General features: G+C 44.3%; 56 protein-coding genes (2 of these 56 only partly in view). 27 read left to right on the forward strand and 29 right to left on the reverse strand.

Going from position 1 to position 57671, the window contains the following annotated elements; all coding sequences use genetic code 11:
• The 3 genes in view from ACN0VI_RS03575 to ACN0VI_RS03585 are tightly spaced (at most 13 nt apart) and all read right to left on the reverse strand, a layout consistent with a single transcriptional unit that may run on beyond the window.
• Window positions 1–849 carry the start of a multidrug efflux RND transporter permease subunit gene (locus ACN0VI_RS03575; RefSeq protein ID WP_331892985.1) on the reverse strand. 2292 nt of this gene lie to the left of the window's left edge, so only the first 849 of its 3141 coding nucleotides appear in the window; the start codon lies at window positions 847–849; its stop codon lies beyond the left edge, outside the window.
• Window positions 850–861: 12 nt separating this feature from the next.
• Window positions 862–1986, reverse strand: coding sequence for an efflux RND transporter periplasmic adaptor subunit (locus ACN0VI_RS03580; protein ID WP_331892987.1), 1125 nt, complete (start codon window positions 1984–1986; stop codon window positions 862–864).
• Window positions 1987–1999: 13 nt separating this feature from the next.
• The gene (locus ACN0VI_RS03585) at window positions 2000–2602 is read right to left on the reverse strand and encodes a TetR/AcrR family transcriptional regulator (protein WP_417445809.1); all 603 of its coding nucleotides are present in this window, start codon (window positions 2600–2602) and stop codon (window positions 2000–2002) included.
• A 380-nt stretch (window positions 2603–2982) separates the two neighbouring features.
• Between ACN0VI_RS03585 and ACN0VI_RS03590 the strand changes: the two genes are divergently transcribed.
• Window positions 2983–4338, forward strand: coding sequence for a M24 family metallopeptidase (locus tag ACN0VI_RS03590; RefSeq protein WP_417445810.1), 1356 nt, complete (start codon window positions 2983–2985; stop codon window positions 4336–4338).
• 57 nt (window positions 4339–4395) lie between these two features.
• Here ACN0VI_RS03590 and ACN0VI_RS03595 read toward each other — a convergent pair whose 3' ends face one another.
• From ACN0VI_RS03595 to priA, 15 genes are all read right to left on the reverse strand, one after another.
• Window positions 4396–4863: a DUF4442 domain-containing protein gene (locus ACN0VI_RS03595; RefSeq protein ID WP_331892990.1), complete on the reverse strand. Its 468-nt coding sequence runs from the start codon at window positions 4861–4863 to the stop codon at window positions 4396–4398.
• Between the two features lie 8 nt (window positions 4864–4871).
• The gene (gene tatC / locus ACN0VI_RS03600; protein WP_417445811.1) at window positions 4872–5624 is read right to left on the reverse strand and encodes a twin-arginine translocase subunit TatC; all 753 of its coding nucleotides are present in this window, start codon (window positions 5622–5624) and stop codon (window positions 4872–4874) included.
• Window positions 5624–5998, reverse strand: a complete 375-nt coding sequence (gene tatB, locus ACN0VI_RS03605) for a Sec-independent protein translocase protein TatB (RefSeq protein WP_331892994.1) — start codon at window positions 5996–5998, stop codon at window positions 5624–5626. The genes tatC and tatB overlap by 1 nt, the downstream gene beginning before the upstream one ends.
• Before the next feature lie 34 nt (window positions 5999–6032).
• Entirely contained in the window at window positions 6033–6293 is a 261-nt protein-coding gene (tatA, locus tag ACN0VI_RS03610; protein WP_331892996.1) for a twin-arginine translocase TatA/TatE family subunit, read from the reverse strand.
• A gap of 23 nt (window positions 6294–6316) precedes the next feature.
• Entirely contained in the window at window positions 6317–6655 is a 339-nt protein-coding gene (locus ACN0VI_RS03615; RefSeq protein WP_331892998.1) for a histidine triad nucleotide-binding protein, read from the reverse strand.
• Between the two features lie 27 nt (window positions 6656–6682).
• Window positions 6683–8329 (reverse strand): ubiquinone biosynthesis regulatory protein kinase UbiB, encoded by a 1647-nt coding sequence (gene ubiB / locus ACN0VI_RS03620; RefSeq protein WP_417445812.1) that lies wholly within the window; start codon window positions 8327–8329, stop codon window positions 6683–6685.
• A gap of 28 nt (window positions 8330–8357) precedes the next feature.
• Window positions 8358–8993 carry a ubiquinone biosynthesis accessory factor UbiJ gene (locus ACN0VI_RS03625; protein ID WP_417445813.1) on the reverse strand — a complete coding sequence of 212 codons (636 nt, stop codon included), beginning with the start codon at window positions 8991–8993 and terminating at the stop codon, window positions 8358–8360.
• 34 nt (window positions 8994–9027) lie between these two features.
• The gene (gene ubiE, locus ACN0VI_RS03630; RefSeq protein ID WP_331893002.1) at window positions 9028–9795 is read right to left on the reverse strand and encodes a bifunctional demethylmenaquinone methyltransferase/2-methoxy-6-polyprenyl-1,4-benzoquinol methylase UbiE; all 768 of its coding nucleotides are present in this window, start codon (window positions 9793–9795) and stop codon (window positions 9028–9030) included.
• Between the two features lie 18 nt (window positions 9796–9813).
• A complete protein-coding gene (locus tag ACN0VI_RS03635; protein WP_331893004.1) occupies window positions 9814–10218 on the reverse strand; it encodes a DUF971 domain-containing protein in 405 nt (134 codons plus the stop codon).
• A 174-nt stretch (window positions 10219–10392) separates the two neighbouring features.
• A complete protein-coding gene (locus ACN0VI_RS03640; protein WP_417445814.1) occupies window positions 10393–12246 on the reverse strand; it encodes a S8 family serine peptidase in 1854 nt (617 codons plus the stop codon).
• A 659-nt stretch (window positions 12247–12905) separates the two neighbouring features.
• On the reverse strand, window positions 12906–14783 hold the full coding sequence (locus tag ACN0VI_RS03645) for a S8 family serine peptidase (RefSeq protein WP_417445815.1): 1878 nt from the start codon (window positions 14781–14783) through the stop codon (window positions 12906–12908).
• A 430-nt stretch (window positions 14784–15213) separates the two neighbouring features.
• On the reverse strand, window positions 15214–16548 hold the full coding sequence (hslU, locus tag ACN0VI_RS03650; RefSeq protein ID WP_331893008.1) for an ATP-dependent protease ATPase subunit HslU: 1335 nt from the start codon (window positions 16546–16548) through the stop codon (window positions 15214–15216).
• Between the two features lie 84 nt (window positions 16549–16632).
• Window positions 16633–17172 (reverse strand): ATP-dependent protease subunit HslV, encoded by a 540-nt coding sequence (gene hslV / locus ACN0VI_RS03655; protein WP_015781269.1) that lies wholly within the window; start codon window positions 17170–17172, stop codon window positions 16633–16635.
• A gap of 183 nt (window positions 17173–17355) precedes the next feature.
• Complete coding sequence (locus ACN0VI_RS03660; RefSeq protein WP_331893010.1) at window positions 17356–17916, reverse strand: SPOR domain-containing protein; 561 nt, start codon at window positions 17914–17916, stop codon at window positions 17356–17358.
• Window positions 17917–18143: 227 nt separating this feature from the next.
• Window positions 18144–20336: a primosomal protein N' gene (gene priA, locus ACN0VI_RS03665; RefSeq protein WP_417445816.1), complete on the reverse strand. Its 2193-nt coding sequence runs from the start codon at window positions 20334–20336 to the stop codon at window positions 18144–18146.
• A gap of 238 nt (window positions 20337–20574) precedes the next feature.
• Here priA and ACN0VI_RS03670 point away from each other — a divergent pair, with 238 nt between their 5' ends.
• From ACN0VI_RS03670 to rpmE, 6 genes are all read left to right on the forward strand, one after another.
• Window positions 20575–20886, forward strand: a complete 312-nt coding sequence (locus tag ACN0VI_RS03670) for a hypothetical protein (RefSeq protein ID WP_417445817.1) — start codon at window positions 20575–20577, stop codon at window positions 20884–20886.
• Window positions 20887–21200: 314 nt separating this feature from the next.
• On the forward strand, window positions 21201–21731 hold the full coding sequence (locus ACN0VI_RS03675) for a hypothetical protein (RefSeq protein ID WP_331893015.1): 531 nt from the start codon (window positions 21201–21203) through the stop codon (window positions 21729–21731).
• A gap of 52 nt (window positions 21732–21783) precedes the next feature.
• The gene (locus tag ACN0VI_RS03680) at window positions 21784–22395 is read left to right on the forward strand and encodes a hypothetical protein (RefSeq protein ID WP_331893017.1); all 612 of its coding nucleotides are present in this window, start codon (window positions 21784–21786) and stop codon (window positions 22393–22395) included.
• A 23-nt stretch (window positions 22396–22418) separates the two neighbouring features.
• Window positions 22419–23273 carry a molecular chaperone gene (locus ACN0VI_RS03685; protein WP_331893019.1) on the forward strand — a complete coding sequence of 285 codons (855 nt, stop codon included), beginning with the start codon at window positions 22419–22421 and terminating at the stop codon, window positions 23271–23273.
• Window positions 23274–23281: 8 nt separating this feature from the next.
• On the forward strand, window positions 23282–25936 hold the full coding sequence (locus tag ACN0VI_RS03690) for a carboxypeptidase regulatory-like domain-containing protein (RefSeq protein WP_417445818.1): 2655 nt from the start codon (window positions 23282–23284) through the stop codon (window positions 25934–25936).
• 143 nt (window positions 25937–26079) lie between these two features.
• Window positions 26080–26289 carry a 50S ribosomal protein L31 gene (gene rpmE, locus ACN0VI_RS03695; protein WP_331893022.1) on the forward strand — a complete coding sequence of 70 codons (210 nt, stop codon included), beginning with the start codon at window positions 26080–26082 and terminating at the stop codon, window positions 26287–26289.
• A 104-nt stretch (window positions 26290–26393) separates the two neighbouring features.
• On the opposite strand, the gene ACN0VI_RS03700 is transcribed toward rpmE, so the two are convergent.
• A complete protein-coding gene (locus ACN0VI_RS03700; RefSeq protein ID WP_417445819.1) occupies window positions 26394–29000 on the reverse strand; it encodes a penicillin-binding protein 1A in 2607 nt (868 codons plus the stop codon).
• A 277-nt stretch (window positions 29001–29277) separates the two neighbouring features.
• Between ACN0VI_RS03700 and ACN0VI_RS03705 the strand changes: the two genes are divergently transcribed.
• The 17 genes from ACN0VI_RS03705 to ACN0VI_RS03785 all read left to right on the forward strand — a co-directional run bounded on the left by ACN0VI_RS03705 (window position 29278) and on the right by ACN0VI_RS03785 (window position 45246).
• Window positions 29278–30345, forward strand: a complete 1068-nt coding sequence (locus tag ACN0VI_RS03705; protein WP_417445820.1) for a pilus assembly protein PilM — start codon at window positions 29278–29280, stop codon at window positions 30343–30345.
• Window positions 30345–30917, forward strand: coding sequence for a PilN domain-containing protein (locus ACN0VI_RS03710; protein WP_331893025.1), 573 nt, complete (start codon window positions 30345–30347; stop codon window positions 30915–30917). The genes ACN0VI_RS03705 and ACN0VI_RS03710 overlap by 1 nt, the downstream gene beginning before the upstream one ends.
• Window positions 30917–31546 (forward strand): type 4a pilus biogenesis protein PilO, encoded by a 630-nt coding sequence (locus tag ACN0VI_RS03715; RefSeq protein WP_331893026.1) that lies wholly within the window; start codon window positions 30917–30919, stop codon window positions 31544–31546. The genes ACN0VI_RS03710 and ACN0VI_RS03715 overlap by 1 nt, the downstream gene beginning before the upstream one ends.
• A complete protein-coding gene (locus ACN0VI_RS03720) occupies window positions 31543–32103 on the forward strand; it encodes a pilus assembly protein PilP (protein WP_331893027.1) in 561 nt (186 codons plus the stop codon). Before ACN0VI_RS03715 ends, ACN0VI_RS03720 begins: the two co-directional genes overlap by 4 nt.
• 11 nt (window positions 32104–32114) lie before the next feature.
• Window positions 32115–34274: a type IV pilus secretin PilQ gene (gene pilQ / locus ACN0VI_RS03725; RefSeq protein WP_417445821.1), complete on the forward strand. Its 2160-nt coding sequence runs from the start codon at window positions 32115–32117 to the stop codon at window positions 34272–34274.
• Window positions 34275–34370: 96 nt separating this feature from the next.
• Window positions 34371–34895 (forward strand): shikimate kinase AroK, encoded by a 525-nt coding sequence (gene aroK / locus ACN0VI_RS03730; protein WP_331893029.1) that lies wholly within the window; start codon window positions 34371–34373, stop codon window positions 34893–34895.
• A gap of 13 nt (window positions 34896–34908) precedes the next feature.
• Window positions 34909–35991 (forward strand): 3-dehydroquinate synthase, encoded by a 1083-nt coding sequence (aroB, locus tag ACN0VI_RS03735; protein ID WP_331893030.1) that lies wholly within the window; start codon window positions 34909–34911, stop codon window positions 35989–35991.
• A 12-nt stretch (window positions 35992–36003) separates the two neighbouring features.
• Window positions 36004–37233, forward strand: a complete 1230-nt coding sequence (locus tag ACN0VI_RS03740) for an SPOR domain-containing protein (RefSeq protein WP_417445822.1) — start codon at window positions 36004–36006, stop codon at window positions 37231–37233.
• Window positions 37234–37308: 75 nt separating this feature from the next.
• Window positions 37309–38376, forward strand: a complete 1068-nt coding sequence (hemE, locus tag ACN0VI_RS03745; RefSeq protein ID WP_417445823.1) for a uroporphyrinogen decarboxylase — start codon at window positions 37309–37311, stop codon at window positions 38374–38376.
• A gap of 17 nt (window positions 38377–38393) precedes the next feature.
• The gene (locus tag ACN0VI_RS03750) at window positions 38394–39392 is read left to right on the forward strand and encodes a hydrolase (RefSeq protein WP_331893033.1); all 999 of its coding nucleotides are present in this window, start codon (window positions 38394–38396) and stop codon (window positions 39390–39392) included.
• A gap of 110 nt (window positions 39393–39502) precedes the next feature.
• A complete protein-coding gene (locus ACN0VI_RS03755; protein WP_417445824.1) occupies window positions 39503–40885 on the forward strand; it encodes a coniferyl aldehyde dehydrogenase in 1383 nt (460 codons plus the stop codon).
• A 12-nt stretch (window positions 40886–40897) separates the two neighbouring features.
• Window positions 40898–41482 carry a hypothetical protein gene (locus ACN0VI_RS03760; RefSeq protein WP_417445825.1) on the forward strand — a complete coding sequence of 195 codons (585 nt, stop codon included), beginning with the start codon at window positions 40898–40900 and terminating at the stop codon, window positions 41480–41482.
• Entirely contained in the window at window positions 41469–43022 is a 1554-nt protein-coding gene (locus tag ACN0VI_RS03765) for a GMC family oxidoreductase N-terminal domain-containing protein (protein WP_417445826.1), read from the forward strand. Before ACN0VI_RS03760 ends, ACN0VI_RS03765 begins: the two co-directional genes overlap by 14 nt.
• A gap of 41 nt (window positions 43023–43063) precedes the next feature.
• Window positions 43064–43546: a pantetheine-phosphate adenylyltransferase gene (coaD, locus tag ACN0VI_RS03770; RefSeq protein ID WP_331893039.1), complete on the forward strand. Its 483-nt coding sequence runs from the start codon at window positions 43064–43066 to the stop codon at window positions 43544–43546.
• Between the two features lie 106 nt (window positions 43547–43652).
• A complete protein-coding gene (locus tag ACN0VI_RS03775; RefSeq protein WP_331893040.1) occupies window positions 43653–43913 on the forward strand; it encodes a YfhL family 4Fe-4S dicluster ferredoxin in 261 nt (86 codons plus the stop codon).
• A 78-nt stretch (window positions 43914–43991) separates the two neighbouring features.
• The gene (locus tag ACN0VI_RS03780; RefSeq protein ID WP_417445827.1) at window positions 43992–44753 is read left to right on the forward strand and encodes a patatin-like phospholipase family protein; all 762 of its coding nucleotides are present in this window, start codon (window positions 43992–43994) and stop codon (window positions 44751–44753) included.
• 115 nt (window positions 44754–44868) lie between these two features.
• Window positions 44869–45246, forward strand: a complete 378-nt coding sequence (locus tag ACN0VI_RS03785; RefSeq protein ID WP_331893043.1) for a YkgJ family cysteine cluster protein — start codon at window positions 44869–44871, stop codon at window positions 45244–45246.
• A gap of 49 nt (window positions 45247–45295) precedes the next feature.
• Here the strand turns inward: ACN0VI_RS03785 and ACN0VI_RS03790 are convergent, their stop codons facing one another.
• From ACN0VI_RS03790 to radC, 7 genes are all read right to left on the reverse strand, one after another.
• On the reverse strand, window positions 45296–45607 hold the full coding sequence (locus ACN0VI_RS03790; protein WP_331893044.1) for a DUF3301 domain-containing protein: 312 nt from the start codon (window positions 45605–45607) through the stop codon (window positions 45296–45298).
• 98 nt (window positions 45608–45705) lie between these two features.
• Window positions 45706–46122 (reverse strand): biopolymer transporter ExbD, encoded by a 417-nt coding sequence (locus ACN0VI_RS03795; protein ID WP_331893045.1) that lies wholly within the window; start codon window positions 46120–46122, stop codon window positions 45706–45708.
• Between the two features lie 181 nt (window positions 46123–46303).
• Window positions 46304–46720, reverse strand: coding sequence for a biopolymer transporter ExbD (locus ACN0VI_RS03800; RefSeq protein WP_331893046.1), 417 nt, complete (start codon window positions 46718–46720; stop codon window positions 46304–46306).
• Between the two features lie 128 nt (window positions 46721–46848).
• Window positions 46849–47658 (reverse strand): bifunctional DNA-formamidopyrimidine glycosylase/DNA-(apurinic or apyrimidinic site) lyase, encoded by an 810-nt coding sequence (mutM, locus tag ACN0VI_RS03805; RefSeq protein WP_331893047.1) that lies wholly within the window; start codon window positions 47656–47658, stop codon window positions 46849–46851.
• 173 nt (window positions 47659–47831) lie between these two features.
• A complete protein-coding gene (gene rpmG, locus ACN0VI_RS03810) occupies window positions 47832–47987 on the reverse strand; it encodes a 50S ribosomal protein L33 (RefSeq protein WP_015781238.1) in 156 nt (51 codons plus the stop codon).
• Window positions 47988–47999: 12 nt separating this feature from the next.
• Complete coding sequence (rpmB, locus tag ACN0VI_RS03815) at window positions 48000–48236, reverse strand: 50S ribosomal protein L28 (RefSeq protein ID WP_015781237.1); 237 nt, start codon at window positions 48234–48236, stop codon at window positions 48000–48002.
• Window positions 48237–48448: 212 nt separating this feature from the next.
• A complete protein-coding gene (gene radC / locus ACN0VI_RS03820) occupies window positions 48449–49123 on the reverse strand; it encodes a RadC family protein (protein WP_331893049.1) in 675 nt (224 codons plus the stop codon).
• A gap of 149 nt (window positions 49124–49272) precedes the next feature.
• Here radC and coaBC point away from each other — a divergent pair, with 149 nt between their 5' ends.
• From coaBC to slmA, 3 genes are all read left to right on the forward strand, one after another.
• On the forward strand, window positions 49273–50472 hold the full coding sequence (gene coaBC / locus ACN0VI_RS03825; protein ID WP_331893050.1) for a bifunctional phosphopantothenoylcysteine decarboxylase/phosphopantothenate--cysteine ligase CoaBC: 1200 nt from the start codon (window positions 49273–49275) through the stop codon (window positions 50470–50472).
• Window positions 50473–50574: 102 nt separating this feature from the next.
• Complete coding sequence (locus ACN0VI_RS03830; protein ID WP_331893051.1) at window positions 50575–52992, forward strand: phosphomannomutase/phosphoglucomutase; 2418 nt, start codon at window positions 50575–50577, stop codon at window positions 52990–52992.
• 43 nt (window positions 52993–53035) lie between these two features.
• Entirely contained in the window at window positions 53036–53635 is a 600-nt protein-coding gene (slmA, locus tag ACN0VI_RS03835) for a nucleoid occlusion factor SlmA (protein WP_331893052.1), read from the forward strand.
• 10 nt (window positions 53636–53645) lie between these two features.
• Here the strand turns inward: slmA and ACN0VI_RS03840 are convergent, their stop codons facing one another.
• The 3 genes from ACN0VI_RS03840 to ACN0VI_RS03850 form a co-directional block, all read right to left on the reverse strand.
• Window positions 53646–54611, reverse strand: coding sequence for a hypothetical protein (locus tag ACN0VI_RS03840; protein WP_331893053.1), 966 nt, complete (start codon window positions 54609–54611; stop codon window positions 53646–53648).
• Between the two features lie 28 nt (window positions 54612–54639).
• A complete protein-coding gene (gene pyrE / locus ACN0VI_RS03845; protein ID WP_331893055.1) occupies window positions 54640–55281 on the reverse strand; it encodes an orotate phosphoribosyltransferase in 642 nt (213 codons plus the stop codon).
• A gap of 124 nt (window positions 55282–55405) precedes the next feature.
• Window positions 55406–57671, reverse strand: the 3' portion of a protein-coding gene (locus tag ACN0VI_RS03850) for a S8 family serine peptidase (RefSeq protein ID WP_417445828.1). It continues 50 nt past the right edge of the window; 2266 of the gene's 2316 nt are visible here — the last part of the coding sequence; its start codon lies beyond the right edge, outside the window; it ends in the stop codon at window positions 55406–55408.

Consider the following 57671-nt stretch of genomic DNA (forward strand, 5'->3'; position numbering starts at 1 on the left):
ACCATTCAAAAAGGCCTGAGCGGTATAACTGTTAGCCCCACGCTCAACCATTGCTACATCCTTAAGTCGGACTATGGCTCCATCTGATGAGGAACGTAGGATGATATTGGCAAACTGCTCAGGCGTATTCAGCCGAGAGGGGACTAGGATGGTAGCATTGATTTGCTGGTTGTCTGGTGCTGGCAAGGAACCGAGCTCGCCAGTAGCCAGTTGCGCATTCTGGTTACGGATAGCTTCTGCTATCTCGTCAGCAGTAATTGCATAAGAGGCCATTTTTTTCGGGTCAACCCAAATGCGCATGGCATAAGTGGCGCTGAACAGCTGTGCGCTACCAATACCGTCTATACGGCGCATTTCACCCAGGATGGCACGGTCAATATAATCTCCCAGGTCGGTTGCGTTATGGCTACCATTGGGTGAGTAGAGTGAGACTACCATCAAGAAATCGGGGCGAGTTTTGTCAATATTTACCCCCTGGGTGCGAACGGATGAAGGTAGGCGTGCTTCCACTCTTTTTAAGCGGTTCTGCACTTCTACCCCAGCAATATCAGTATCAGTACCGGTTGCGAAGGTCAGAATAATGGTCGAGGTACCGGTGCGCGAGCTTTCCGATTTGATATAACGTAGTCCCTCAATGCCGTTCATCTCTTCTTCGATAACGCTGGTGACGGTATCTTCGATCACTTTGGCCGAAGCACCCGGATAGGTGGCGTTGATGGTGACCTGTGGCGGTGAAATATCTGGGTAAGCCATGATCGGCAGATTTTGTACTGCTAACGTGCCCCCCAGCAGAATTAATAGCGAGATCACCCAGGCAAAAATGGGCCGGTTGATAAAAAACTGTGCCATGGTCTAGTATCCCTATTGTTGTATATGCGAGCTATTTGATGGGGCGGACATCGCCTGTACAGGGGTTCCTGGTTGCAGAAACTGGGTGTTGCTGGTGATGATTTGATCGCCAGCTTTAAGGCCGCTTTTGATGACCCAGTTCTGACCCATCATAGGTCCGAGCTCAACAGGTTGGAAAGCGAGCTTTCCGTTCTGAATGACTTTTACTACAGCGCCTTGCCCGGTTAATTGGACTGCTTTTTGCGGTACCTGTACTAAAGTTGTTGAGTCGGCTACGGGGGCTTTGACTCGTACAAACATACCGGGTAGCAACTGATAATCAGGGTTTTTAACCGTTGCGCGAAGAGCAACCGAGCCTGTATCCGGATCCACTGATAAACTGGAAAACTCTAACTGTCCCGGATGGCTATAAGGAGTACCGTCAGCGAACAGGATTTGCACTTCTCTTGAAGCTGCATCTGTTGCTTCAGAATTAGCAAAAAGATCACGCAACTGATTGATTTCAGTGGCTGAACGAGTGAAGTCAACATACACTTGGTCCAACTGTTCAATGGTGGCTAAATGAGTGGCTGAACTAGCGCTGACCAGTGCTCCTTCGGTCACCAACGCACGACCAATACGGCCAGAAATAGGAGCCTCAACGGTGGCATAATCCAGGTTGATCTGAGCTTTTTGCAATTGTGCTTTAGCTTGTTCAACCTGAGCATCGGCCTGCAGGCTTTGTGCCTGGTAGGTATCAAATTCCTGCTGGCTAACTGCGCCTTGTTCTAACAATTGCTTATAGCGCTTGAGTGTTTGTTTGGTGAGCTTTTGTTGTGCCTTGGCAGTATTCAGGTCTGCGCGGGCAGCAGCTAGATTGGCTTTCATGATTCGATCATCAATTTGGAACAGTGATTGACCTTTTTTAACGTCCTGTCCTTCTGTAAAAATACGTTTTTCCAGAATGCCATCAACACGGGCACGTACTTCTGCGGTACGAATTGCCAGGACGCGGCCGGGTAGATTTTCCGTTAAAGTGGTTTTTCCTGCGCTAACTTCCGTAACTTGCACTGGTACTGCTTGCTGAGTCTCGTCGGCAGCCATTGCATTACCTACAAAAGTAACAAGTAGTGCGCTAATAATTACAGCATGTCTCATGGGGGTAAATCCTTCAGTGATTCCAATTTTTAATAGCGGCCCAAGCGAATTCGACCATTTGTTCAACCAGTGACTCATCAATTGACTGATTATTGAGATATTGCCAGTGCATAAAATAGCTAAAGCCGCCATAGATCTGGATGTGGGTATCAGGAATGGTATTTACACGAATGATTCCCTGATCGTAGGCTTCCTGGTAGAGCTTGATGAAAGGCTCAAACACGTGGAGTAATTGATCCCGAGTCTTATCTTCAATAACCGGCGATAATCCATAAAGGTGACTGAAGCGGAAGTAAAGGCAATTATCAAGCATGAACTGGATCGTTGAACGATAAAGTTCCTTAAATCTTTGTTCGTAACTGTCTTGCGAATGATAATGCTCAAGTAGAAACTCTGCTTCGCGTTTCTTCACATATAAAAAGATTTCATTGATGAGTTGCTCTTTACTTTCGAAGTAATTGTAAACGCTGCCAGTAGCCACATTAGCCTCTTTTGCTAATAGTGACATGGAAGTGCCTTGCAGACCTCGCTCTACGAATAAGCGAATTCCTGCCTCCAGAATTTGTTCTCTTTTAGACATAGAATAGGAGAAACACAGTATAAAATGAACGTTCATTCATTTTACATGGGTGACAATAGAAATAACAAGCTTAAATCAGTCAGTGAAATGTAAAAAAGTGTTTGTTTGAGATTAAATACGCACTCAATCAACAACAAATACCTGATTGCCCAGTTGTTTGTTGCTTTATGCATTGCCTGATCGGCTGCCTGAATCAGCTTGAGTACCGTGTTTCCATGGAGGGATAAAGTGCAATGCAAATATGACTTAATGCTAGCCTATTTTTTTAATAGTTCCCAAGGAATATATTGGTAGCGGCTACCTGGGACTAGCTACTTGCTGGAATTATTTACTGTATACAGCTCATTGAAGTGATAAATATTATGTTAGGATTTCCAGAGTTTCTTGAATGGCGATCGACTCTCTGGGGGAATTAAATGAAAATTACAGCGCGATTATTACTAGGCGTTATTGGTTTGCTGTCTCTGCATACGCTTGAAGGTAAAACCTTTGAGCAAGGCGTAAACAAGGTTGAAGTTCCACAAGTGCTTGCTCATCGAGACAGAGCAGAGCCGATTAATCAGATGCTGAAGCACCGACTGGATGTCTTGTTACCTCAATTGATGGCTGAGTCCGATCTGGATATGTGGCTGGTTATCAATAGGGAGTACGGTGAAGATGCGCTGTTTTATACCCTGGTTCCTGAACCGACTTTTGCCGCGCGAAGAACGACACTATTGGTTTTTGTTAGAAGCGATAAAGGAGTAGAAAGGTTTAGTGTGAGCCGCTATCCAATTGCGGGCTTTTATGAGAGCCGTTGGCAGGGTGGTAGCGATGAAGAGCAATGGCAACGTTTGGCCGAAATCATCAAAGATTATAATCCACAGAAGATTGGTATTAATGTGAGCGAAGAGTGGGCGGTAGCGGATGGCTTATCGCAGGGACTTTACAAAACATTAATGAGTCACTTGCCGGAGGATTTTGAAAAGCGTTTGGTAAGCTCTGAAGAATTAGTCATACGCTGGTTTGAAACGCGAACCCAACCTGAAATAGAGGTCTATCCGCAGATAGTAGCCATTGCAAGAGGCGTTATCGGCGAGGCTTTTTCAACCAAAGTCATCACTCCCGGGGTGACCACCGATAAAGATGTTAGTTGGTATATTCGTGAACGTTTTGAGGAGCTTGGCTTAAGACCCTGGTTTCAGCCTTATGTCACCGTCCAACGCAAAGGTGACAGCAATGAGCCTGACTCGCCATTCTTTGGCAAAGGTGACAGAGTGATTATGCCGGGCGATATTATTCATACCGATGTGGGTATCTGCTATTTAAAACTGTGTACTGATACCCAGGAGATGGGGTATGTGGCCAGATTTGGTGAGTATCAAGTGCCGCAAGGACTAAAAGATGCTTTGGCGCAAGGTAATCAATGGCAGGATATATTAACCGATGAATTTAAAGCAGGCAGCACGGGCAACCAAATCCTTAAAGCAACTCAAGCGGCTTCTAACAAGCAAAAGCTTGAGTCGAGTACTTACACACATCCATTGGGATATGTTGGACATGCTGTCGGCCCAACGATTGGCATGTGGGATAATCAAGGACCGACGCCAATAAAGGGGGACAGAAAGTTGTATCCAAACACAGCTTATGCGATTGAAGGGAATGTTAAAGTGGCATTACCTGAATGGGACAATCAGCTGATTCAGATTATGCTGGAGCAGTCCGCTTTATTCGATGGCAAGGAAGTTATTTATCTAGCAGGAAGACAGACTGAGTGGCACTTTGTTCGGTAGAGTTATAGTGGATGTTGTTCACAAGAGCCGGCCGTCAACTAGTTGGCTCTTTAGTTTCTAGCTTGTGTTTTCAGGCTGCTTTTTAGCAATATGAATAGTCTTCCATACCTTGGCGATGAGCAGGCCATCTTCATCATGAATATCCACTTCGAATACAGGTTCGATCACATCCTGTTCTTTGAGTTGTAAGTTGATATCCAGTAAGTCTTGTTCGGTCAGTTTAAACTCGGCAAATACATCTTTACGGCCCGGTTTAATAAATTTGATTTCTGCCTTTTTGTCCCACACTACATAGTCGCGTCCTAGTTTATGCAACAGCAGGAGCATATAGAAAGGATCGGTCATCGAGAACAGTGCGCCACCGTAATGAGTGTTGACGTAATTACGATTGAACCAGTACTTGCGTAGACGAATTTTGGCATATTGCCAATCATCATCGAGTTCTAAAACTTTAATGCCTGAGCCCCAAAAGGGTGGCCATAGGTTCATTGTTAGTTTAAGTTTCTTGGCGCTTAACTGTTTCATATCGTGACTTACTCTTTAGGCTCATCTGTGTTTTTCTGAGCAGCTTTGGGAGCATACAGCTTGGCAAATATGAGTCCTAGTTCAAATAAGATCCACATAGGGATGCCGAGCAAGACCTGAGAGATGACATCTGGTGGCGTTAGTAGCATGGCGAAAATAAAGACACCAACCACAATATAAGGCCTTTTGTCACTGAGTGACTGATGACTGACCATGCCTGACCAAATCAATAACATGGTGGCGATGGGAATTTCAAAAGCTAATCCAAAGGCAAAGAAAAGTTTGAGTGCAATAGATAACACACTATTAATTTCTGGTAGATAATTAATACCTTCAGGGCCAATGCTGGATAGGAAACCAAAAATAATAGGGAAAATAAGAAAGTAAGCAAAAGCAATCCCTGCATAAAAGAGGAAGATACTGGATAGTAGCAACGGAATGGCGAAGCGTTTTTCGCTCTGATATAAGCCCGGTGAAATAAACATCCAAATCTGATGAAGTACATAAGGCATGGCAATAAAAAACGCGGTGACAAAGGCTAACTTAAAGGGCGCAAATAATGGCGAAGTGACATCAGTGGCTATTAAGCTGGAACCGTAGGGTAGTTGTTCAATAAGTGGTTTAGCCAGCAAAAGATAAAGCTCATTGGCAATGAAGGCTAGCCCAATAAAAAGGCAAACGATCACTAATACGATGCGCAGTAGGCGATTACGCAGTTCAAGTAAATGGGCAATTAAAGGTTGTTCGGAATCTTGGCTCATCAGGATGGCTTATCTGAACTTGGCTTAGATGACTGGAGTTTTTGCTGTTCGTTAGTCAGAGCTTGTTCACTTTGTTTTAATGCCTGCTCGGCTTTAGCAATGGTCGCTTGCGCCTCTTCACGCAAACGCTGTAGCTCCTCATCGGATTCCGCCTGCTCCATGATCTTTTTTTCATGTTCAGCAATGCGCTTTTTCATCTCTTCAATCTCGAGTTCACGAGTGACCTGCTGATTGAACTGGCTAAAGCCACGCTTGGCTTTGCCTACCCAGCGCCCAACCGTGTGCATCGCTTTGGGTAGGCGTTCAGGGCCAAGTACCACCAGCGCGATGACCACTATCAGTAATAGTTCGAAGAAACCAATATCAAAAGGCATAAGTTAGATTTTGGCGGTTATTGATGAGACAGTTTCAGGACTTTTTGTCTTGGCTTTTATCTGCAGAGCCCTGCTCAGCTTTTTCTTGCTGTGTGCGATTGCTATCAAAGTCTGCATCTTCAGATTGGTCTTCGACATTTTTAGCATCAGCTTGCTTATCTTCATCTTTGACCGCTTTTTTGAAGTTCTTAAAGGCAGAGCCAATATCGCCACCGGCATTGCGCAATTTTTTAGTGCCGAATAGCAACAAAATAATAACTAATAGTATGAGTAATTCCCAAATACCAGGTTTCATGCTTTTACCTCAAGCTTAATAGCTTATACAAATGGCATGCGACCAGCGCCGCCTAAAATATGAATATGGATATGATACACTTCCTGACCGCCATCATCACCTGTATTTATGATGGTTCTAAAGCCACCGCTTAAACCTGCCTGGTTAGCTATCTGCGGAACTTTAATCATCATATAGCCCATGATGTCAGCATCCTGCTCCGTAACCTCAGCCAGGCTGGCAATATGCTGCTTAGGAATCATCAGTAAATGTGTGGGTGCCTTTGGGGCTATATCCTTAAACACCAGAATTTTATCGTCTTCATACACCTTATCGCTAGGTATATCACCGGCAATAATCTTACAAAATAAACAGTCACTCATAACGTCTCCTTTGTCGGCAATGATCAATCATTTAGTGGGCCACAGGCTCTTAATCATGAACCAAGCGGCGCCTGCGCCGAGAATGGCTGCTGGCCACCAGTCATGGGGTACTGCAAGATAACTAATACCGCTTAATATGGCCAGTGAGCCACCAATAAAAGCATGCTTCAACGCATATTGCTGTTCTAGCTTATGGCGTTCAAGCTCTGTGAACTGAGCTTTCAGTTGCTCAAATTGATTCAGGGTTTGTCCAATACGGTGAAAATTATCGAACAATAGACCTGGCAATTTAGGGGCCTTATGTAACCAATCGGGGAACTGACGCTTAATATCCTCAAACATGGCTTTCGGCCCGACCTGTTCACGCACCCATTGCCTTAAGTAGGGCTGGGCAGTTTGCCATAAATCCAGTTGTGGATATAGCTGACGTCCAAGTCCTTCAACATAGAGTAATGTTTTTTGCAGTAATACCAATTGAGGCTGAACCTGCATATTAAAGCGACGCGCTGTTTGAAAAAGCTGGATTAGGAAATGACCAAACGAAATTTCAGCCAGTGACTTACCAAAAATGGGTTCACAGGCAGCGCGAATGGCTGACTCGAACTCAGGAATCGAAACATCGGCGTCAATCCAGCCAGATTCAACATGTAACTCAGCAATACGACGGTAGTCCCGATCAAAGAAGGCAAGGAAATTATCCGCTAAGTAGCGCTTATCGTTTTCATCGAGCGTGCCCATAATGCCACAGTCAATTGCGATATATTGCGGCTCTAATGGGTTGGTTACATTGACGAAGATATTGCCAGGATGCATGTCTGCGTGAAAAAAGCTGTCACGAAAAACCTGAGTGAAGAAAATCTCAACGCCACGATCTGCTAGCGCCTTCATATCAACACCGCTGGATTTAAGTGCTGCGATGTTGCCGATTGGGATACCAGAAATTTTTTCCATCACCAGCATTTTGACGCGAGTATAGTCCCAATAAATTTTAGGGACGTACAATAGATCAGAGTCTGCAAAATTATGGCGAAGGTGAGAGGTGTTGGCAGCTTCTATACGTAAATCGATTTCACGAGCTAAGGTGCTGTCGTATTCTTTAACCACCTCGATAATTCGTAATCGCCGCGCTTCGCTGGAATATTTTTCTGCCCAATTTGCCAAAGAGTGCATCATCTGCATATCACGAAGAATCTTACGTCGTATGCCGGGGCGCAGGATTTTAACCACAACTTCTTCGCCATTATTCAAAGTGGCTTCATGAACTTGAGCGATTGAAGCCGATGCCAGCGGAGTATCATTGAAGCTGGCAAAGAGCTCAACAATCGGTGTATCTAATTGTTTTTCGACGATTGAGCGAGCAACAGCTGAGTCAAAAGGCGGCACCTGGTCTTGCAGCTTTGCTAGTTCATCGGCAATATCCGGCGGAACCAGGTCGCGGCGAGTAGAAAGCATTTGTCCAAGCTTGACATAAATTGGACCAAGTTCAGTGAGTGCCAGACGCAAGCGTTCACCGCGAGATTTGTCTTTTGCCTTGCGACGTAGGCTCAGCGAAAAGAGTTTTGCCAGTGGGCGAAATCGAGCCAGGGGAGTCGGGGCTAGAAATTCATCCAAGCCATAATGCACCAGCGTTCGGTTAATTCTTAGAGCATGGTGTAATTGTCTAATAGCATTCATGCTGTCTTCTCATATATCAATATAGGGTTCATCCGGATGAATCTGATGAATTGTTTTTAGCTATCCTGAGAGAAATGCGCTCAATTTTTTGTTTCAATATCTCGCTATCTGATTTTAAATCCGCGATATCATCATAAAAATTTTCGAGCTCAATTGTTGCTGGCGATAATTTGGCTTCGAAGCGAATATATTCGCTGATATTTTGCTGCGCTGTGGCAGCTGCTTTCTGCAACCAGTCACCCACTTTTCTGCTACCACTTGCCATCTGGTGAGCGACAATATCGCCAGTATATTGCGATAGGTGTTCTTCCCAATCAATATTAAGTTGTTTGAAGAAGTTTTGAAAGTTTTGTGCCGTGCCGATGTCGCCCGCAAAATGTACTTCGCCTTTAAAGATAGAGTCAGAACCTTTTTCGCTTACAGCCAGATTAAAGAAACTGGAGGAAGAGCCGCTAAGCTCGGCATTGGGTTGTTTATTGATGTCTGGCTTAACCAGGATTAAGCTGTCTTCAATGACAATAAAAAAACTGCTATTTAAATCGGTCAGTATCACTTTTATGATTTTATTGTCTAATGATTGCAAGCGAGACTGTGCATCAGGGTCAAGCTTTATGGCCTGGTTGATGAGCATTTCGATGGCTGGTGCAAAAAGTGGCAAAATCATATGCTAATTCATTTATCTTATATATTGGGGGAGTTTAGAATTTCTTGCCAATATGTAAAGCGACTATACCACCCGTTAAATTGGTGTATTCAACCTCATCAAAACCTGCTTCCATCATTAATTGTTTTAAAGTTTCCTGATCGGGATGCATACGAATGGATTCAGCCAGATATTTATAGCTTTCTGCATCATTGGCCACTACTTTACCCATTGCTGGCAGCAAGGAGAAAGAGTAGACGTCATAAACTTTAGAGAGTGCAGGAAGGGCTGGCTTGGAAAACTCAAGTACCAGTAGTTTACCGCCTGGTTTTAAGATGCGATACATTGATTCAAGAGCTTTCTCTTTTTCGGTCACATTGCGTAAGCCAAAGGCGATAGTAATTCGGTCAAAATAGTTATCAGGGAAAGGCAGGCATTCTGCATTTGCCTGGACATATTCCACATTACCAACAATGCCGCTATCGACTAGTTTGTTACGGCCTACTTTGAGCATCGACTCGTTAATATCGGCTAATACGACCTTACCAGTCGGGCCCACAATCTTAGAAAACTTTGCGGTTAGATCACCAGTGCCACCAGCAATATCGAGAATTGTCTGGCCGACTCGTGCTGCGGCACGTTCAATGGTGTAGCGTTTCCAGATTCTGTGGACACCGAATGACATGAGATCATTCATCACATCGTACTTGGCGGCTACCGAGTGAAAGACTTCAGCGACTTTAGAGGCTTTCTTGCTCTTCTCCACCGTTTGGTAACCAAAGTGAGTAGTGTCATCTGATGTTTTCTTATCGTGCTCTGTCATAGTATTAGGCTTTGTTAATTAATTACCGTGCTTGGGGTCGAAGGTCTTAACCGAAGTATCGTTACCTCGCGGGAGACCTGCAGCTTCCAGGCGTTTTAAATAGTGGTGCCAGTTCGTCTGGTAATCACGACCCAGCTCATAGAGTGTTTGCCAAGTATACAGGCCACTGTCATGGCCGTCATCAAAGGTTAGCTTAATTGCATAGCGACCTACCGCTTCGATATCGGTTATTTGCACATTCTTTTTGCCACCAATCAAGGTCATTTCCTGATTGCCATGACCTCTGACTTCTGCTGAAGGTGAAAATACACGGAGATATTCGTAGGGTAATAAATAGCTATTACCGGGAAATGTAACTTCCAATTGTTGGCTTTTCTGGTGCAGTTTGATTGCAGTTGGTATCTGACTACCTGTTTGGGTCATTTTACTTAAGCTTAAGTGGCTATTAAATTGTTTCGATTGTATCAGAAATAGAGTGGGCAGGCTGTAATGTTAAATGCCTGTAGCGTCAGTATTGGGGATTTTAAAAGGTATAAAATTAAAGACAAAAAAAAGCTGACCCGAAGGTCAGCTTTTCAGTTATCGCCTGAGCGATAATTATTGCCAGTCAACCTGTAAAGTTACACCTGAATAAGCTGTGTAACCACGGATGCTGATGTACCAACGGTCTTGAGCTGGGTTAGAGAAAGAACAGCTCTCGTTGTTACCATTGCGGTATGGACGACAGTCATAACTTGAAGTCGTTGGTTGTGCACCGCGACGGACATACAAGTCTGCGTCACCTGAACCACCACTGATTTGAACATCAAGGCTGCTCATGCCAGCTGGAAGGTCTACATAGTAGTGAGTGAAGCTACCTGAAGCACCTGAAAGGTTTGGAAGCGTTGCGCTACCGCCTTCTGGTGGTGGCTCTGTGCTACCGCCGCCATCATGCGTTGCTACCAAGTTAACATTCGAGTAGCTAGTGTAACCACGAACCATTACATAGTAAGTACCAGTTTGCGCTGTGAAGTCACAAGACTCAGTATTACCATTGCGGTATGGGCGACAGTCATAGCTAGACGTGGTTGGCGCACTGCCGAACTTAACGTATAAGTCAGCATCACCAGTGCCGCCTGACATATCGAAGCTTACATTAGAAGCATCAGAAGGAACTACAAAGGTGTAATCGGTTTCTGAACCAGAAGCACCTGAGAAGCTTACCGATACACCATTTTCTAGCTCGTTACCGCCTGGAGGTGGTGGTGGTGGTGGAGTTGAGCCGTCAAACAAGCTGTATAGTAACAAGTTTGGCGAACCTGATTTTGCATCGCTTACTTTACCAGTTGATGCAGCGCCTTCGATAGCAGCTTCAACTTGGCTTGGAGTAGCACTTGGGTTGTTTGCTAAGTATAGAGCAGCAACACCCGCTACGTGTGGAGAAGCCATTGAGGTGCCACTGATAGTGTTAGTACCACCGTTTGACCATGCTGAAGTGATGCTTGAACCTGGAGCATAGATGTCCAAACAAGTACCATAGTTTGAGAAGCTAGAACGAGAATCGTTAGAAGCAGTTGAACCTACAGTGATTGCGCTTGGCTCACGAGCTGGTGAGTAGTTACACGCATTGCTGTTGTCGTTACCCGCAGCAACTGCAACTGTTACGCCTGAAGCAACAAGGTTAGCAACCGCGTTGTCAGTAGCTGATGAAGCACCACCACCTAAGCTCATGTTGGCAACAGCAGGCTTAACGTGGTTGTTAGCAACCCAGTCAATGCCCGCGATTACACCAGAGTTAGAACCACTACCGTTACAACCTAGAACTTTTAGGCCATAAAGCTTAACGCCTTTAGCTACACCGTAGGTAGAACCACCTACAGTACCAGCTACGTGGGTACCGTGACCATTACAGTCATTTGGGTTGCTATCGTTATCAACGAAGTCATAACCACCCATAAAGCGACCACTAAACTCACTGTGTGAGCCTAAGATACCAGTATCGATGATGTATGCGTTTACGTTGCTTGCAGTGGTGTTGTAAGTGTATGAACCACTTAATGGAAGGTTACGTTGATCAATGCGGTCAAGGCCCCAAGTGGCATTGTTCTGAGTAGCATTGATACTAACGATTTGGTCTTCTTCAACAAGAAGCACGTTAGGGTCTTGAGCAAGCTTTTGTGCAGCTTTGTCAGACATGTTGAATACGCCGCCTTTAACGGCTTTGGTAAAGGTACGCTGAACTTGAGCTTGATATTTACGGCTCAAGTTGTCGCTTACCATAGCAATAGCTTGTTCAGAAGCATTGCTTGAGAATAATCCCATATTAGCCGCCACTGCATCGTCCTTGAGAACAACAATGTATTGTCCTTTGATGGCTTTTTCAGGTTGAGCTGCTGCTTTGAACTCACCAGCATATGCGCCAGTTACGCCCGTAGCTAGCAGAACACCTGCGACTACTTGGTTTAATTTCATGTTAAAACACCCCTTAGTGTTGTTTATTTTATATACCTCGAAAATCGAGGTCTTAGGACTCTATAAAATTCAGGAGTTCGGAACAATATAATTTATGCATTTTGGGTGAGCTAATAAGTAATTTTTGACGGCCGTCTAATTTGTACAGAATGTTACAAATGTATTACAAAACAATTGTTAGTGGTTACTATCTACAAGAATGTTGATTTCAATGCATTTGTGACTGTTGAACAATGCGCTGGAGCTTTTTGCTGAAAAGTGGGATTGCCCCGGCATTTATCTTAGATTGAATCTATTGGATTTAAATTCCTAATTAAAAACCTGAGTTTCATAAATACTAAAATTATCAAGGTGTTGGGGTGCTCTATCCTGTGTTAGAGAAGAAAGCACCGTTAACGGCCCCGCTGATTGATGATAGGAACTGTCAATCAGAAGATGACGGATAAGAACTAGTTTTAACCTACCTCATCAGATAGTTATGTGGCATGGGTAGGCCGGTAAGCTAAAAGTAAGCGGTTTGCCGTAGGTGTTATGAGCTGTAAAAGATTTTAGAAGGGTGGGCTATGTATCAATTAGTCGCTATTTGAACAATAGCCATAAAAAAGCTGGTCCGAAGACCAGCTTTAAGGGTAATCACTATTTGATGATTACTTCCATCCTTACTCCCACTTAACGTATAAGGTTACGCCAGCGTAAGAGGAGTAGCCGCGTAGGCTGATGTACCAACGGTCTTGAGCTGGGTTAGAGAAAGAACAGCTCTCGTTGTTACCCCATTTGTATGGGCGGCAATCGTAGCTTGAAGTTGTTGGTTGAGCACCACGGCGAACAAACAAGTCTGCGTCACCAGTGCCACCACTGATTTGAACATCCAGGCTGCTCATGCCAGCTGGAACATCAATGTAGTAGTGTGACCAGCTACCTGCTGCACCGTAAAGGTTTGGCAATGTCGCTTCGCCACCTTGGCCGGGATCTGGTTCTGGGTCTGGATCAGGAGTGGTTCCTCCATTATGGCTCGCGACTAAACTTGCATTGGAGTAGCTAGTATAGCCATAGACAGTGACATAATAAGTACCGGCCTGAGCATTTAACTGGCAAGACTCATTGTTACCATTTTTGTAAGGACGGCAATCATAGTCGCTGGAACTGGGTTCGCTACCGAACTTAACGTACAGATCAGCATCACCGTTACCACCTGACATATCAATGTTTACCACAGTAGCATCAGCCGGAACTTCAAAAGTGAATTCTTTTTCTGAAGCTTGAGCACCAGATATTTCAACAGCAACCCCATTTTCTAACTCACTCCCTGGGTTTGGCTCTGGATCTGGATCCGGATCTGGAGTTGAACCATCAAATAAGCTATACGCCAATAAGTTCGGTGAACCCGATTTTGCATCGCTTACTTTGTTGGGTGTTGCAGCATTTATAATTGCTTGAGTTACCTGACTTACAGAAGCGCTTGGATTGTTTGCTAAGTATAAAGCTGCAATACCAGCCACATGAGGTGAAGCCATTGAGGTTCCACTCATGGTAGTTGAGCCACCGTTGATCGAGGTAGAGCGAATGTTCGAACCTGGTGCATAGATATCTAAACAGTTGCCATAGTTAGAGAAGCTAGAGCGAGAATCGTTAGACGCTGTAGAACCGACAGTGATCGCACTTGCCGCGCGAGCTGGTGAGTAGTTACAAGCGTTGCTGTTGTCGTTACCTGCAGCAACCACCACAGTAACGCCGGCATTAGTCATACCTTGCACCGCATTATCAACCGAGCTTGCAGCACCACCACCTAAACTCATGTTGGCAACTGCGGGTTTGCTGTGGTTTTGTGCCACCCAATCCATACCTGAAATAATGGCTGAGTAAGAGCCACTACCCTGGCAGTCAAGAACGCGAACGCCGATCAGGTTAACGCTTTTAGCAACACCGTAAGTGGAACTACCTACCGTGCCTGCAACGTGAGTACCATGGCCCTGACAGTCACTGGCATTGCCATCATTGTCAATGAAATCATAACCACTGGAAGCTCGGCCACCAAAATCACTGTGGTTCATATTAATACCTGTATCAAGAATATAAGCATTAACGTTTGAAGCACCAGTGTTATAGGTGTAAGTACCGCTTAATGGAAGATTGCGTTGGTCGACTCGGTCAATACCCCAGGTGGCATTACTTTGAGTAGCGTTGATACTAACGATTTGATCCTCCTCAACCAACAATACATTAGGATCCTGAGCAAGCTTCAGTGCAGCTTTCTCAGACATATTGAACACACCACCTTTTAATGCCTTGGTATAGGTGCGTTGAACTTGTGCCTGATATTTACGGCTTAGGTTATCGCTAACCATTGCGATTGCTTGCTCATTGGCATTACTGGAAAATAATCCCATATTGGCCGCTACCGCATCCTCCTTGAGGACAACAATATATTGTCCTTTGATAGCTTTTTCAGGTTGAGATGCAGCTTTGAACTCGCCAGCGTATAAGCCAGTTGCGCCCGTAGCTAGCAGAACACCTGCGACTACTTGGTTTAGTTTCATTTTAAATAACCCCTTAGTGTTTAACTTAAATGTTTTTATACTTTCTTAATTAGAATATTTAGAAAGCCAAATCAGACTAGAAAATATATCTGAGATTATCAAATAGATAATAACTAAGCTCTGGTCTGATAAGAAAGGGTGTTTACTGATTGAAGGGGTTGAAAATCTTTTATTTTCAATTGGGTTGGCGATGGTCTGACCTGCTTGTTAGGAGGCTCTAATATAGCCAAATATTCTAAGGAAACACTGGAAACTGTCAGATTATTTTCCAGATGAAAGCGAGATGCTATTAGTTGTACCGGTTTGGATAGTGGTGAGCATTGAGCCGATAAGATCAATAAATAGGGAGTTTATCGCTGAAAGAGGCTGATTATTTGCTTGCGGTAATAAATAAGCCCAGCTAAAACTGGGCTTATTGGGGGAGCTAGAATTATAAAATAAATCGACTTAAGTCTTCATCATCAGCCAGCTCAGAGAGCTGTTTAGTGACATAAGCATCATCAATCAATAAAGTCTGGTCATCTTCACTGGCATCGAATGACACTTCATCCAGTAATCGCTCCATAACCGTGTGTAGACGACGAGCACCAATATTTTCTGTGCTCTCATTGACCTGGAAAGCGTATTCAGCAATTTTTTCGATGCCGCTTTCGTCAAACTCTATGGTCTTTCCTTCAGTAGCTAATAACGCTTGATATTGTTTAGTTAGCGCAGCATCAGGTTCAGTAAGGATGCGCTTAAAGTCATCCGGGGTTAAAGCTCGCAACTCAACACGAATGGGTAAACGACCTTGCAACTCAGGAATTAGGTCAGAGGGCTTTGATAAATGGAAAGCGCCTGACGCAATAAAGAGTATATGGTCAGTTTTCAACATGCCGTACTTAGTGTTGACTGTGCAGCCTTCAACCAACGGCAATAGGTCGCGTTGCACGCCTTCGCGCGATACACCGCCATCATTCTGTTCGCCACGCTTGGCAACCTTATCAATCTCATCAAGAAAGACGATGCCATGCTGTTCAACCGCTTCCACAGCTTTAATCTTTAATTCTTCTTGATCAATCAGTTTGGCAGCTTCTTCTTCGGTTAGCATTTTAAGCGCATCTTTCACTTTCAGTTTGCGCTGTTTGCTTTTGCTCGGTGACATGCTCTGGAACATGGATTGCAACTGGCTGGTCATGTCTTCCATGCCGGGAGGTGCCATGATATCGATGCCAACCGCCATTTGGGCAACATCAATTTCGATATCTTTATCATCAAGCTCGCCTTGACGCAGTTTCTTGCGGAAAATCTGGCGAGCGGAAGAGTCTTGAGCCTGCGGTTGTTCATCCCATTGGCTGTCGCTTGATTTGCGTGGCGGAGGCAATAGTGCATCCAACACTCTTTCCTCTGCTGCATCATGGGCGCGGTTCTGCACTTTAGCCATTTCCTGTTCACGTAGCATTTTAAATGCCGCATCAACCAGGTCACGGATAATTGACTCAACGTCACGGCCGACATAACCCACTTCAGTAAACTTGGTGGCTTCGACTTTAATAAAAGGTGCGTTAGCAAGCTTGGCCAGGCGACGGGCAATTTCAGTTTTACCAACACCGGTTGGGCCAATCATTAAAATATTCTTAGGGGTGATTTCGTTACGCAGATCTTCGTCGACCTGCATTCTGCGCCAGCGATTACGTAAAGCAATGGCGACTGAGCGCTTGGCATCTTTCTGGCCAATGATGTGTTTATCCAGTTCATGGACAATTTCTCGAGGTGTCATAGACATAATTAAATACTCTTTTTTAATGCGCTATATTTAATACGCTTTAATTCTGTTGATTCAATGCTAAACAAAGGATAGCAATAGCCATTAATAACTCAGCTCTTCTATGGTCTGATTATGATTGGTGTAGATGCAAACATCGCCTGCGATGGTAAGCCCGGTCTCAACAATTTCACGTGCGCTCAAATCCGTTTTTTGCATTAAGGCCTTCGCTGCGGACTGAGCAAAGGGACCGCCTGAACCAATAGCAATCAAATCATCTTCTGGCTGAATGACATCACCATTACCGGTAATGATGAGAGAGTTCTCTTTATCTGCAACTGCCAACAAGGCCTCAAGGCGGCGCAAAGCTCGATCGGTTCGCCAGTCTTTGGCTAGTTCCACCGCTGCGCGCATCAGTTTGCCACCATGCGCTTCCAGCTTTTTTTCGAAACGCTCAAATAAGGTGAATGCATCGGCGGTGCCGCCCGCAAAGCCTGCGATCACCTGATCGTTATATAAACGGCGTACTTTGCGTGCGTTTCCTTTCATAATAGTGTTGCCCAGAGAAACCTGGCCATCACCACCAATCACTACAGTGCCATTTCGACGCACTGATAAAATAGTTGTTCCACGATATTGTTCCAAAATTGTCTCCGGATTCTGTCTTATTCTTGGCAATAGAGGCTAGATGGGGTCTGAGGCAGTAAATTCAAGGAAGATTTACAGTTCAGCGATGGTGGTAAATTGTAACAAAAAGCCCGAATCAGTCGGGCTTGTATGTGAGCTTTGAAAAGGGTCTGCGCAGTATTTATATTAAATTAACCTGTGTTACCAGATGCGACAGTCCTGATAGTTATTGTCTTGTAATTTATGGCGGTCGCTTTCTGCGGCACGTTTGGTGCTGTAGGGGCCAAGGCGAACCCGATACCAGCCGTCTTTTTCTTCAACATTGGCCTGAAAGCCGATAAAAGCCATTTCAGCTTTTAAAGATTCCGCATCTTCGCTAGTTCTAAATGCACCGCACTGCATGATATAGGTCGTATTGCTAGTGGTTTGCACTGCTTGTGTACCATCTACTTTGATTTCTTTGTTGGTCAAAGTTTCATGGTAAGTAAAGGTGGGCTCTGAAGAGGATTCTTCGACCTTCACTTCTTGCGGTTTATCTTCCGCTTTAACGGTTTGACTATCTTCCTTGGCAGGGAGGACTTCTTTTATGATTTCAGGTTTTTTGACCAGTACCCACAAAAATACGGCAAATAAAGTAAGCAATACGCCGCCAACAAAGATAAGAATCGGCGACATCGGCTTGCGGGAAGGTTGGCTTTGACGTGAGCTACGCTTGTTGCTTTTGCGTGCTGTTTTACGTTTTTTGGCGTAATCCTTGGTCATTCTTAAACTCTTTTATTGTGTACTTGAAATACAAAGTACGGTCTTTGGTAATGATTGTTGATTAAAGTCAGCAAGCACGAAAGTAAAATATCCTAAAGTGACAGTTAAACTCAGTTAGGAGAAATATTATCAATGGCGGATATTGTAAGGGCTATTCAGTGGATAGCCAACTGGCAATATGAAATGTGTGAGCCGGTGCTACTGTAATATTTAACCTACTCACTATTTTAAAACGGATCCTGTGGGTCAATATCGATTGACCAGCGAACTTTCCGTGCGCTGGGTAATTGTTCGATGATGGAAATGACGGGCTTCACTGCGCGCTGTATCAAACCGCGCTGTTCGGCCTGACATAATAGTTGCGCACGCATTTTCCCGGCACGTTTGGCCATTGGTGCTGGAAATGGGCCAAAGCAATCAAGACCGGGAACTTGGCCTAATTGTTTTGCAACCTCGTTTAAAAACTCCATTGGGTATTGCAGAGTGCTGGCCTCGGCGCGAAAAAGTGCCATAGAAGTGTAGGGTGGCAATTGACCAGCCTGGCGCTCGGACAAGATTTGTTGACTCAGCGACTGATAATCCTGAGTGAACAGATTGAGTAATAAGGGGTGCTCTGGATGATGGGTCTGGATGACCACCTCTCCAGGTTTGTCGGCTCGACCAGCGCGTCCGGCAACCTGAGTCAGCAGTTGTGCGGTGCGTTCAGTGGCCCGGAAGTCAGCACTGAACAAGCACCCGTCGATATCCACCACTGCGACCATGGTCAAGTTTGGGAAATGATGTCCCTTGGCCAGCATTTGAGTGCCGACCAAAATATCGACCTCATTATTCTTGATGGCGGTGACGTAATCTTGCATGGCCTGCTTACGACGAGTACTGTCTCGGTCGATACGAACCACCTTCTTATTGGGGAATGCTTTAATTAAAGCTTGCTCCAGTCGTTCGGTTCCGAGACCAATGGGGAACAGTTCGGGCTCACCACACTCTGGGCATTTTTTTGGCATGAAAACCTGCTTGTCGCAGTGATGGCAGTGGAGGCGCTTTTGCTGTAAATGCAAAGTCATATGCTTGTCGCAACGCTGGCAATCGGCAATCCAGCCACAGTTGTGGCACATCAAACTGGGTGCAAAGCCTCGACGATTAAGGAAGACCAGGCATTGGTTACCGTTTTCGAGGTGCCGCTTCATGTTGTCAAGCAAAGCTTGCGATAAACCGTTCTCCAAATGACGCTGGCGAATATCGAGAACTTTAATATGTGGCGGCTTAGCGTCTGCTGCTCGCTTGCGCAAAGTCAAATGGGTTAGTTTGCCCTGATTGACATTGTGCATCGACTCCATTGAAGGGGTTGCACTACCAAGCACAATCGGCGCTTGCTCATCACGTGCGCGCAGAATCGCCAGGTCACGGGCAGAATAACGGAAGCCGTCTTGTTGCTTATAAGACACATCATGCTCTTCATCGACCACGATTAAACCCAGATTTGAAAAGGGCGTAAAGAGAGCTGAGCGTGTGCCAATAACGATCGAAGTGAGTCCTTGCTTCGTCTTTAGCCAAATATTCAAGCGTTGTCTGTCAGTTAAGCCAGAATGTAGCATGGCGATATCGCAATTAAAGCGACGTCGAAAGCGCTGTACGGTTTGCGGTGTCAGCCCGATCTCTGGAACCAGCACCAGTACCTGTTGCTTCTTTATTAAGACCTGCTCAATCAGTTGCAGATAAACTTCTGTCTTGCCGCTGCCGGTCACGCCATCTAACAGAAACCCGTGAAACTGACCAATCGACTGTTGCATCGCACTGACGGCACTTTGCTGTTCTGGATTTAAGGTCAGCGGCTGATTGCTCTGAGTATAGGGCTTGGCGTTAAGCTCCACTTCTTTTTTAATGAACCAACCTTTTTCCGTTAACGGCTTAAGTTCACTGGGAATCAATTCCAGCTCATTAAGATGTGCTGGGCTAATAATACCCTGGTGCTGTAAGGCCCAGTTAAGAATTTTATGTTGTTTAACGGCATTGTTGCTGAGTTTGTCAAAAGCCTGCTCGCCTTTCTCGGTTAGCTGCCAATAGTATTCGGGCTCTAACACGGCCGGTTCGCCTTTATTCAGTAAACCAGGCAAACAGGTATTAAATACGTCGCCTATCGGATGCTGATAATAGTCAGCAGCCCACAGTAGCAATTTGAAAAGGTGAGAAGGTAATAAAGGTTGGGCATCTATGGTTTCAAGGATGGGTTTAAGCTTATTGGCAGGAGTGGTCGATTCTGTAACATGGTCGATAACCACCCCGACCAATTGTTGGCGCCCAAACGGAACTCGCACCCGTGCTCCAATGGGTGGAATGGCAGTTTGCCCTACAAGATAGTCGAAACTACGACGCAAAGGCGTGGGCACTGCGACTTTAAGTATAGGCTTGGCTTGGGGCATGAGATGATTCTTGGTTGAAGTTGGGCTAAGGATAGAAAGACTGGACTGTGAAGGCAACACTAATTTCTGAGCTATAGATGGTGAGTAACATTTGTACTGGTACGACTTGTGTTCAAGAAAAAGTCTGCTAATGTAGCAATGGTTACAAGATTTGCTAACAACAATGTCGAAAGATACAAGATATAGGCAAATACAAAATGTATATCAATCAAAATATCAATACAAATGGGGGTAATCTATGAAAATCGGTACTTTAGCTTTTCTAGCAGGTTTAGTCATCGCGGTCATTGGTGCATTTATTAATGTGGAATGGTTTCCGTGGGTTCTAGCAGCGCTAGGTTTGATCGTGGGGTTCTTGAATATTTCCAGTGGTGAAACTCGTCGATTCCTGATCGCAGCGATTGCATTCATGATGTCAGCCTATTCATTAGATTCGTTGCCAATGGTTGGACAAACGATTGGTGATATCATGCATAACATTGGTTACTTTGTCGGAGCAGCAGCATTATTGGTGGCTATTAAAGCTCTGTTTGATCTCAGCAAAGACTGATTACTACCTGAGTTATACTGAATTATTCTTATAACAGTAATAATCGTATATAACATTTAACGGCCTCTTCGGGCCGTTTTTTTATGTAAAAACCTGTCAAGTGGATATTTTGTAAGCCATTCATATTTAACAAGTTCGCAAGTCAAATGTGACTTGGGCATGTGGTGCTTAAGATTTTGATTTTTCAGAAATGTATCAAAATGTATCAAAGTGACGCTACAAAATTCATACAAAAAGTAATGCGTATGTGACTCGATCTTTTGTTGGTTTCCGTGATACAGTTCACAAAATTCGACTCGATAGAGGTTTCTCCCATGAACTATTTGAAAAGAACTGCTTTAACGTTTGGTTTGTTACCAGCTTTTATGGCTGCTCCAGTGACTAACGCAGCTTCACTTAATGTCGATGTAGACATTGATCTACCTAATGTGGTGATCCTTTATGGATACACAGACATTGATTTGACTATGACTGCCGATCAGTTTGGTCCATTGCTTGATTCGAACTGTACAACGGATGATTGTTCTGTGGCTGATACCGCACCTCAATCAGGCGTATTAAACAACGGTTTAGTTGACCTGGCATTTACCAATAATGCTGCGGGTACTAACCCAACAATTACTTTAGACAATAGCTGGGGTGTTCGTAGCTTTGGTTATACATCTTTGGCACCAACCATTACTGATAATGGCAGCGATGCACCAGTCGGCAATTTAGCTATTGAGCAAATTACTACGCCATCTGCATCGTTACAGACTGGTTCTGTATCATTTGACTTAGATTTGTCACAAATCACTACTGACAGCGTAAGAGCTAGCTACACTATCACAGTTGTAGGCTCTTAATATCGAGTTAGCAGGTATATTTCAAATGTTTGCCTGTGCAAAAAAGCCGAGCATGAGTTGTTCGGCTTTTTTTGTCTTAGCAACTATTTCAGCTTTCGGCTTGTTGAATACTGAAGTAGCTCAATCAGCCCAGCAGGAAACTGCCAGGTGTGAGTCTTCTCGTTTGTCTATTCAGCTAAGACGGGGTGATTTATCAGGTACGGGTAACAACAATACCTCTCAGTCAGTGGGGATTAATACCGCAAAAACGGGTCAAATAACCATTGGCACTCCCATCGATCTCAACATTGCTGCTGATACTAACACTAGCTTCAATGGTATTGTGACTACCGATACTAGCGATTGGGTTTGGCGAGCTACCTCCAGTAGTGGCGGCGGCTTCAAGGGATTCCTTACTGCAGAGTTCCAGTTCAGTGGGTTAGCTATTGGAGACAACAGAATCTGCAGTAGCCCGAATTCATGTCTAACGGTGACGAACGTTGAAAGTATCATAACGCCTTTGCAATACAAGCAGGGAAGTGGAAAGTTACTTTCCGCGGAAGGGCGTGTGCGTCTTACTGTGGATGTTAGCCAGGCTAAAGAGTCAGGCAATTATAGTTCGAATTTGTCGGTAAGCATTTATGACAATTGGAACGGTAATCAAGCACTGATAGACTGTTTATAGTTTTCCAACCCTGTGAGCCTGATATGAATTCCTTGTTTTTGAGATTAAGCACATTACAGACAGCTCTTCTTATTGCTATAACTTTATTGTTTACCACAGAAGTTAATGCCGCTCAGAATTTAGAGCCGAAGATGGCCATTTCTCCATCTCGCATCGAAATCTCTCCTGAGAAAAAAGCCACAGAAAGTATTACGGTTTTGAATTTAGGCAGTAAGCCAATGGAAGTTGAGGTTAATGTGCAAAACTGGGACTTCGATAATAATAATAATTACCGAGCATTGCCGCCTAATGAGCAAAGCCTTGATCAGTGGTTGATCATTAATCCAGTCCGTTTAACAATTCCAGCTAAGAGCCAGCAGACAGTGCGCTTAGCTGTTCGCCCCCGAGTAGAGCCTGAAGCCGGTGAGCATCGAGCTATGATCTTTTTCCGTCAGCTTAATGACCAAGGCAAGGATATCAATTTCAAATTTAATGTTGGCGTGCCTATATATGCCTACTTTGGTGAAGTGAAGCGCGATGCTGAGTTGATTGGTATGGAGTTTGACCCGATTAAATTGCAGTTTGTGTTTGATATTGCCAATAAAGGAAATGCTTACGTTCGTCCAGAAGGTGTCTTTATTGCGATGAAAGCAGCGGATGCCGGCACTGATGCTGAGCTACTTGAACGCTTAGATTTAAAAAAAATGAGCGTTGATAATTTGCAAGCATTGGCGGGCGGAAAGTTGGCTGCGAAGCCTGTTTTTGCTGGGACTCGGCGTCAGATTACTTCACCTGTACCGATTAAAGAAATTGTAAATGAGTCCTATGTAGTGGCCATTAAAGCTACTATCGGCGACCGTGCTATTGAAGAGATATACCGAATTAACATTGGGGAATAAATTTAGCCTTGAAAACGATTTTATGGACAAAATTGATTTTGTCAGGTGTGCTATTGTGCGTGCCTTTGCTGGCATATTCCCAAGCGCAAAAAGATTCCTTCATTGAAAACTCAGCAAAAGACCCTCTTGATCTTCATCGTCCAGTAGACGTGCAAAATGCTTTATTTGACGCTTCAAGCCAAGGTGCTGGAGGCGGTCGCTCTTATGGGTTTCGAAAAATTCTGGTTGGGCTTGAAGTCAATAATCAGGAAGTTCTGGTGTTGGATATTGTCCAAACAGAAAGCGACTATTTAGTTCCTATCAAAGAAGTATTTCCCGTTATTCAAGCAAACTACACTTTAGAGCACGGTGTGTTGACCATTCGTGTGCCTGGCAGCGAGATCGAAATGTCTTCACGCGTAACCTACCGCATTGATGGTGAGCTGTGGGCTTCGCTGGGTACTTTGAATGAATATTTAAAAGTTAATGCACGTTTTGACCCAGCCAAATATGCAGTGACATTTCTGCCTCCTTGGCAAGAAGAACAAAAAAAAGGCGAAGCGCCCGCAGAGTCCTTGGAGGTCGAGTTTGGTCCCGACCCTTTCAGCGTGCGTCAGGTTCGTTTGTCGCATGAAGTGTTAGGGGTTGAAAAGGATGACGAAGCATTAGAGTTTGATGTTTTTACTGAGCGAAGTGAGTTAGTGGCAACTGGTTCTGCATTTGAAGGTTCATGGTTGGTTGATGCTGAAAAATTAAATGATGATGAGTGGAAGCTCGATGATTATTTCTGGACTAAGCGAACTGATAATCATCAGTGGTTGTTAGGTAAGCAAACTATTAGTCCTTCCGTTATTTCTCCAGCGGTTACCGTAACCGGTGGGCAATACTTTTACAGTAACCAGTCGATTCCTTATAACGCTTATCAAGACATCTCTCAGTCGAGTTTCTTCCGCGAGCTAGGCAACTCAGTTCAACGGATCCGAGGCACTGCTGAGCCAGGAGCTATTGCTGAGCTCTATGTTAATAATCAACTGGTTAGCGAAACCTTTGTGCGACTGGATGGTACTTATGACTTTGGTGAGTTTAGAACTGAATCGAGTTTATTTAATGAAATAGAAGTTGTCATACTTGATCCGGTTAACCGTTCGGAGTTGGAGCGACAATTAAAAACCAGAGCCAGCTCGGATTATTTATTAAACGAGGGCCAGGTTGTCACCAGTGTGGCTCTTGGTCGTAAAGGCAACTGGCTCGATCCTGACTATGTTAATCAGGGTGAAGCGGGAATGTTTTTGTATCGTTACGGGATAACGGATAGAACCACAGTTGAGGCTGGCTATTTGCTGGACGATACATCAGTTACTACCACTGGGATAGTATCGTCATTAGGGTATAATTTTGTAGGCGCCTTGCGCAGTGCAAACAGAAATGATGCTACTTCGACTCAGTTAGAACTGGATGGTTTTGGAAAAAACTGGCGGTTGGCCACTTATGTACGACAAGAAGAAGCTAACTTTTATGAAGGCAAGGATGAGAAAACCACATCCGCTAATGGTTACTATTATTACACGCCCGATCCGTCATTACGTTTAGAGTTGTTGGGACGGTATCAGGAAACTGGCGATGAAGTCAGTTATGTCAAGCCCGGTATTTTTTATAGCCCTACTTATAATTTCTCGATTGGTACGCGGCCAGACTCTGATGGCGATTATCGTACGGAGCTTTTTTATCGTCCATCTCAGGATGCGCGGTTTCGTATTACGCACAAACCAGAAGAACAGACGGGAAGGTTTGAGTGGAATGTTTCGGAAAATGTAAATGGTTACATGTCTGGTCGCATGTATAAAGATACGATAGCGGAACGGACTGATGAAAATACCATTATTGAAAAAGCGGTAGGCTTTTATTGGTATCCTAAAGATTGGACAGATTATAAACAATTTCGGTTTGAGTTAAATCACTCCAATGAGTATGGGGTAGGTGTTTTCACTGAGTATCGTACACAGTTAATGCCGGGTGTTTATTTCGATTTGAGACTGCGTGATGCTGATCCTCAATTTGATGGCGGGCTATCAGCTTTTGCCAGAATTTCAATGGACTTCACGGTAGCAAAAGGTAGCTTTGTGCCCAGCAATAATCGGCTTGCTTATAATACAGCAGGAACCATTGCCGGTACTTTGACAACAGATGGTGATTGTTCGCAGCTGGAGCATGTTAGTGTATTACTGAATGGCGCTGCTTATAAGGTTCCAGTAAAAGCCTGTACTTTCTATCTGGATTACGTTACTCCTGGCTTATATAAAGTCATGTTGGATGGCGAGTTTATGCCCATTGATATGGTGCCTGACTCGACAAGTCATGTGATAAAAGTGGCACCATCTGCTGTGACTCATGTTGAATTTAATGTTAAATCTGAGTACAGCGCTATGGGGCAACTGAAGTCAGCAAATGGTCTGGCTTTATCCAATGTCAGGTTGACGCTATTTAATGAAAAAGATGAGATCATGACCGAAACTCTGACCGACCAATTTGGCTATTATCGGATTGATGGCCTTACTAATGGCAACTATAGGGTTAGCGTGGTAGGTATTGGTGGTCAAACACTGGCTGAGAGAACCTTTACTATTGATGGCGATTTCCTATTTGGGCTGGATATTCTGATGCCGCCGTCGCTGTCCAGACAGTAGTCGAAGAGTCAATTAACCGGCGTTAAGGCTTGATCTAAAGGGCCTCTAGGCGTATGATCCCGCTTCTTTAAATTCTTGAGTGGTGTTTGGCGCAGCAATAAGGCTGTTGCCCGAATGGCGACTCGTAACAAGAGATCTATATTATGAAACAAGGTATTCACCCAGATTATAAAGCGGTAACTGCAACTTGCAGTTGCGGTAATGTTATTGAAGTTGGTTCAACCGGTTCAGACGTAAACTTGGACGTATGTTCAGCCTGCCACCCTTTCTATACTGGTAAGCAGAAGATGGTTGATTCAGGCGGCCGTGTAGATCGTTTCCGTAAGCGTTTCGGTAGCCGTAAATTAAACTAAGCAAATACTTGCTTGATCGTTTAATAAGAAAGCTAAGACAGTAAAAAAGGCACTTTAGAGTGCCTTTTTTTATGCTTGGATTTTATGCTTCAGAAACATGAGGGTTAGAAAATAGAACCTGGGTCTGCGGGTTCTTCCTGGTCCTCTTCTTGCTGCTCTTCAGCTTCATTCAATAGCTGGTTCAACTCTTCATCCAACTGTTTTTCCAGCTCTTCTGTTGATGAGTTTTCTGGAGTGGCCTGTCTATCTTCAATCAGGCGCATCAGCTCATCATCAAACAGTTCATCCATCGGTTGCCGTTCTTGCTGATTACTATTGTAGATAGTATTAAAGTCCTCAGTATCTTGTGAGGCAACTTCGGTCGGGACATTATCATCACGGAAAAACTCAAAAATACCATTGCTCTGGCCTAATGCTGCCAGTTTGCCTGTGGTTGGGTCAATTTTGGTTGATACAACTCCCGGTGGTTGTATCATTTCTTTTGATGGAGTGCCCTCTAGAACCTGCTCCATAAAGGTTGCCCAGATAGGTAAAGCTGCACGGCCACCGTATTCATACTGGCCTAGGCTACGGCGGTGATCGGAAAAGCCAACCCAGGCGCTAGCAACCACTTCTCGGTTAAAGCCGGAAAACCAGGCATCTTTATAGTCATTAGCCGTTCCGGTTTTACCGGCAAGATCATTTCGCTTGAGTAGCGAGCTGTTGCGGCGTACTAATTGAGTGGTTGCGGTACCGCTATGAATAACATCCTTCATCATGTCGTAAATAATGAAGGCATCTCTGGGGTCAACTACTTGCTTGGCAATCCGATCTTCGGGCATGGGCAGGGCTGGTTCATTACGAATTTCAGGTGAGAATCTTTGCTCACGAATTTGATTCTCGATACGTATTTGTTCACATTCATCACACACCAGCATCGGACTAGCCTGGTATAAAATATCACCGACCGAAGAACCAATTTCTTGAATATAGTAGGGGTCAACCTGATAACCGCCATTGGCAAGAACAGCGTAAGCAGAAGCCATTTCCAGCGGAGTAAAGCTGGCGGTGCCCAACGCTAAGGATTGGTAGGGGTCCATATGCTCATCTGGAAGGCCGAGTTTAATAAGGAACTGTTCCGTGTAGTCTGCACCAATGGCGTCAATCAAGCGGGTTGAAATAGTATTGATTGAACGCTTTAATCCCACTCGTAAACGCGTAGGGCCATTATATTTTAGATTATCATTCTGCGGACGCCAGACTTCGTCAATTGACTCATTGACCCGCACATAAGGGGCATCGTTAACCAGACTCGCCGCGGTAAAGCCTTTTGAGAAGGCTGCAGCATAAATAAAGGGCTTGATGTTGGAGCCAGGTTGACGACGAGCTTGTGTTACCAAGTTGAATTTATTGGAGGAAAAATCAAAGCCACCAACAAGAGCCGTGATAGAGCCATCATGTGGATTAAGAGCGACAAAGCCGGCAGAGGCCTCAGGGATCTGGCTTAAATGCCACTCTTCTTCTGATACCTGAAGAACCCGAATGACACTGCCAGGGCTGACGATATCTGCCGCCTTTTCTGGCTTATTACCAATGCGTGAGTCGCTAATAAATTTTGCTGCCCATTCCAGACCTGCCCACTCGATAGTCAGAACTTGATTGTCCTTGGTTAGCACTTCAATAGATTTGTCAGCAACATTTAGCACCACTGCAGGGATTAAAGGCCCAACCGTAGGTGTGCTTTCAAGCAGGGTTAACAGCTGGTCGGTGGCATCCACATCAAAATCTTCTATCACCAACTCTGGACCTTTGTAACCATGACGGTGGTCATACTCGATAAGCCCTTGTCGCAAGGCTTTTTTGGCAACTTTCTGTTGCTGAGAGTCAATGGTTGTTTTAACAATCAGGCCCTGGTTATAGGCAACATCACGGCCAAATTTGTTGATGACTTCAATGCGGGCCATTTCTGCAACATATGGCGCATTTAAATCAAGATCGGCGGTATGTTTGGTCGCGGTTAGCGGGGTTGAAATAGCCTCTTCGTAGGTTGCCTGATCTATATAGTTCTCGTTGAACATACGATTTAAAACTAAATTACGACGCTGAAAGGCTCTTTCAGGATTTGAAATCGGATTATAGGCAGACTCACCTTTAAGCAGTCCGGCCATCATGGCTGCTTCGGGTAAGGTTAAATCAGTAAGTTCTTTACCGTAATATACTTGTGCAGCAGCTCCCAAGCCGTAGGCTCTATGGCTGAAATGAACTTTATTTACATAGATTTCAAGAATTTCTTCCTTGCTGAGCTCTTCTTCCATTTTGATGGCCAAGAACATTTCCACCAGTTTTCTCTGCAGACGTTGATCGCGAGTTAAAAACATATTTCTCGCCGTCTGCATAGTTAAAGTGCTGGCACCTTCGGAAAACTCACCACTAAAGAGTGCGACTTTAAGGACCCGCAATAAGCCTTGAATATCAACACCACTATGTTCAAAAAAACGTTGATCTTCTGTGGCAATTAGCGCATTAATAAAGTCTAGGGGAACCTGTTCCAGTTCGACTGGAATTCGGCGGACGTCACCATATTCACCGATCAGTTTTCCATCGGCGGTATAAATGCGCATTGGAGTCTGAAATTTTACATTCTTTAAAGAGTCAATCGCTGGTACTTGAGGCGCTGAAAAGAGGTAAGCGCCAAGAACGATTAAAACCATAAATATTGTGAGTAGACTCACAAAAAAGGCTGATTTCTTCAATATATTGATGGTCATTTTTTCAGAAATATTTAATGTGGGCTGTAAAAGCTCAGGAAATAATTGAGCACCAGTATACCTTTTTCTAAAAAAAAGGCTGAATTTTTTTGTAAATCAGTGTAAATATAGTATCTTAGAGACGTTAGTTAATAAAAAAGTTTAACTTTCGTGTTGAAAAAGTATTCGATTTTTGGGGACAAGTCTAAGATAGATAACGCATAGGGAAGATGTTGAACCAACTGAATGAGGCATAGGATTTATGGTTCTGGGGTTATTCAAAAAGAAACAATTACCGGTAATCGGTATCGATATCAGTTCGACTGCTGTCAAAGTGCTCCAGCTTGGAAAAGTGGGAAATCGCTACAGAGTTGATAGATATGCGGTAGAGCCATTGCCACAAGGCGTGGTTGTTGAGCGTGATATTCGTGATACTGAAGCTGTGGGCAATGCGATCAAAAAAGCGGTCGATAAAGCACGCACCACCACTAAATATGCTGCAGTAGCCGTTTCAGGCTCTGCGGTAATCACTCGTTCTATCCAGATGGAGAAGGGCCTAACTGACCAAGAGATGGAAGATGTCATCAAGGTTGAAGCGGACCAATATATTCCTTATCCGCTGGAAGAAGTTAATCTTGATTTTGAGGTTTTGGGTGATTCAGATGTCAATGACAACCAAGTCGATGTGTTATTAGCTGCGTCTCGAAGCGTGAACGTTGATTCTCGCATTGATGCGTTAGAAATAGCAGGTTTAATACCCAAGGTAGTTGATATTGAGGCGTACGCTATTGAGCGCGCATATCAATTAACTAAAAAGAAAACAGTTGACCATATTGAAAACTCAGTGGTGGCGATTGTTGATATCGGCGCAACCATGACCAGTTTGAATGTATTGCGTAACGGTCAGGTTATTTATAACCGTGAACAGTTGTTCGGTGGCAACCAGCTAACAGAAGAAATTCAAAGTCGCTATGGCCTGTCATATCAAGAAGCAGGTTTGGCCAAGAAGCAAGGCAGTTTGCCAGACGATTATGAAACTGAAGTGTTAATTCCTTTTGCTGAAATCATTACTCAGCAAGTGGGTCGAGCTTTGCAGTTCTTCTTCTCTGCAAGTGAGTTTAACTCAGTTAACGAAATTATCTTGGCGGGTGGCTGTGCTTCAATCGATGGTCTTGATGGCATGATTCAAGAGCATTTGGGAACCCCGACACGTGTTGCTAATCCTTTTGCTGAAATGTCGATATCTTCTCATGTGAATACTCAGGCTTTAAGTGCAGACGCTCCAGCAATGATGATTAGCTGTGGACTAGCACTAAGGAGTTTCGACTAATGGCACGTATTAACTTACTCGATTGGCGTGAGGACTTGCGCCAGGAAAGACAAAAAGAATTCATTATCACTTTACTGCTAATGGTCATTTTGGCAGGCTTGATTTGGTTCTTGGTACATACCGTAATGGCATCAAGAATAGAAGGTCAACAAAATCGTAATGAGTTTCTTCAAACTGAATTAAGACAGTTAGATCGTCAGATTCAGGAGATCAACAAGCTTGAAAAGCAGCGTGAAGAGTTGATTAAGCGGATGGATTTAATTCAAGGCTTACAACAAAGTCGCCCGGAAGTAGTTCGTATGTTTGATGAATTAGTTCATGTTGTACCAGAGGGGATTAATTTAACTACCTGGGAACGTAAAGGAACAAATCTAATTTTCACGGGGCAAGCTGAAACTACTCCTCGTATTTCTGAGTTAATGCGCCAAATGGATGCTGCTGAAAGATTGAATACTAAATCTTTAAAAGATGTGAATAAGGATAATAAAGGAATACCTGCACAAAACTTTGTGTTGGAAGCTGAGCAACAAGTGCCAGGCGAAGAAAATGTTCAACAGGAAGGAGGTCAATAATGGCTGATTTAAGTCAATATCAAGACTTTAGTAATATTGGGTCGTGGCCACTTCCAGGCAAAATTTTTGTTATCGTGGCTGTAATGCTGGTTGTTTTAGGATTAGGTTACTACTTTGATACTAGCAGTCAGGTAAGTCAGCTTGATTCTGAGCGAAATAAAGAGACTCAGTTGCTCGAAGAGTTTAAGACTAAGTACAAAAAAGCTGCCAACTTACAGGCATATCGCGATCAGATGGCTGAAATGCAAGAAACCTTTAAAGGTTTGTTGCAGCAATTACCTCGCAATACAGAAATTCCGGGACTTCTGGATGAGATCTCGTATGCTGCAACAGGTGCTGGCGTGGAGTTGATTTCACATAAGTATTTAAATGAGGTAAAGCAAGAGTTTTACATAGAAAAACCAATCCAAATTTTAGCGACTGGTAGTTATCATCAAATTTCAGATTTTGTCAGTCGTGTTTCTGGTTTGCCTCGGATCGTGACCTTGCATGATTTTAAAATTGAACCAGCAAGTTCAATAGCAAGTGGTAGAGGAGGTTCACAACCAGATTCAGGGGGGGCAGAGCGCTTAAGCTTCAGTGTACTTGCCAAAACTTATCGTTATGAATCAGAGGATGAGCAGCAGTGAGTTACCGTAATAACAAATTAACAGTCCTTATTGGATTGTCAGTGATGATGGGGATGCTTACGGGTTGTGAAGATGCTGATTTATCCAGCCTTCAAGCACAGGTCCAACAGATTAAGGACGACACACCAACTAGCGTACCTCCGTTGCCAGAAGTAAAGCCATATGAGCCGTTCACTTACTCGGCAACGGATATGCGTAGTCCGTTCGCAAGGTTAGATCCTGAATTTGAAAGTCGCCTTCTGCAAATTGATGCAGATTGTGTTTCAGATATTAAGCCAGATCCAAATCGTCGCAAACATGAGTTAGAAAAATTTGGTCTTGATGCATTGCAGTATGTGGGCCTGATTTCCAATAGTAAAGAGCACCGCGGTCTGGTTAAGATTTTAAGTGGTGACAGTGCAGGCGTAATACAACCTGTCCATGAAGGTGAGTATCTTGGCTTAGATGATGGTCGCATCACTAAGATTGATAGCAATCAAATTACCATCGAAGCCATCGTTCCCAATGGCCGTGGGTGTTGGGAAGCTCGCACACAATACCTTGTCTTAGGGCAGTAGGGGGCTGAACTATGAATAATACAAACCATTTATGGACAAACAAGTCACAATTAGGTAAATCGACTATGTTGACAAAGACTACTACATTTATGAAAAGCTGTTCAGTGTTCGCTGTTGCGATGCTCATATCCTTTGGTGTTAATGCCAGTCAGCTTGAATCTATTAATTATAATGTTCTGCCGGGTGATAAGGTGCAGCTGAGAATGTCCTATTCAGATGTCCCGCCTATGCCTCAGGAGTTTACAACAGCAAATCCTGCGAGAATTTCTATGGATTTTGTAGGTGTTGATTCTGGCTTGGACTTTAAGACTAAAGACATTGGTGTCGGTGCTGTGAACTCTGTAACAGCGATCCAGGCAGAGAATAGAACACGAGTGGTGATTAACCTTTCGCAATTGGTTGCTTATAATAGCCAGATTGAAGGTTCTGACTTTGTTGTGACATTAGACCAGGGCTATGTCGCTTCGTCTGACTCATCGAGCGGAGCGCCAAGTCGTCAGACTAGCTCGGGTTCCGGTTATGATATTTCAAGCATCGATTTCCGCCGAGGGGTGGATGGTGAAGGTCGTGTTTTGGTTAATCTTGGTAACCCGAATGTGTCGGTAGATTTGCGTCAAGAAGGCCGAACCGTTATTGCTGACTTTGTGGGGGCCGATATTGACCCTGCCTTTGTCCGTCGTCTTGATGTTATCGATTTTGGCACCCCTGCCCAAATCGTTGAAACATCGACTCGTGGCAATGCTGTAAGACTAGCGATCAGAGCGAATGACAGCTTTGAGTATCTGGCGTATCAAGCAAATGATCAATATACCATTGAATTAAAGCCACTTACCCAACAAGAAATTGAAAAGCGTGAGCGTGAGAAGCCAACCTATACAGGTGAAACTTTAACTCTACAATTCCAAGATATGGATTTAAAGGCTATATTACACACGCTAGGGGACTTTGCTGGAATTAATATTGTTATCAGTGACGATGTTCAGGGCTCAATGGCACTTAATCTGGTCAACGTTCCTTGGGATCAAGCGTTAGACATTATTTTGAAATCGAAGGGTTTAGGCAAGCGTCAGGAAGGTAATGTCATGATGATTGCTCCTGCCGATGTCATTGCCCAACGTGAACAGCAAGAGCTTGAAGCAAATAAGCAACAGGAAGAGTTAGCCCCTCTTCGTAGCGAGCTTATACAGGTCAATTATGCTAAAGCCTCTGAGATTGCTGCTATTTTGCAAGCAGGCTTAAGTGGGTCGGACGATAGTAAAGCGGTAGGAGTAATGTCAGAGCGCGGTTCTGTATCTATTGACTCAAGGACTAATACAATATTAGTTCAGGATGTTGCGTCAAAGTTAGAAGATGTTCGCCGCTTAGTGGGGCAACTGGATATTCCTGTTCGCCAAGTATTGATTGAAGCAAGAATCGTCACAGCCGATGATGGCTTTGCACGTGATCTTGGTGCTCGCTTCGGTGTTAGCGACTCTATGAACTCAGGCGAAGTCGGTGTTTCAGGTAACATTGTGGATGCTGGTCGAATTAATGGCTCTGTTTCTGGCGATAGAGTGCAGCGAGACGGTCTCAACGTAAATCTGCCGATTGCCAACCCTGCTGGTTCTTTGGGGTTGTCATTTGCTCGCTTGCAAGATGGCATTATTGTCGATATGGAGCTATCAGCGTTGGAGTCTGAGAACCGTGGTGAAGTTGTTGCTAGCCCTAAGGTGATCACTGCAAATCAGAAAGAAGCTTATATTAAGGCTGGTGAGGAGATTCCTTATCAACAAAGCTCTGGCGGTGCTGGTAGCCAAACAACTATTTCATTTAAAGAAGCTGTACTTGAGTTACGAGTAACGCCTCAAATTACTCCAGATGGCAACGTCATATTGGATCTGTTAATTGTCCAAGATACTCGAGGCGACTCATTGATTTTTGATGGTGTAGCGGCAGCTCCTGCAATTAATACTCAGGAAGTTGGAACTCAGGTATTAGTTGAGAATGGTGAGACTATTGTTCTAGGCGGGATTTTCCAGCATAGAACAACCTATGATGAGACTAAAGTACCCTTGTTAGGGGATATCCCATTGTTGGGTTGGCTATTCAGAAGTACTCAGCGTGAGGACACTAAACAAGAGCTGCTTATTTTCGTAACACCAAAAATTATTGAGCAGGGCTTGAAAAACTAATCCCTCGTACCCAATTACTGAAAACCCAGGTATAATTCGCACGCCTGGGTTTTTGGTTTTTATCTGTTTTGGTAATCGAAGAGTTCAAAAAATACAATGAAAGGTAAGCGCAATATCTTTTTAGTGGGCCCTATGGGTGCCGGTAAAACTACAATCGGCAAGCAATTGGCCGAAATTTTGAAACTGGAGTTTGTGGATAGTGACCATGAGCTTGAGGAACGTACCGGTGCGCCTATTGACTGGATCTTTGATATAGAGGGCGAAGATGGCTTCCGTAAAAGAGAAGAAGCTGTACTGGAAGAGCTGACGCAGCGCCAAGGCATTGTATTAGCTACTGGTGGTGGTGCTATAGTTTCAGATAAAAGTCGCAACTTTCTGGCGGCCAGAGGGGTGGTGGTTTACTTAGAAACCTCTATTGAGCAACAATTAGAAAGAACTCGACGTGATAAAAGACGACCATTGATTCAAAACGATAATCCACGCGAAACATTAGAGGCATTAATGAAAGAGCGTGAGCCACTGTATTTGGAAATTGCAGATTTAACCGTTGCAACCAATATCAGCTCTGTTAAGTCTGTGGCTAAAGAAATCGTTGAATTGATGGAACAACCTATAGCTTAAAAGCCATAAGCCATTGAAAAACATTGACTTATCTTTTGCAACGGAACAATCTCATTACAAGATTCTCATTGGTGAAGATCTTTTAAAACAAGAGATCTTCGCCGACATTTTAAAAAGCGATACTGTCTTTATAGTTTCAAACGATACCGTCGCCCCTTTCTATTTAAATACCCTCAAGCAAGCCCTTAGTGGCTATAAAGTCCACACCTATTTATTGCCTGATGGTGAAGAGTTTAAAACATTAGACTCTTGGCAAATGTTATTGCATCAGATGATATCAGTTCGTTTGCGTCGTAATGATACGGTCATTGCCCTCGGCGGTGGCGTCATCGGTGATATAGCTGGTTTTGCGGCAGCCACCCTGAATCGTGGAATGGCGATTATCCAAGTTCCAACTACTTTATTGTCCCAAGTTGACTCATCGGTTGGAGGCAAAACAGCCGTCAACCACCCTTTGGGCAAAAACCTTATTGGCGCATTTCATCAGCCAAGTTTGGTTGTCTCTGATATTTCAACTTTAAGCAGCTTGCCTAAGAGAGAATATCTTTGCGGAATTAGTGAGATCATAAAAGCCAGCATAATTGCGGATAACAGTTTTTTTGAGTGGTTAGGAGATCATGCGCAATCTATTTTGTCGCTTGAGCAGAATGTATTGGCTGAGATGATAGAAAGGGCGTGTAGAATAAAAGCTAATATCGTTGCTCTGGATGCCAAGGAGCAAGGAGTTCGTGCCTGGTTGAACCTGGGACATACTTTTGGGCATGCGATTGAAACCTGTGCCGGATACGGAGAACTACTACACGGAGAGGCTGTAGCGATTGGAATGTGTCTTGCAGCTAAATTCAGCCATCAACAAGAGCATTTGTCATTATCAGACAAACAAAGGATCGTCAGTTTAATCCAGCAGTTTGGATTGCCCACAACGATCCCCGGACATTTAGTTGCTACCGAACTGGCTAATGCAATGCGCTTAGATAAAAAGAATACCAGCGAAATGTTAACCCTTGTTTTGCCTGAAAAAGTGGGGCAGGTTATGATTGATAGAACTGTACATATCGAAGAAGTAGAACAGTTTTTAATCAGAGAAATGAGCTAAGCGATCCTAACCATGGCACTTCAACTGACAAAAAATAAAAATCCATTTGCTAAAGAGCAAAGAGTCCTGTTTTTACCGGACAGCTGGAAGCGGTTAATTTCCGTGATCCGCCATAAAGCTATGAACAGCGGTTATACTTTAGTGGAAGGCGAGTTTGGTGCAGGCAAAAGTACCTTTGGTTTGATACTTGAGAAGCGTCTGTTATTGGATGAGTCTGTTGATTGCCAACGTGTACAAGTCCATCCTTTAAGTACCTTTGACCAGATTTATAACCAGTTGCCAAAAGAGCGTAAAAGACCCTTGGTAGTTGTGGTTGATGATGTGCATGAGGCTTCAACCAGCCTTTTGGTACATTTAACTGAGCCAAATGATAATGTGTTCTGGCTGTTACTGGGTGAAGCCGGAACCAGTGAACGAGTTTCTGACTTTTATAATAATCACGTCATGTTGCCGCTGTTTACTAAGCAAGACTGTTATGAATTTCTTTTAAAGCAATTGCATGACTGGCCTAAGATGATGCAATTATCGCAAATGCAGAGTGATACCATCTGGTATGCTTCAAAAGGCTTGCCTAAGTTTATTATTGAGCAAGCAGAGAAAAGTATGCAGCGACTGGTCAGTGGATACGAGAGTAATGAGTCGTTCGAGAAAGCGGATAAAGGCTGGTGGACGACTGCCGTATTGGCTGTTGCGGCGGTAGCGTTTGTCATTGCCCTTTTCGTGACTGATTCAGAAGAGCCTAAATCAACCAATCTACAGAATCAGAAGTTGCAGGTCATCGAAGAAGCCCCGGTGGATAGTCCCGCGCAAGAAAGTGATGCTAACGAGCCTGTCTTGGATTCAAATGAATCTGACCAGGTTGAGTTAGAAAGTGAAACGGTAGATCCGATTGCCGAGATAGCTTTGTCAGACCCTGAGCCAACCCCAGCAGAGCTGGTCGTTGCTGCAAAGCCAGAGTTTGAAAAGTGGTTCGATTCGCAATCGCGCGATCACTACAGCGTTCAACTTTACTCAAACTCCAGGCAAGTAGCTGCTGATGAGTTTCAACAATCCCTGGATCTGGCTGACAGCTATGTCTACAAGGCCACAGTCAATAATGAAGTGCGTTACAGGGTACTATGGGGTTCTTATGCAACTCGCGCCGAAGCAGAGCAAGCCATTTCGTCACTTCCTAAGCGCATCTTAAATCAGCAACCCTGGATTAGACCTTTTTCAGCGATTGCCACTGAGATAAGTCAGTAAAATAGAATATTGGGCTGTTTTAGCTTGTTATAATCTTTATAATAGCTCCCATGACAATGGCTAACTGACAATACTATGAGCCACCCGCTAAAAAACGATCGTTACCTTAAAGCCTGTTTACAACAACCCGTCGATAGAACCCCCATTTGGATGATGCGCCAGGCAGGACGCTATTTGCCTGAATATCGCGAATTACGTGCCGAGGCGGGTAGCTTCATGGATTTATGCACCAATCCTGAGTTGGCGTGTGAAGTGACACTGCAGCCATTACGCCGTTATCCTCTTGATGCCGCCATTCTTTTTTCGGATATATTAACCATTCCGGATGCTATGGGTTTAGGCTTGTATTTCACTCCTGGAGAAGGTCCGGCTTTTCGTAATCCCGTAAGAACAAAAGCGGATGTTTCAGCATTACCTATTCCGGATCCGAATCAGGAACTCAAGTATGTCACAGATGCTGTGACAACCATTCGTCGTGAACTTAAAGGCGACGTGCCATTAATTGGTTTCTCTGGCAGTCCTTGGACACTGGCCACTTATATGGTCGAAGGTGGCACCACTAAGAATTTTTCCGAAGTTAAGGGCATGATGTACAGCGAACCAGCTGTGATGCATCAACTACTGGACAAATTAGCCGATTCCATTATTTTATATCTTAACGCCCAAGTTGAATCGGGCGCACAAGCCTTGATGATTTTTGACACCTGGGGTGGTGTTCTAAGCCCGAGAGATTATCAGGAGTTTTCATTGCGCTATATGCAGAAAATTGTTGATGGGTTGAAACGTGAGCATGAAGGCCATAGGATCCCAGTAACCTTGTTTACCAAAGGTGGTGGTGCATGGCTGGATCTGATGGCAGCAACAGGGTGTGATTGTCTGGGTGTGGACTGGACCACAGATTTAGCTGATGCAAGAGCTAAAGTGGCTGGTAAAGTTGCACTGCAGGGCAATATGGACCCATCCATACTGTATGCAGCTGACGACCGTATTCGAGAAGAAGTAGCGACAATTTTGGAGAGTTTCGGTAAAGGTTCTGGCCATGTATTTAATTTAGGTCATGGTATACACCAGACCGTTAATCCCGCTAAAGCAGGCGTGTTTATTAATTCAGTGCACGAATTGAGTAAGGCATATCATTCATAACAGCAAAGTAAATTAGTATGCGCAAGGAAAGTGACTTCAATCCGCCATGGTGGCTTAGCAATCGTCACCTGCAGACCTTCTGGGCTCCACTGAGCCCAAAAATCCCATTACCTAAGCTCCATCGCCAAAGAGTGGAGCTTGAGGATGGTGATTTCATTGATATCGACTGGTTGAACCCCAATCGCAATGCTCCAACGGTTGTTTTGCTGCATGGTCTGGAAGGTGGCATTGATTCACCATACTTGCGCAGAATGTTGTTTAAAATCCATCAGCGTCGTTGGCGCGGCGTGTTGGTTTATTGGCGCGGCTGTAGTGGCGAAATGAATCGACTTGATAAGACTTACCATTCAGGACGAAGCGAAGATCTACATCAGGTCTTGCAGCATGTACAAGCCGAAATTAAATCCAAGCAAAATATTGAAAAGCAAAACGACAAGATATTTGTTACCGGCTATTCTCTAGGTGCCAACGTGCTATTGAAGTGGTTAGGTGAACAGGGTGATAGAGCTAATATTACTGCTGGTTGCGCTGTTTCAACGCCGTTTGACTTATCCATTTGCGCTGATTCAATCGATCAAGGCTTCTCCAAAATTTATAAGCACTACCTTCTGACCGCGCTGAAACGCAAAATTGCGGCCAAATTTGAACCTGACCAGTTATTAAAAAAACTCAATTTAACCCTAAAAGACTTGATGCTGATTGGTTCATTTAGAGAGTTTGATGATCGCGTGTCATCAAAACTTAATGAGTTTGAAGATGCAGAAGATTATTATCGCCAAGCATCGAGCATTAATTATTTAAAAACTATTACCAAGCCAGCTTTAATTTTGCATGCTCAAGATGACCCTTTCATGTCACCGGATATCATCCCAAGCGATGAGCAATTGGCTGATTGTCTGGAATTAAGAGTAAGCTCTCATGGTGGCCATGTTGGTTTTGTTAACGAAGCCAGTATTGGCAATGCTAGCTTCTTTCTCGAAAAAACAATTCTTGATTACTTTGATCGTTTCCTTTAGTCGGCTTCCTTTAGTCGGTAATGTGAAGTTCCTCCTGACCTAAATTGCTTATAGATTTCCATCGAAAATTTGCTATGCTGAGTTCATTATAAATTATATGAAGCATAGCAATGGAACAGGTGTTTAACCATTTCAAACAATTAGCCTTTGAGCAGCCCTATCCTGCTATTCAAGAACGACGTAGAGTTTTAAAGCAACTTAAAAAAATGCTACTCAAAAATGAGAAGTCAATTATTGAAGCAATCAATAAAGATTTTTCTTACCGTGAACCATTTGAAACCCAGATTGCTGAAATATTTCCCTCTATAAAAACCATACAACACGCTTATAGCAATATCACAAGCTGGATTCGACCTGAAAAACGAAAGGTCAGCATTTGGTTTAAGCCGGCAACGGCGAGCATTATGTATCAACCGCTAGGCGTGGTTGGCGTTATCGTGCCCTGGAACTATCCGCTCTATCTTGCCATTGGCCCCATTGTGGCAGCCGTTGCAGCCGGTAATAGGGTGATGGTAAAGATGTCCGAGTTTACTCCGAGTTTTAGTCAGTTATTTGCAGAGCTTTGCAATAAACACATTGCTAAAGGATGGATTAGTGTAGTTAATGGGGACGCTGAGGTTGCAGCCCATTTTTCTGCGTTACCTTTTGATCATATTCTGTTTACTGGTTCAACCGACATTGGCAGGAGAGTGATGGCGGCTGCCAGTAAGAACTTAACACCGGTTACGCTGGAGTTAGGTGGTAAATCGCCAACTGTAATTGATGAAAACTATCCGCTTGAAAAAGCCGTTGAAAAGTTATTGTTTGGCAAGTTACTGAATTCCGGCCAAACTTGCCTGGCGCCAGATTATCTTTTTGTTCACAAGTCTCACCAAGAAAGTTTTGTTGATAGCTGCCAGTCGGTCGCTAGAAGATTTTATCCTAACTGGAAGCGTAGCAACTATACGGCAATGATTAATAATAAGCAGTGGGAGCGCCATCAAACACTGCTTGATGATGCTAAAGAGAAAGGTGCTGATCTGGTGCCGCTGTTTCGTGACTCTGAAACTACCGGTAGAAAACAGCCGCCACACTTGGTACTTGCTGCCAGCGACGATATGTTAATCATGCAGCAAGAGATATTTGGTCCATCTTTGCCTGTATTTTTCTTTGATTCGATCGATGACGTTATCAAGTCCATTAAGCAACGACCTCGCCCGCTAGCACTGTATCTACTCTCGAATAATAAAGATAACTATCAGCGGCTGATGACCGAGACTCATTCAGGTGGCGTCACAGTAAACGATACTATCCTGCATGTTAGTCAGGAAAATCTACCTTTTGGTGGTGTTGGTCCGAGCGGAATGGGCCATTATCATGGCATTGAAGGATTCAAAACTTTTTCTCATGCGAAAAGTATCTTTAAGCAATCTCGCTTTGCCAGTTCTAAATTGATTTACCCGCCTTATGGCAAGCTCAGTAAATTACTTTATCGATTGATGAGAGGTCGATAATAGAAGTTGATGATGAAGAAAAACGATAACGCTAAGGTCAATAATACTCGCCGCACCATTCTTAAAGGTACTTTGTGGGGCAGCCTTGCCATCGCCTCGGGTGTTAGCCTGTGGCAGTTGTCATTAACGGAGTCTGTCGAAGTCTTGGAAAGTGACGACTATCCTTATCGTTTTTTGAATCTTGATGAGCGATTATTGTTATGGGCCATTATTCCCGCTTACCTTTACCCTGCAGTACAGCCTGGCGATGAAAAGTCCAAGTTTGTAGTATTACGAAACATCGATGGTGCTATCAGTGGTTTGCCACAATCGACACAGGATGAATTAAGACAGCTCTTCAGCCTGCTTAGCTTTCAGTTAAGTAAGGCTCTAGTTGCGGGTATTTGGACGCGTTGGAATAAAGCCAGCATAAACTCGTTACAGTATTTCTTATCCAGTTGGCAGGAGAGCTATCTGGCACTGCTTCGCACCGGTTACCTCGGCCTGCATCAAATTATTATTGGCTCCTATTATGGTGAGCCAATGAGTTGGGAGTCGATTGGTTATCCTGGTCCTCCTCAATTCAATTTACCCGAATCCTTTTATGAAGATTTCTAACGCCATAGACGCTGCAGAATTGCAACAGGAAAGCCTGTCAGCCGATGTTGTGATTATTGGCAGTGGTGCAGGTGGTGGGGTTAGCGCAGAAATCTTTGCTGCAGCCGGTTTCCAGGTTTTGCTGATTGAGGAAGGCCCACTTAAGACGGCGCGTGACTTTAAAATGCGCGAGAAAGATGCTTACCCACAACTCTACCAAGAGTCAGCGGGGCGTAAGACCATAGATAAAGCGATCAATATTCTGCAAGGGCGTTCGGTTGGCGGATCAACTACGGTAAACTGGACTACCAGCTTTAGAACACCTGAGCAAACCTTACTTCATTGGAAAAACAATTTTGGCATAGAGGCTAATAATCAAGAGTCGCTCACTCCCTGGTTTGAAACAATGGAGCAGCGATTGAATATTGAACCTTGGCAAGTACCAGCCAATGCCAATAATCAAACTATTGCAAACGGTGCCGAAGAGTTGGGCTGGTCTTATTCAACTATTGCGCGAAATGTTAAAGGTTGTGCCAATCTGGGTTATTGTGGATTGGGCTGCCCGATTAATGCGAAGCAATCAATGCTAACAACAACTATCCCTGCAGCGTTGAAATCTGGGGCACGGCTAATTTATAAAGCCAGGGTCGAACGTATTGATTACAAGCAAAATAAAGTGACGGGTTGTCAACTGGTGGCAATGGATGACTTTGGGCAGCCAATGCAAAACTCCAGAATTCGTGTGCTAGCACCACTGGTCATATTAAGCGCCGGTGCTATTGGTTCTCCAGCTGTTCTATTACGTTCACAGGTTCCTGATCCCCATAAACTGATTGGGAAAAGAACATTTCTGCATCCGACAGTCATTAGCGCAGCAATTATGCCTAAAGCAGTTAATGGTTATGCTGGAGCTCCGCAAAGTATTTACAGCGATCATTTCTTATGGCCTGACAATGACGAGATGGGTTTTAAGATTGAAGCTGCGCCACTTCATCCGCTATTAACCTCAACCGTATTAACAAACTTTGGCCAGCAGCATTTTGACTTGATGCAACAGTTTCCGCATATTCAGGGCTCGATTGCGTTGCTACGAGATGGTTTTGATGAGCGCAGTGTCGGCGGTGAGGTGATGCTGGATGACTATGGTTATCCAAAATTGAATTATGAGCTCAATGATTACTTCTGGCGTAGCGCACGCAAAGCATTGCTGACAATGGCTGAAATGCAGTTTGCAGCGGGCGCAGAGCAAGTGTTACCTCTTCACTTATACTCGCAGCCTTATAATGACTGGCAGCAGGCAAAATCAGCCATAGAACAGTTGCCGATGGAGTCTCTTAAAGCTCTGGTATTCAGCGCTCATGTTATGGGTGGTTGTGCCATGGGTAGTGATGAAAAGCGCTCTGTGGTTGACGAGACAGGGCGTTTTCATCAACTTAAAGGCCTCTATATCTTTGATGGCTCAATTTTTCCGACCAGCATAGGGGCTAACCCACAATTGTCTATTTATGCACTGGTGGCAAAGCTAGCCAGTCAGTTGGCTGCAACCTCTAGGATTTCATAGAGCTTTTCAGTAAGATGGCCTTTTGATCTTGTGTCAATATTATGAAGAAAACCGTTTTATACCCAGGGACTTTCGATCCCATCACTAAGGGTCATATGGACCTGGTGGAGCGTGCCTGTCGCCTGTTCGATAAGGTAATTATTGCGATTGCCCATAGCCCGTCCAAAAAGCCATTATTTAGTCTGGATGAGCGAGTTGATATGGTGCGTATGATATTTGCCGATAACCCCCAGGTGGAAGTTTTAGGCTTTCGTGGGCTGTTGGCAAATTTTGCTCAGGAGAATAATGCGATAGCGATTTTGCGTGGCATTCGAGCTGTCTCGGACTTTGAGTTTGAGTTTCAACTGGCCAATATGAATCGTCACCTTGATCCTGACCTGGAATCTATTTTCTTAACTCCATCTGAGAAATACTCTTATATCTCCTCTTCTTTGGTGCGCGAAGTGGCGTCTTTGGGCGGTGATATTTCTGCTTTTGTTGATGAGCGAGTTAAGCAGTCCTTGTTAGAAAAGTTTGAATCTTGATTGGTGACTTCTTTATACAAAAATATTATGGCTTGAATACTCGAACTTGAGCGTTATATAAGCGATAATGGCAGGGCGACTTGCGTAATAGAGATTAAAGATCCTTATGGCATTAAAAATTACTGACGAATGTATCAATTGTGATGTTTGTGAGCCTGAATGTCCCAATGAGGCCATTTATCAGGGCGAAGAGATCTATGAAATCGATCCTGATAAGTGTACTGAGTGTGTGGGTCATTATGATGAACCACAGTGTCAGCAGGTGTGCCCGGTGGATTGTATTCCATTGGATGAAGAACACCCAGAAACTAACGATGAATTGATTGTTAAGTACGAAAAGCTAACGGGCAATAAATTCGTTGGTTAATGTTACCTGTGTAGAAATTAGAAGGCGACGAAAGTCGCCTTTTTTGACAGATTTTCTCCGAGTGAATTAATACCCTCAATGTCTAATTCCCTTCTAAAAGAATGGCTTGCGGAGCAACCATTTACCCTGACTCTCTCCTCAGGCTTTTTCGGCTTTTTTGCTCATGCTGGATTAATGCAGGCCCTGGAAGAAGCTCAACTGTTACCGCAAAAATTAACCGGTTCCAGTGCCGGCGCTCTGATTGCCGGGTGTTGGGCGGGCGGAATGAGTTCAGACGATATTAAATCGCTTCTATTTGGTCTTAAGCGTTCGGATTTTTGGGACCCGGGATTAGGATTAGGTTTGCTAAAAGGCGATAAATTCCGTCAGCTGCTAAAAGACTCTTTGTCGGCTAATGATTTCTCTGACTGTCGTGCACAGTTGGTGCTGTCAGCCTACTCAATGGAAAACAAGCAGACGCGAGTCTTACAACATGGTGACCTGGTTTCGTCGATATATGCTTCCTGCGCGATCCCCTTTATGTTCCAGCCCATTGTTATTGATAGTCATCGTTTGCTGGATGGCGGTATACAGGATCGACCGGCTCTTGAAGGAACGGAGCAGGGAGAACGGATTTTTTATCATCATATAGCCTCAAAATCACCCTGGCGCCGTAAAAATGATTCTGCGATACAGGTTCCGGTGCGCGACAATTTAACCAGCCTGGTTATCCATGACTTGCCTCGCTCAGGACCATTCAAGTTAGAGATTGGTCAAACAGCCTATCAGAAAGCATATGCTGCAGCGAAGCGCGCTTTGGAGATGCCTATAGCGGATGGTGCTATCAGTTTGGCATCTTAACGATTTTTTGTTGTTAATGCCTTCAGCTACTGAAAGATTTGTAGACAGAATTCTTTTCCCTCATTTAGAATAGCTGTTCCTTTTGTTGTGTGTCTGTTTGGCGTTCTGTTAAGCGATGAGCACGAATCCTTGTATTACCTGTGGCGCATGTTGCGCGACCTTTCGAGTATCTTTTTATTGGGGTGAAACTACTCTGGCACCCTATGGCAAAGTTCCAGCAGAGTTAACTGAGAAAATCAGCCCACAGCGAGTCTGCATGTCGGGTACCCAAGCGTCAAACCCACGCTGTGTGGCATTGGTCGGAACCGTAGGCCAAGATGCAACCTGTAGCATTTATAGCGATCGGCCAAGTCCTTGTCGAGATTTTGAGATTAATGTTGATGGCGTCAACTCTGCCTGTGACCGTGCGCGAGCGCGTTACGGACTTGTGCCTATTCATGTGGTGCAGATTGAACCTGTACCTGTTAACGGCGAAGTTGAAATTGTTGCCTAGTGGTATTGTGACGGTTAAGGAGAGCTGTTAGCTCAAAGAAGGAGGGATGTTAAACAGGCTCTTGTGGTGACTCCATTTCAACAATGATCGGCCAACGACCTTGCATAATGACGTGGCCCACATAGCGCTTGGCACCGTCTGTGGCAAACTCGAATTGATAGCGTCGAAGAAAGCGCCATTTGCCCTCTGAATTTTTGTCGAAATACACTTTCTTTAGTGCAACGTAGCCATCAAGGTTTTGTACGTAAGCATCTTGGCAGGCTCTTAGCGCAGCCTTGTGTGCCTGCTCGCTAATGCGACTGTTGTAAAGCCAAAAGCCAATACTCAGGGCGATTGCTAAAATGACGAGTAAATTCAACATTTATGGAACTTCTGTTGTTAGATGGTGGGCTTAGATAAGACGCTTATAATAAAAGAAAGGCGGCTAATGCCGCCTTTCTTTAAACCATAAACCGCAGATTATTTGGCAACAATCCATTTTGCGACGTTAACTTTAGTTACGCCTGCTTCTTTGGCTTGGTCGACCGCAGCAATCAGTACTTCGTTATAAGCATCTTCATGCACACGCACCAGAACTGGTGAGCGCGGGTCTACAGCCAGTTGTGTTTCGATATTGGCTCGAATAGCTTCTTTATCGATGGTACGTTCGTTCATAATGACATTACTCGCATCATCAATTGAAACCACAATCAATGGTGGAGGGTTTTCCGGTGGAGTCGTGTCCTGGTTGGTTGTAGGACGCGCTATATCTACCGCTGCCTCTTTAACAAATGAGGTTGTTACGATGAAGAAAATCAACATGATAAACACAATGTCTAGCATCGGTGTCATATCGATGGAGGTTTCATCATCTTCTCTATTTCTTTTATTACGCATATGTCTTTAATCCTATCGCTCTGCCTGTTTGTATGACTAAGCTTATTCAACAAAGTCAGCCCTACAAAGTTACATTTGGGCGACAAATTCACCAATTCATTAAGTATAGCTGGCACATTAAATGTGATCCAGAACTAAATGTCTAGTGTAAATTTAGCAAAATCCAATTCAGTTATGATGCTTACCAGCGTGTAACGCTAACCTGTTGAATTCCTGCCTGCTTAGCCTGGTCTAAAGCACCGATAAGCGCTTCATGTTGAGCCATTTCATTGACACGAATTAGCAGTGAAGCCTGTGGTGAATTAACCAACTGTCCTTCGATATTGGCACGAACGGCTTCTATGTCTATGATTCTATTGTCAAAAATAACCTGACTATCCTCATTAATACTGACCAGTATCGGTTTTTCATCTCGCTCACAGTTGGCTTTACATTGGTTGCTTGGCTGCGCAACATCGACCGCCTGGGTCTTAACAAAACTGGTGGTAACGATGAAGAAGAGTAACATTATGAAGACGATATCCAGCAGGGAGGTCATATCCACTTTCGCTTCTGAGCTTGTTGCTTGATAAGTTTTGTTTTTTGTCTGCTTTAACATGGCTTGGCTCCTTGTATCTCTGACTGTAGCGCATAAAGCCTTTTAGACGTCTACTTAAAAGGCACGCCTTCAACTTAGCAGAAGTTTTACAAGGAAGCTAGCGTTCCGGAGCCGCATTAGCGCCTGGTTTATCGTTGGCATTTGGGGCAGTAGAAGCTAGAGCGTTGGCCTATGACCTGTTTTTTGATGACGGTGCCACATTGATTACAAGGCAAGTCAGCACGACCATAAACATTGAGCTGCTGAGCAAAGTATCCCGGCGAGCCATCTGTTTGTGTGAAGTCTTTTAAGGTTGTCCCACCCTCACCAATTGCTTTTTGCAGCACGCTTTTGATAAAGCCAGCCAGCAAATTGCAACGTGCCAGACTGACTTTATTAGCTGCGCGCTTAGGATGTATACCACTCATGAAAAGTGATTCACTTGCGTAAATATTGCCGACGCCAACCACCACTTTATTGTCCATAATGGAGTTCTTGATGGCCCCTTTGCGCTTGGCTAACATCTGGTGCAGATATTTCCCATTAAAATCGTCGCTTAAGGGCTCTGGGCCGAGCTGGCTGAGTACGCTAAGAGTTTCGCCTTGCGGTTGCCATAGTATAGCGCCGAAGCGACGTGGGTCGTTAAAGCGCAAGGCGCTATTATCATCAAAGACCACTTCAAAGTGGTCATGCTTCTTTAGGGCGGTTTGAGTACTCACTACGCGCATGGTGCCCGACATTCCTAAGTGCATGACTAAGCTACCGGTTGAAAAGTGCCACAGCATATATTTAGCACGTCGTTCTATCTCACCGGACACGATACCTACTAATGCCTTAGCTTCTTCAGCAATAGGCCAGCGTAATTGTGGCTGATAGATATTAACGGCTGTGATCTGTTTAGCAACGATATGTGGTGCCAGGCCATTTTTGGTAGTTTCTACTTCGGGTAATTCAGGCATTAGATTTCAAAGGGAGCTGTTTCATAACCGATGGGTCATAGTAGCGATTACAACGCAAAAAGCCCAGAGTAAACTGGGCTTTTGTGTACACAGAAGCGTTTTCTTGGAGGCAGAAAACTTAAGTGATTACTTAAAATAACTTAACGATTCTTTGAAGAACCGGTTAAGCGAAATTACTTAATTTTTGCTTCTTTGTAGATAACATGCTGGCGAATAGTTGGATCAAACTTTTTGATCTCCATTTTACCTGGCATGTTTTTCTTGTTTTTGTCTGTAGTGTAGAAGTGACCGGTACCGGCACTTGATACTAAACGTATTTTATCGCGCATCTCTATCGCTCCTTATACTTTTTCGCCACGAGCACGCAATTCAGTAAGCACAGTATCGATACCTTTTTTATCGATAACGCGCATACCTTTTGCAGATACACGTAATCTAACGAAACGCTTCTCACTCTCAACCCAGAAACGGTGAGAATGCAAATTAGGCAAGAAGCGACGCTTGGTTCTGTTCTTAGCGTGTGACACGTTGTTACCGGTCACTGGGCGCTTACCTGTTACCTGACAAACCTTAGCCATGGATAGCCTCCAAAAAATAACTCAAAAAAAACGGTTTAAGGGCACGATGTTGGATATTCGGACATCGCAGCTCTTCAAATTGGGCGCACTTTATACCAGAAAGCAGCCTGCTTGACAACAAAACTCAGATCAAATGGCCTGTTTCCGAGCTAATTTGTTGAATTTAGTCATTTGCGACTGATTTTAGGAATCTGTAGTCGTTCGATCATTAATTATAGTAGCCCGTGCTCGGCAAAGGAATAGCTACCGCCTTGGGCGACGATGATATGATCGAGTGTGCGGATATCCAGCAAGCCAAGCGCTTCTTGAATCTTATCAGTGATATGTCGATCAGATGGGCTGGGTTCAAGTGAACCGCTGGGATGGTTATGAGCCAGAATAACCGCAGCTGCATGATAAGTCAGGGCTTTTTCGACGACCACTCTAGGATGCACTTCGGAGCTGTTTATGGTGCCCAGAAATAGGGTTTCTGAGGCTAGCAATTGGTGTTGGTTATTGAGGAACAGAGCAACAAACTGTTCACGCTTGTGATGGCTCAGCAGACTCTTTAAATAGAGTTTAACGTCATTAGGGTTGCTGAATGACTGGCTGTGTTGCAAGTTCTCCTGTAAGTAGCGCTTGGAAAGCTCTAAACAGGCCTGTAATTGACAATATTTGGCACTGCCAAGGCCAAGGTGGCTGGTGAATTTTTTCAGGTCAGCTTCAAGCAGCGCGCGTAAGCTACCAAATTCTCCGAGAAGATGACGAGCCAGATCAACGGCATTAAGGCCTTGTGTTCCTGTGCGCAGGAAAATGGCTAAAAGCTCTGCATCTGAGAGGCTTTGCGGGCCCTGGCGTAATAGTCGTTCTCTTGGCCTTTCATCCTGCGGCCATTCCATTATTTTCATGGTATTCCCTGTTCTAGTGGTGAGTTTTGAAAGTGACGAATGATAAATAGTCTGTGCAAAACTGTAATTAGGATTTTCGCTATAAATTTTGTGCGTAAAGGCGTAAACTGTGCCAAATATTATAAGTTAAGTTAAATCAATCGGTTAGCATGAAGTTGCAAGGAAAAAAAGTCCTTCTGGGCATTACTGGTGGTATCGCTGCGTACAAGAGTGCGGAGCTTTGTCGTAACCTGAAAAAAGCAGGTGCTGAAGTACGGGTTGTGATGACGAAAGGCGCACAAGCTTTTATCACACCTTTGACGCTGCAGGCGCTCAGTGGAAATCCTGTTCATCATGATTTACTCGATCCTGCCGCTGAAGCAGCGATGGGTCATATCGAGTTAGCCCGGTGGGCGGACTTTATTATTATTGCGCCAGCCTCTGCCGATTTTATGGCGCGCCTCAACGCCGGTATGGCTGATGATTTATTGACGACTCTGTGTTTGGCTACTAACAGCTCAATTGCTGTAGCGCCTGCCATGAATCAGCAGATGTGGGCAAACCCTGCTACTCAGAATAATGTTCAGCAACTTATCAAGAAAGGCTTCGAGATTTGGGGGCCAGACGAGGGTGATCAAGCCTGTGGCGATGTCGGTCCTGGTCGAATGTTGGAACCTGCCGATTTATTAAACCGAATTGATGATCACTTCAACGACAAACCATTACAAGGCCAACGCTGGTTGATTACAGCAGGCCCAACGGTGGAGCCTATCGACCCTGTGCGTTATCTAGCTAACCGAAGTTCAGGCAAGATGGGATTTGCTATTGCTGAAGCAGCAGCTAAGGCCGGTGCTGAGGTGATTCTAGTGACGGGGCCTGTGAACCTGATAGCTAGCGCTGTAATCAAGCGTATCGACGTACAAACAGCACAGCAAATGTTTGAAGCTGTACAAAGTGAGTTTAAAGGTATCGATACTTTTGTAGCCTGTGCGGCGGTATCGGATTACCGTCCGAAAGAAACTGCTACGCAAAAGCTAAAGAAACAATCTGATAATGGCTTAACCGTCGAGTTGACCCAGAACCCGGATATTCTGAAGTGGGCTGCGGAGCAAAATACAGCATTTTGTGTCGGTTTCGCAGCAGAAACTAACAATATCGAAGAATATGCAGAAGCTAAGATGGCCAAGAAAGGCATAAATGTTATATGTGCTAATGATGTTAGCCGCAAAGATATTGGATTTTCAAGTGACAATAATGAAGTGAGTGTTTACTATAAAAATAATGGAGCAATGCAGGTAGAGCAATTAGGGCCTGCGCTGAAAACAGTGATAGCACAACAGTTGGTGAGTTTCTTACCTGGTTTAAAATAGTTTATCGGCTGTTACGGTTGAGATGACTGATCAGTGTTGTTATCAGCTCTTTGCTTCATCAATGCAAACAATGAGACCGCGAAGGATCTATAAGGGGGATGCATGGGGAAAGGTAAAAGTCTGGTTAGCTTTTTTCTACTACCACTAATTATTGGCTTGGCTTTATTGTGTGTGGTTGGGGCCGTGCTGTATTATCTCGGCATCCAGCAGCCACTTGAAGTACAAGCAAAGCAATTAATCGGTTCGCAGATTGAAGAGCGCGCTGATCTCATCGAGCAAAAGATTAATCAAATCCAAAGCACTATTTCTGTCGCTAGCCAAAGTGGCGGTGACACTGATGAAGCCCAGTTAGTTCGTGACTTAAAAGCCTCGATCCCACAAGCTGATCAGATTCAATTCTTTTCTCCCGAAGATTTTCAGGTCAATCTGGACAGTCGTCCAGTTGTGACCCATGTGGTGGTGGACTTACTTGGCAAATCCTTTGCAGGTGCGAATGTTCCTCCTGAGCTGATTTTGAACAAGGGACAGCCTTCTTATGTTGCCTTTGTCCATAAGCTAAATGCTCAAAGAGTAGTAATGGTTACCGTTAAACCTAGTGAGATGGTGGGTCTGTTGGGAACTGCTGACCCGGGAACCTATTTTGAATTGCGTCAGAGCTTTGCCGGGACACATCACACCATAGCGTCGGTGGGTACTAATCCAGGTGCAGGTCAACCCTTAGTTGTTTCGCCAGCGTTTGGTGCTAATTGGTCGATAGCCTTCTGGCAAGGTACGGGTAACTTCCTGGCGACAGCTGGTCTACTGCCTATTCTATTAATGTTGGGCGCTGTTATAGCGCTGTTAATTGCAGCTTTAATGCCGATGCTGAGTCTACAGCGTTTATTAAATAAGGATGCTCGTGATTTTATTCAGGGCATTGATGATCAGCACATGCCAAATAACTTCAGCCTTAAGTTCTTTAATGATATGGCTTCAAGTTACCGTCGAGTCGCTGGTCTTAAAGAGCCGGTTGAAGAAGTACAGAGTGAGGAAGTGGAAGAAAGCGGACTGGATATTGAAGATGAAGCTGGAGAAGAGGAAAAGTCAGCCAAGCCGGAAAAACAAGCCTCCCTAAGTAATGGAGATTATGACTTAGAAACTATTAGCCACGAAATTAGTGCGGATATATTCCGTGAGTATGATGTTCGTGGACGAGTGGATAAGGATTTTGATGCTGGTGTCGTGTACGCGTTAGGATTGGCAATTGGCAGTGAGGCTTATTCACGTGGTGAGCAAAATGTGGTGGTAGCCAGAGATGGCCGGCTTTCAAGTCCAGATCTGCATGAAGCACTAAAACAAGGTTTAGTTGATAGTGGACGTGACGTTATCGATCTGGGAATGGTGCCAACACCGTTACTTTATTTTGCCACTCACAAGCTGGACACCCACTCTGGAGTGATGCTGACAGGTAGTCATAATCCGAGCAACCATAATGGCCTTAAAATTGTTCTAGCGGGAGAAACCCTGCATGGTAAAGATGTAAAGGCACTTTATACGCGAATTCGCGAGCAAGATTTCTTAAGTGGCAACGGCCAGGTTACTGAACATCAAATTGAACAACAATATCTTGAAGAGGTTGCCTCTAACGTTAAGGTTGATAAACCATTAAAGCTGGTTATTGATAGCGGTAATGGAGTGACAGGTAATATTGCACCACGCTTATTTCAGGCTCTGGGTTGTGATGTGATCGGCCTGCACACCACCATCGATGGCAATTTCCCTAATCATCATCCCGATCCCAACCATGCTAAAAATCTGCAGGATGTTATTGCGATGGTATTGCAGGAAAAAGCGGATGTTGGTTTAGCCTTTGATGGTGATGGTGACAGGTTAGGTGTTATCGATAATCAGGGTAATGTGATTTGGACTGACCGTCTGATGATGTTGTTTGCGATGGATGTACTGTCGCGTAAAAATGGTGCTGAAATTATTTACGATGTTAAGTGCACGCGCCATCTGCCAGAAATCATTACTAAACATGGTGGACATCCGATTATCTGGAAAACGGGCCACTCACTAATGAAAGCCAAGATGCAGGAAACGGGTGCGCAGCTGGGTGGTGAGGGTAGTGGTCATATTTATTTCAAAGAACGCTGGTATGGTTTTGATGATGCCTTATACGCGGCAGCTCGCTTGTTGGAGATTCTCAGTAAAGATCCACGGTCATTGGCCGAGGTGTTTGAGCCGTTACCACAAAGCCTGGAAACTGAAGAAATCAATGTGCCAGTTGCTGATAAAATTAAATTCAAATTGATTGAGGTCTTAATTAAGAAAGCTCAGTTTGGTGAGGGACGAATCTCGACGATTGACGGTATTCGTGTCGAATACCCTGATCGCTGGTTATTAGCTCGAGCTTCGAATACGACGCCGAGCATAGTGGTTAAATTTGAAGCAGATTCCAGCGAGGGGCTAGAACAAGTTAAGACACTGTTGAGGGAGCAGCTATTAGCGATAGCACCGAAGTTGAAAGTTAACTTTTGATGCATTTACATCAATACAAGTTTGAAAAGATATAGAGAGTATTATGACAACCAAAAAAAATTCCAAGCGAAAAGAAGAGATCTTACAAGCTTTAGCTTTGATGTTAGAGAAAGGTCCAGGGGAGAGAATTACTACGGCAAAACTAGCTCAGGAGGTTGGTGTTTCAGAGGCTGCGTTGTATCGCCATTTCCCAAGTAAAGCGAGAATGTTTGAAGGGTTAATTGAATTTACTGAGGAAGCATTATTCTCGAGAGTTAACCGCATTAGCAAAGAGCAGGAAGACATTCGTGAACAATGCTATCAGATTATGACGTTGGTCCTGACCTTTGCCAGTCGAAACCCTGGAATATGTCGTTTACTGACTGGCGAAGCTTTGGCTGGTGAGCATGAGCGTTTGAGAGGGCGGATTAGTCAGTTATTTAATCGCATTGAAACGCAGCTTAAACAACAGTTACGGCAGCATGAAGTCGCGGTTAGTGGCAAGTTTACCCCGGATGTTGCTAGTCGCGCTAATTTATTGATGGCAATTGTTGAAGGTCGTATTCAGCAGTATGTTAGAACTGACTTCTTACAATCGCCATTGGCGAGTTGGGAGCAGCAATGGCCATTACTGCTCGGCTTAGTTTATTTAGAGTCTAACTAAACTAACCTTATTATAAGCTTTCTCTTTCAGTCAGGTAGTTGATAAATTGATTCTTTAGACTAATCACTTCCTGACTGCTGCAAAGCTTGGTCCCCGCTTCCGAGGTGTGACAACCTACTTCCATAACGATTTGCATACTGTCAGCTTCGCCTGGGATACGGGTAATCGATAAAGATATTTGATTATCACTTTGTGCCTTGCCTGTAACAATCAATGTATCAGTAACGATTTCCAGCTTGTTAGAAGCATTCTCATGGGCAAATATTTGTGCGAACTTCCAAGCTTTATCACAGGCTGGTTTATCTGGGCAACTGTAAACTGAGCTATTGCTGGCGCTATTGCCATTGCTACGATTACGCTCAATCAACTGTAGTGCCTGGAGTTCTTTGAAGCGAATCAGATCCTTTTGAAACTGTGCTTCGATTGCTTTAATTTTATCTTCATACCTGACTATTGATGCTTTGTTGGTTTCTATTTGAGACTTGGTTGCTTCGATTTCATTCAAGATATTTTTCGGCACGGCTTTGCCTTGACGCTCAAAGTCTGCGGCACGTCCCTGTAGCTGCTCAAGCTTTTTAGTCAGGCTTGAGTTATGTCCATCAAGCAGATCAATATTGGCCCGTAAAGCTGCGGTTTGATTCTTTTCCGTTCTCTGAATATCTTCTGTCGTTTTATATTGGCGAATCAATAAAATATCACGACGCCTTTCTTCCATCTGCTTCTTCTGCAATGCTTCCATCTGCTCTTGTTTGATTAGCTCAGCTTCTTTTTCTTCAGCTGTCAATGCAGCAGGCACTCGTTCTAGTACCCGGCCTTCTTCGTTGACGACATCATAACCGACAGTGACCGCTTCTGAAGGAAGGTAGTCTTTAACGATCAGGCGACCATTGCTGTCTTTGTAGCGATAAAAGTTTTTGCCTAAAGCAACCTGGCTAACAAGCAACAGGGATAAAAAAAGAAGCAGGTATTTTTTCATAAAACTCCAGTGAGATTAAATACTGTGGCTAAACGCCGTAAGTTTGACGATACTCAAGTACTTTATCATAGAAACTGCCAAATTCTGTGTTGTGCTGCAAATAGTTGATGAGATCGGCGAGCTTGATAATAGAGTAGACTGGGATACCGTAATCACGTTCGACTTCCTGAACGGCTGATAGTTCACCCTGACCGCGCTCCTGTCGATCCAGTGCGATTAATACACCACAAGGTTCTGCACCACTTTCTTTAATGATATCAATGGACTCACGAATTGCTGTTCCCGCTGAAATGACATCGTCAATAATTAAGACTTTACCATGCAGTGTGCTACCGACAATATTACCCCCTTCACCATGGTCTTTCTTTTCTTTGCGGTTAAAGCTGTATGGGGTATTGATATTATGATGTTCTGACAGGGCGACAGAGGTGGTGCTTACCAGTGGGATGCCCTTGTAAGCTGGCCCAAATAACAGATCAAAGGAGATCTTCTGGTCAACAATGGTTTGTGCATAGCAACGACCAAGTTGAGCAAGGTCATAGCCACTGTCAAACAAGCCTGTATTAAAAAAATAAGGGCTTAAACGTCCACTCTTAAGAGTGAATTCACCAAATTTAAGGACGTTTTTGCTAAGTGCCAGCTCAATAAATTGCTTTTGGTAATCTTGCATGAGTGAATGTAGTTTCGAATGGAATATGGCGCTAATAATAGCTTGTTCGAGTTAAAAAAAACAGGGCCATAAAAAAGGGCAGCCGCAGCTGCCCAATATAGGTATGGAACAAGTTATTCAGGATTTATTCCCAAACAGCTTCCAAGTTTACGCCCGAATAGGACGTGTAACCACGAATACTAATGTACCAAGTACCTTCTGCAGGATTGCTGAAGTTACAGTTTTCGCTGTTACCATTTTTATATGGGCGACAATCATAACTAGAAGTTGTGGGTTGGCTACCATGCCTAACGTATAAATCGGCATCACCTGAACCACCACTCATGGCAATATCAAGAGCACTCATATTAGCACCAACGTCAATGCTGAAATGCTTCCAGCTTCCTGAGGTTCCGCTAAGGTTGCTTTCGCTTAAGCTACCGCCAGCAGGTGGCTGTGAACTGCCGCCGCCATTGTGGCTAGCTACCAGGCTTACATCAGCATAGGCGCTGTATCCATAAACCATGACATAGTAAGTGCCGGTCTGTGCTGTAAAGTTACAACTTTCGCTATTACCATTTTTATAAGGGCGGCAATCGTAGCTGGATGTTGTCGGCTCACTACCAAATTTCACATACAGATCTGCATCGCCAGAACCGCCTGACATATCAAAGTTTACATCGGTTGCATCAGATGGCACTTCGAAGGTGAAACGAGTTTCTGTGTTTCTAGCGCCGGAGAAAATTTTAGCAACATTATTTTCCAGTGCATCATCACTTGGTGGTGGCTCATTGCCGCCGCCATTTCCATCACAACCGTTATTGGTAATGTAATCTACTGCGGCTTTAGCTTTAACTAATCCAAAACCAGTTTTGTTATCACGACCGGCAGCATCTACATCCTGAGCAGTATTTTGCAATACGTTACGAATTTCTGCTGCACTACAACTTGAATGGTGGCTCCAAACTAAAGCCGCTACTGCAGCCACGTGTGGAGAGGCCATAGAGGTGCCGTTGTAGTATGACCAATTCTGGCCTCCGTCTTTAGACATGGTTACGCTCTGACCCGCTCGATTAGCAAGTTCAAGACCGGTAGCTCGGTCAACTGAAACGACTGGCGTATTGCCAATCTTGCTATTGAAGTCGATTAAGAATGGATGCTGCAAACCTGGACGTGCTGCATTACTGTAAACAACAACACCTGCTGCGCCCGCATCCATACAAGCGTCAACTGCACGGTATTCCGGGTAATTATTTTCTGTCGAGCTGGTATTGTCTGCCTGGTTCTCACCACGCTCAACTAAACACACTTTGCCGACCATACTTGGACAGTTATAGCTGGTTCCTGATGTTGAACAGACACCCAGCGTGCCTGAAGCAGAGCCAACGTTTGCGCTATTGTCGAACTCTAAGCTGCTGTTATAAAAGTTTTGTGGCACAACGCCGTTATCGAAATAATCAGTGCCGCCTACTACGAGTTGGCCCAAGTAACCATCACCAATACCTACAGTCGACAAGATGGCCTCACCCGGGCCGGATAGTTCTACTTGATCGGTGCGTTGTGAGAAGTTAGCGTGCTGATTGGTTGAATCCAGCGCGGCGACCGATACTACAGTATCGTAGGAAGCAGGATATGAATGAGATGTGTCCCCTCCATTACCAGCAGCAGCAATGCTTAAAACACCATTATTGTAGTGGTTCGCAAAGGCGTTGCCTTCTGTAGTCGATGAACCGCTTCCACCAAGACTCATGTTGATGACATTGGCGCCAGCGTTAACACATGTATCTACAGCAGAAATCAGGCTTGAGGAGTAACCCCAGCCACTTTCGTTAAAGACTTTAACAATGTGCAGGTTAAGATTACCGTTAGGTAGGACGCCGACAAGACCAGAACCATTATTTACCGCAGCAATAGTACCGGCAACGTGAGTACCGTGTGAGCCACCGGGCTCATACCAATTACCGGTTCCTGAGTTGTTAGTACCTGATACGTTGTTCGAGCTCAAGTCAGAATGATTGATATCGTAGCCAGAATCGATAATACAGACGCTACGGTTACCGCCGTTGTTATCTGAAACAATATCCCCTTCAACGCGGGAGATGCCCCAAGGCTCAATTTGAACAGTGTTTAAGTTAGTAGACGAGAAGTGTCGTTTTTGGTCGGTTTCCACGTACTCAATATTCGGGTTTTTACGCAGGCCTGGCAGAGCTTGTACTGGAACTTCTATAGCAAAAGCTCGGTGTTGCGGTAAATCAACTTTCAGGTTGCCGCCAGTTTGTTGAGCAAGTGCTTTCATAGCATTGCCTTGTCCGGGACGGAATTTAACGATAACACGCTCTTTTGCTTTGTTACCGCCGCCAGCGGTGGTTTCAGTTGAAGTCAGTGCTGACTCATTCGCATTGGCAGACACG

Origin of the sequence: Kangiella sp., from assembly GCF_048265365.1 — a bacterium.
In the GTDB taxonomy this organism is placed as follows: Bacteria; Pseudomonadota; Gammaproteobacteria; order Enterobacterales; family Kangiellaceae; genus Kangiella.

What these genes read in the sequence shown, in the direction of transcription:
- tatB (WP_331892994.1), bottom strand. Translation starts at nt 5,998, where the DNA reads ATGCCTTTTGATATTGGTTTCTTCGAACTATTACTGATAGTGGTCATC.
- ACN0VI_RS03780 (WP_417445827.1), top strand. Translation starts at nt 43,992, where the DNA reads ATGTCTAATTCCCTTCTAAAAGAATGGCTTGCGGAGCAACCATTTACC.
- ACN0VI_RS03750 (WP_331893033.1), top strand. Translation starts at nt 38,394, where the DNA reads ATGCGCAAGGAAAGTGACTTCAATCCGCCATGGTGGCTTAGCAATCGT.
- mutM (WP_331893047.1), bottom strand. Translation starts at nt 47,658, where the DNA reads ATGCCTGAATTACCCGAAGTAGAAACTACCAAAAATGGCCTGGCACCA.
- ACN0VI_RS03840 (WP_331893053.1), bottom strand. Translation starts at nt 54,611, where the DNA reads ATGAAAAAATACCTGCTTCTTTTTTTATCCCTGTTGCTTGTTAGCCAG.
- ACN0VI_RS03590 (WP_417445810.1), top strand. Translation starts at nt 2,983, where the DNA reads ATGAAAATTACAGCGCGATTATTACTAGGCGTTATTGGTTTGCTGTCT.
- hemE (WP_417445823.1), top strand. Translation starts at nt 37,309, where the DNA reads ATGAGCCACCCGCTAAAAAACGATCGTTACCTTAAAGCCTGTTTACAA.
- ACN0VI_RS03615 (WP_331892998.1), bottom strand. Translation starts at nt 6,655, where the DNA reads ATGAGTGACTGTTTATTTTGTAAGATTATTGCCGGTGATATACCTAGC.
- ACN0VI_RS03635 (WP_331893004.1), bottom strand. Translation starts at nt 10,218, where the DNA reads ATGACCCAAACAGGTAGTCAGATACCAACTGCAATCAAACTGCACCAG.
- rpmB (WP_015781237.1), bottom strand. Translation starts at nt 48,236, where the DNA reads ATGGCTAAGGTTTGTCAGGTAACAGGTAAGCGCCCAGTGACCGGTAAC.
- ACN0VI_RS03765 (WP_417445826.1), top strand. Translation starts at nt 41,469, where the DNA reads ATGAAGATTTCTAACGCCATAGACGCTGCAGAATTGCAACAGGAAAGC.
- radC (WP_331893049.1), bottom strand. Translation starts at nt 49,123, where the DNA reads ATGAAAATAATGGAATGGCCGCAGGATGAAAGGCCAAGAGAACGACTA.
- ACN0VI_RS03740 (WP_417445822.1), top strand. Translation starts at nt 36,004, where the DNA reads ATGGCACTTCAACTGACAAAAAATAAAAATCCATTTGCTAAAGAGCAA.
- ubiB (WP_417445812.1), bottom strand. Translation starts at nt 8,329, where the DNA reads ATGAATGCTATTAGACAATTACACCATGCTCTAAGAATTAACCGAACG.
- ACN0VI_RS03830 (WP_331893051.1), top strand. Translation starts at nt 50,575, where the DNA reads ATGGGGAAAGGTAAAAGTCTGGTTAGCTTTTTTCTACTACCACTAATT.
- ACN0VI_RS03755 (WP_417445824.1), top strand. Translation starts at nt 39,503, where the DNA reads ATGGAACAGGTGTTTAACCATTTCAAACAATTAGCCTTTGAGCAGCCC.
- aroK (WP_331893029.1), top strand. Translation starts at nt 34,371, where the DNA reads ATGAAAGGTAAGCGCAATATCTTTTTAGTGGGCCCTATGGGTGCCGGT.
- rpmG (WP_015781238.1), bottom strand. Translation starts at nt 47,987, where the DNA reads ATGCGCGATAAAATACGTTTAGTATCAAGTGCCGGTACCGGTCACTTC.
- ACN0VI_RS03790 (WP_331893044.1), bottom strand. Translation starts at nt 45,607, where the DNA reads ATGTTGAATTTACTCGTCATTTTAGCAATCGCCCTGAGTATTGGCTTT.
- ACN0VI_RS03660 (WP_331893010.1), bottom strand. Translation starts at nt 17,916, where the DNA reads ATGACCAAGGATTACGCCAAAAAACGTAAAACAGCACGCAAAAGCAAC.
- ACN0VI_RS03715 (WP_331893026.1), top strand. Translation starts at nt 30,917, where the DNA reads ATGGCTGATTTAAGTCAATATCAAGACTTTAGTAATATTGGGTCGTGG.
- ACN0VI_RS03775 (WP_331893040.1), top strand. Translation starts at nt 43,653, where the DNA reads ATGGCATTAAAAATTACTGACGAATGTATCAATTGTGATGTTTGTGAG.
- ACN0VI_RS03685 (WP_331893019.1), top strand. Translation starts at nt 22,419, where the DNA reads ATGAATTCCTTGTTTTTGAGATTAAGCACATTACAGACAGCTCTTCTT.
- ACN0VI_RS03580 (WP_331892987.1), bottom strand. Translation starts at nt 1,986, where the DNA reads ATGAGACATGCTGTAATTATTAGCGCACTACTTGTTACTTTTGTAGGT.
- ACN0VI_RS03595 (WP_331892990.1), bottom strand. Translation starts at nt 4,863, where the DNA reads ATGAAACAGTTAAGCGCCAAGAAACTTAAACTAACAATGAACCTATGG.
- ACN0VI_RS03760 (WP_417445825.1), top strand. Translation starts at nt 40,898, where the DNA reads ATGAAGAAAAACGATAACGCTAAGGTCAATAATACTCGCCGCACCATT.
- coaD (WP_331893039.1), top strand. Translation starts at nt 43,064, where the DNA reads ATGAAGAAAACCGTTTTATACCCAGGGACTTTCGATCCCATCACTAAG.
- pilQ (WP_417445821.1), top strand. Translation starts at nt 32,115, where the DNA reads ATGAATAATACAAACCATTTATGGACAAACAAGTCACAATTAGGTAAA.
- ACN0VI_RS03675 (WP_331893015.1), top strand. Translation starts at nt 21,201, where the DNA reads ATGAACTATTTGAAAAGAACTGCTTTAACGTTTGGTTTGTTACCAGCT.
- ACN0VI_RS03705 (WP_417445820.1), top strand. Translation starts at nt 29,278, where the DNA reads ATGGTTCTGGGGTTATTCAAAAAGAAACAATTACCGGTAATCGGTATC.
- ACN0VI_RS03625 (WP_417445813.1), bottom strand. Translation starts at nt 8,993, where the DNA reads ATGATTTTGCCACTTTTTGCACCAGCCATCGAAATGCTCATCAACCAG.
- ACN0VI_RS03585 (WP_417445809.1), bottom strand. Translation starts at nt 2,602, where the DNA reads ATGAACGTTCATTTTATACTGTGTTTCTCCTATTCTATGTCTAAAAGA.
- slmA (WP_331893052.1), top strand. Translation starts at nt 53,036, where the DNA reads ATGACAACCAAAAAAAATTCCAAGCGAAAAGAAGAGATCTTACAAGCT.
- ACN0VI_RS03800 (WP_331893046.1), bottom strand. Translation starts at nt 46,720, where the DNA reads ATGTTAAAGCAGACAAAAAACAAAACTTATCAAGCAACAAGCTCAGAA.
- hslU (WP_331893008.1), bottom strand. Translation starts at nt 16,548, where the DNA reads ATGTCTATGACACCTCGAGAAATTGTCCATGAACTGGATAAACACATC.
- ACN0VI_RS03710 (WP_331893025.1), top strand. Translation starts at nt 30,345, where the DNA reads ATGGCACGTATTAACTTACTCGATTGGCGTGAGGACTTGCGCCAGGAA.
- priA (WP_417445816.1), bottom strand. Translation starts at nt 20,336, where the DNA reads ATGCCCCAAGCCAAGCCTATACTTAAAGTCGCAGTGCCCACGCCTTTG.
- rpmE (WP_331893022.1), top strand. Translation starts at nt 26,080, where the DNA reads ATGAAACAAGGTATTCACCCAGATTATAAAGCGGTAACTGCAACTTGC.
- tatA (WP_331892996.1), bottom strand. Translation starts at nt 6,293, where the DNA reads ATGAAACCTGGTATTTGGGAATTACTCATACTATTAGTTATTATTTTG.
- ACN0VI_RS03785 (WP_331893043.1), top strand. Translation starts at nt 44,869, where the DNA reads ATGAGCACGAATCCTTGTATTACCTGTGGCGCATGTTGCGCGACCTTT.
- coaBC (WP_331893050.1), top strand. Translation starts at nt 49,273, where the DNA reads ATGAAGTTGCAAGGAAAAAAAGTCCTTCTGGGCATTACTGGTGGTATC.
- ACN0VI_RS03640 (WP_417445814.1), bottom strand. Translation starts at nt 12,246, where the DNA reads ATGAAATTAAACCAAGTAGTCGCAGGTGTTCTGCTAGCTACGGGCGTA.
- ACN0VI_RS03645 (WP_417445815.1), bottom strand. Translation starts at nt 14,783, where the DNA reads ATGAAACTAAACCAAGTAGTCGCAGGTGTTCTGCTAGCTACGGGCGCA.
- ACN0VI_RS03670 (WP_417445817.1), top strand. Translation starts at nt 20,575, where the DNA reads ATGAAAATCGGTACTTTAGCTTTTCTAGCAGGTTTAGTCATCGCGGTC.
- pyrE (WP_331893055.1), bottom strand. Translation starts at nt 55,281, where the DNA reads ATGCAAGATTACCAAAAGCAATTTATTGAGCTGGCACTTAGCAAAAAC.
- ACN0VI_RS03680 (WP_331893017.1), top strand. Translation starts at nt 21,784, where the DNA reads ATGAGTTGTTCGGCTTTTTTTGTCTTAGCAACTATTTCAGCTTTCGGC.
- tatC (WP_417445811.1), bottom strand. Translation starts at nt 5,624, where the DNA reads ATGAGCCAAGATTCCGAACAACCTTTAATTGCCCATTTACTTGAACTG.
- ACN0VI_RS03795 (WP_331893045.1), bottom strand. Translation starts at nt 46,122, where the DNA reads ATGCGTAATAAAAGAAATAGAGAAGATGATGAAACCTCCATCGATATG.
- ubiE (WP_331893002.1), bottom strand. Translation starts at nt 9,795, where the DNA reads ATGACAGAGCACGATAAGAAAACATCAGATGACACTACTCACTTTGGT.